The sequence below is a fragment of the Streptomyces sp. NPDC046870 genome (genome assembly GCF_040704595.1).
In the GTDB taxonomy this organism is placed as follows: Bacteria; Actinomycetota; Actinomycetes; order Streptomycetales; family Streptomycetaceae; genus Streptomyces; species Streptomyces argyrophylli.
The window spans coordinates 57672-105604 of sequence record NZ_JBEYXM010000028.1 but is presented as its reverse complement, the minus strand read 5'-3'; the positions used below and the strand labels follow the sequence as shown (position 1 = coordinate 105604).

44 protein-coding genes and 10 pseudogenes (1 of these 54 only partly in view) are annotated in these 47933 nt (G+C 70.6%); 18 read left to right on the top strand and 36 right to left on the bottom strand.

Annotation, left to right across the window (positions count from 1 at the left end; translation table 11 throughout):
* Nucleotides 1-355 (bottom strand): alcohol dehydrogenase catalytic domain-containing protein (locus AB0946_RS36160; protein WP_366764932.1); only part of this gene is annotated, 355 nt, incomplete at its 3' end.
* Nucleotides 356-522: 167 nt separating this feature from the next.
* Here AB0946_RS36160 and AB0946_RS36155 point away from each other — a divergent pair.
* Nucleotides 523-1041: pseudogene (locus AB0946_RS36155) on the top strand (TetR-like C-terminal domain-containing protein); the annotation flags it as partial.
* Between the two features lie 414 nt (nucleotides 1042-1455).
* Here AB0946_RS36155 and AB0946_RS36150 read toward each other — a convergent pair.
* From AB0946_RS36150 to AB0946_RS36105, 10 genes and pseudogenes are all read right to left on the bottom strand, one after another.
* Entirely contained in the window at nucleotides 1456-2778 is a 1323-nt protein-coding gene (locus AB0946_RS36150; protein WP_366764931.1) for an MFS transporter, read from the bottom strand.
* Between the two features lie 742 nt (nucleotides 2779-3520).
* Nucleotides 3521-3715: a hypothetical protein gene (locus AB0946_RS36145; RefSeq protein WP_366764930.1), complete on the bottom strand. Its 195-nt coding sequence runs from the start codon at nucleotides 3713-3715 to the stop codon at nucleotides 3521-3523.
* Nucleotides 3716-5691: 1976 nt separating this feature from the next.
* Entirely contained in the window at nucleotides 5692-5895 is a 204-nt protein-coding gene (locus AB0946_RS36140) for a cold-shock protein (RefSeq protein WP_014670069.1), read from the bottom strand.
* A gap of 862 nt (nucleotides 5896-6757) precedes the next feature.
* Nucleotides 6758-7000, bottom strand: coding sequence for a DUF5302 domain-containing protein (locus tag AB0946_RS36135; RefSeq protein ID WP_366764929.1), 243 nt, complete (start codon nucleotides 6998-7000; stop codon nucleotides 6758-6760).
* Between the two features lie 150 nt (nucleotides 7001-7150).
* Nucleotides 7151-8566 carry a DEAD/DEAH box helicase gene (locus AB0946_RS36130; RefSeq protein WP_366764928.1) on the bottom strand — a complete coding sequence of 472 codons (1416 nt, stop codon included), beginning with the start codon at nucleotides 8564-8566 and terminating at the stop codon, nucleotides 7151-7153.
* Between the two features lie 930 nt (nucleotides 8567-9496).
* Nucleotides 9497-10015 (bottom strand): peptidylprolyl isomerase, encoded by a 519-nt coding sequence (locus AB0946_RS36125; RefSeq protein ID WP_366764927.1) that lies wholly within the window; start codon nucleotides 10013-10015, stop codon nucleotides 9497-9499.
* 465 nt (nucleotides 10016-10480) lie between these two features.
* On the bottom strand, nucleotides 10481-11080 hold the full coding sequence (locus AB0946_RS36120; protein WP_366764926.1) for a DUF6058 family natural product biosynthesis protein: 600 nt from the start codon (nucleotides 11078-11080) through the stop codon (nucleotides 10481-10483).
* A 702-nt stretch (nucleotides 11081-11782) separates the two neighbouring features.
* Complete coding sequence (locus AB0946_RS36115) at nucleotides 11783-12652, bottom strand: alpha/beta hydrolase (protein ID WP_366764925.1); 870 nt, start codon at nucleotides 12650-12652, stop codon at nucleotides 11783-11785.
* Nucleotides 12653-12832: 180 nt separating this feature from the next.
* Nucleotides 12833-13222: pseudogene (locus tag AB0946_RS36110) on the bottom strand (RDD family protein); the annotation flags it as partial.
* Nucleotides 13223-13716: 494 nt separating this feature from the next.
* Nucleotides 13717-14079, bottom strand: a complete 363-nt coding sequence (locus AB0946_RS36105) for a helix-turn-helix domain-containing protein (RefSeq protein ID WP_366764924.1) — start codon at nucleotides 14077-14079, stop codon at nucleotides 13717-13719.
* A gap of 87 nt (nucleotides 14080-14166) precedes the next feature.
* On the opposite strand from AB0946_RS36105, the gene AB0946_RS36100 reads away from it, so the two are divergent.
* Nucleotides 14167-15360, top strand: a complete 1194-nt coding sequence (locus AB0946_RS36100) for an MFS transporter (RefSeq protein WP_366764923.1) — start codon at nucleotides 14167-14169, stop codon at nucleotides 15358-15360.
* Between the two features lie 406 nt (nucleotides 15361-15766).
* Nucleotides 15767-16003, top strand: a complete 237-nt coding sequence (locus AB0946_RS36095) for a hypothetical protein (RefSeq protein WP_366764922.1) — start codon at nucleotides 15767-15769, stop codon at nucleotides 16001-16003.
* Between the two features lie 27 nt (nucleotides 16004-16030).
* On the opposite strand, the pseudogene AB0946_RS36090 reads toward AB0946_RS36095, so the two are convergent.
* A pseudogene (locus AB0946_RS36090) lies at nucleotides 16031-16466 on the bottom strand (transposase family protein); the annotation flags it as partial.
* Nucleotides 16467-16563: 97 nt separating this feature from the next.
* On the opposite strand from AB0946_RS36090, the gene AB0946_RS36085 reads away from it, so the two are divergent.
* Nucleotides 16564-17211: a hypothetical protein gene (locus AB0946_RS36085; protein ID WP_366764921.1), complete on the top strand. Its 648-nt coding sequence runs from the start codon at nucleotides 16564-16566 to the stop codon at nucleotides 17209-17211.
* Nucleotides 17208-17402: a hypothetical protein gene (locus AB0946_RS36080; RefSeq protein ID WP_366764919.1), complete on the top strand. Its 195-nt coding sequence runs from the start codon at nucleotides 17208-17210 to the stop codon at nucleotides 17400-17402. The genes AB0946_RS36085 and AB0946_RS36080 overlap by 4 nt, the downstream gene beginning before the upstream one ends.
* A 195-nt stretch (nucleotides 17403-17597) precedes the next feature.
* Here AB0946_RS36080 and AB0946_RS36075 read toward each other — a convergent pair.
* Nucleotides 17598-17717, bottom strand: a pseudogene (locus tag AB0946_RS36075) (IS5/IS1182 family transposase); the annotation flags it as partial.
* Between the two features lie 90 nt (nucleotides 17718-17807).
* On the opposite strand from AB0946_RS36075, the pseudogene AB0946_RS36070 reads away from it, so the two are divergent.
* Nucleotides 17808-17987 (top strand): annotated as a pseudogene (locus tag AB0946_RS36070) (transposase); the annotation flags it as partial.
* 405 nt (nucleotides 17988-18392) lie between these two features.
* Complete coding sequence (locus AB0946_RS36065; protein WP_366764918.1) at nucleotides 18393-19604, top strand: S8 family peptidase; 1212 nt, start codon at nucleotides 18393-18395, stop codon at nucleotides 19602-19604.
* Nucleotides 19605-19884: 280 nt separating this feature from the next.
* On the opposite strand, the gene AB0946_RS36060 is transcribed toward AB0946_RS36065, so the two are convergent.
* Nucleotides 19885-20052 carry a hypothetical protein gene (locus tag AB0946_RS36060; protein WP_366764942.1) on the bottom strand — a complete coding sequence of 56 codons (168 nt, stop codon included), beginning with the start codon at nucleotides 20050-20052 and terminating at the stop codon, nucleotides 19885-19887.
* Between AB0946_RS36060 and AB0946_RS36055 the strand changes: the two are divergent.
* The 3 genes and pseudogenes from AB0946_RS36055 to AB0946_RS36045 form a co-directional block, all read left to right on the top strand.
* A pseudogene (locus tag AB0946_RS36055) lies at nucleotides 20023-20170 on the top strand (alpha/beta hydrolase); the annotation flags it as partial. The gene AB0946_RS36060 and the pseudogene AB0946_RS36055 sit on opposite strands and share 30 nt — an antisense overlap.
* A gap of 62 nt (nucleotides 20171-20232) precedes the next feature.
* A pseudogene (locus AB0946_RS36050) lies at nucleotides 20233-20599 on the top strand (hypothetical protein).
* 245 nt (nucleotides 20600-20844) lie between these two features.
* A complete protein-coding gene (locus tag AB0946_RS36045; RefSeq protein WP_366764917.1) occupies nucleotides 20845-21333 on the top strand; it encodes a carbonic anhydrase in 489 nt (162 codons plus the stop codon).
* Between the two features lie 143 nt (nucleotides 21334-21476).
* Here AB0946_RS36045 and AB0946_RS36040 read toward each other — a convergent pair.
* A pseudogene (locus AB0946_RS36040) lies at nucleotides 21477-21647 on the bottom strand (IS481 family transposase); the annotation flags it as partial.
* A gap of 155 nt (nucleotides 21648-21802) precedes the next feature.
* Nucleotides 21803-22276, bottom strand: coding sequence for a VOC family protein (locus tag AB0946_RS36035; protein WP_366764916.1), 474 nt, complete (start codon nucleotides 22274-22276; stop codon nucleotides 21803-21805).
* Between the two features lie 1309 nt (nucleotides 22277-23585).
* On the opposite strand from AB0946_RS36035, the gene AB0946_RS36030 reads away from it, so the two are divergent.
* Together AB0946_RS36030 and AB0946_RS36025 are read left to right on the top strand one after the other, a co-directional pair.
* Nucleotides 23586-23933, top strand: a complete 348-nt coding sequence (locus tag AB0946_RS36030; RefSeq protein WP_366764914.1) for an STAS domain-containing protein — start codon at nucleotides 23586-23588, stop codon at nucleotides 23931-23933.
* Between the two features lie 28 nt (nucleotides 23934-23961).
* Nucleotides 23962-24108: a DUF1737 domain-containing protein gene (locus AB0946_RS36025; protein ID WP_366764941.1), complete on the top strand. Its 147-nt coding sequence runs from the start codon at nucleotides 23962-23964 to the stop codon at nucleotides 24106-24108.
* 267 nt (nucleotides 24109-24375) lie between these two features.
* On the opposite strand, the gene AB0946_RS36020 is transcribed toward AB0946_RS36025, so the two are convergent.
* Together AB0946_RS36020 and AB0946_RS36015 are read right to left on the bottom strand one after the other, a co-directional pair.
* Nucleotides 24376-25773, bottom strand: coding sequence for a sulfatase-like hydrolase/transferase (locus AB0946_RS36020; RefSeq protein WP_366764913.1), 1398 nt, complete (start codon nucleotides 25771-25773; stop codon nucleotides 24376-24378).
* A 79-nt stretch (nucleotides 25774-25852) separates the two neighbouring features.
* Entirely contained in the window at nucleotides 25853-25921 is a 69-nt protein-coding gene (locus tag AB0946_RS36015) for a putative leader peptide (protein ID WP_366764940.1), read from the bottom strand.
* Between the two features lie 297 nt (nucleotides 25922-26218).
* Here AB0946_RS36015 and AB0946_RS36010 point away from each other — a divergent pair, with 297 nt between their 5' ends.
* Nucleotides 26219-26389: a hypothetical protein gene (locus AB0946_RS36010; RefSeq protein WP_037661814.1), complete on the top strand. Its 171-nt coding sequence runs from the start codon at nucleotides 26219-26221 to the stop codon at nucleotides 26387-26389.
* A gap of 502 nt (nucleotides 26390-26891) precedes the next feature.
* Here the strand turns inward: AB0946_RS36010 and AB0946_RS36005 are convergent.
* On the bottom strand, nucleotides 26892-27332 hold the full coding sequence (locus AB0946_RS36005) for a nucleoside deaminase (protein WP_366764912.1): 441 nt from the start codon (nucleotides 27330-27332) through the stop codon (nucleotides 26892-26894).
* Entirely contained in the window at nucleotides 27329-28141 is an 813-nt protein-coding gene (locus AB0946_RS36000; protein ID WP_366764911.1) for an LLM class flavin-dependent oxidoreductase, read from the bottom strand. The genes AB0946_RS36005 and AB0946_RS36000 overlap by 4 nt, the downstream gene beginning before the upstream one ends.
* A gap of 93 nt (nucleotides 28142-28234) precedes the next feature.
* Between AB0946_RS36000 and AB0946_RS35995 the strand changes: the two genes are divergently transcribed.
* On the top strand, nucleotides 28235-28684 hold the full coding sequence (locus tag AB0946_RS35995; protein ID WP_366764910.1) for an Lrp/AsnC family transcriptional regulator: 450 nt from the start codon (nucleotides 28235-28237) through the stop codon (nucleotides 28682-28684).
* Nucleotides 28685-28796: 112 nt separating this feature from the next.
* On the opposite strand, the gene AB0946_RS35990 is transcribed toward AB0946_RS35995, so the two are convergent.
* Genes AB0946_RS35990 through AB0946_RS35945 form a run of 10 tightly spaced genes read right to left on the bottom strand, consistent with a single transcriptional unit; the run spans nucleotide 28797 to nucleotide 40266 of the window.
* On the bottom strand, nucleotides 28797-30272 hold the full coding sequence (locus tag AB0946_RS35990; RefSeq protein ID WP_366764909.1) for an MFS transporter: 1476 nt from the start codon (nucleotides 30270-30272) through the stop codon (nucleotides 28797-28799).
* Between the two features lie 47 nt (nucleotides 30273-30319).
* On the bottom strand, nucleotides 30320-31645 hold the full coding sequence (locus tag AB0946_RS35985) for an LLM class flavin-dependent oxidoreductase (protein WP_366764908.1): 1326 nt from the start codon (nucleotides 31643-31645) through the stop codon (nucleotides 30320-30322).
* Nucleotides 31642-32988, bottom strand: a complete 1347-nt coding sequence (locus AB0946_RS35980; protein WP_366764906.1) for an LLM class flavin-dependent oxidoreductase — start codon at nucleotides 32986-32988, stop codon at nucleotides 31642-31644. Before AB0946_RS35980 ends, AB0946_RS35985 begins: the two co-directional genes overlap by 4 nt.
* Before the next feature lie 13 nt (nucleotides 32989-33001).
* The gene (locus tag AB0946_RS35975; protein ID WP_366764904.1) at nucleotides 33002-33778 is read right to left on the bottom strand and encodes an ATP-binding cassette domain-containing protein; all 777 of its coding nucleotides are present in this window, start codon (nucleotides 33776-33778) and stop codon (nucleotides 33002-33004) included.
* The gene (locus AB0946_RS35970; protein WP_366764903.1) at nucleotides 33775-34563 is read right to left on the bottom strand and encodes an ABC transporter ATP-binding protein; all 789 of its coding nucleotides are present in this window, start codon (nucleotides 34561-34563) and stop codon (nucleotides 33775-33777) included. The genes AB0946_RS35975 and AB0946_RS35970 overlap by 4 nt, the downstream gene beginning before the upstream one ends.
* Nucleotides 34560-35402 (bottom strand): ABC transporter permease, encoded by an 843-nt coding sequence (locus tag AB0946_RS35965; protein ID WP_366764902.1) that lies wholly within the window; start codon nucleotides 35400-35402, stop codon nucleotides 34560-34562. The genes AB0946_RS35970 and AB0946_RS35965 overlap by 4 nt, the downstream gene beginning before the upstream one ends.
* On the bottom strand, nucleotides 35399-36349 hold the full coding sequence (locus AB0946_RS35960) for an ABC transporter permease (protein ID WP_366764900.1): 951 nt from the start codon (nucleotides 36347-36349) through the stop codon (nucleotides 35399-35401). Before AB0946_RS35960 ends, AB0946_RS35965 begins: the two co-directional genes overlap by 4 nt.
* A gap of 7 nt (nucleotides 36350-36356) precedes the next feature.
* Entirely contained in the window at nucleotides 36357-37910 is a 1554-nt protein-coding gene (locus AB0946_RS35955; RefSeq protein ID WP_366764899.1) for an ABC transporter substrate-binding protein, read from the bottom strand.
* Between the two features lie 35 nt (nucleotides 37911-37945).
* A complete protein-coding gene (locus tag AB0946_RS35950) occupies nucleotides 37946-39244 on the bottom strand; it encodes a PLP-dependent transferase (RefSeq protein WP_366764898.1) in 1299 nt (432 codons plus the stop codon).
* Complete coding sequence (locus tag AB0946_RS35945) at nucleotides 39241-40266, bottom strand: 2-oxoglutarate and iron-dependent oxygenase domain-containing protein (protein ID WP_366764897.1); 1026 nt, start codon at nucleotides 40264-40266, stop codon at nucleotides 39241-39243. Before AB0946_RS35945 ends, AB0946_RS35950 begins: the two co-directional genes overlap by 4 nt.
* A 315-nt stretch (nucleotides 40267-40581) precedes the next feature.
* Between AB0946_RS35945 and AB0946_RS35940 the strand changes: the two are divergent.
* Nucleotides 40582-40752 (top strand): annotated as a pseudogene (locus AB0946_RS35940) (O-acetyl-L-homoserine sulfhydrolase); the annotation flags it as partial.
* A 402-nt stretch (nucleotides 40753-41154) separates the two neighbouring features.
* The gene (locus AB0946_RS35935) at nucleotides 41155-41658 is read left to right on the top strand and encodes an AAA family ATPase (protein ID WP_366764896.1); all 504 of its coding nucleotides are present in this window, start codon (nucleotides 41155-41157) and stop codon (nucleotides 41656-41658) included.
* Nucleotides 41659-41881: 223 nt separating this feature from the next.
* Here AB0946_RS35935 and AB0946_RS35930 read toward each other — a convergent pair whose 3' ends face one another.
* Both AB0946_RS35930 and AB0946_RS35925 read right to left on the bottom strand, forming a co-directional pair.
* Nucleotides 41882-42697 carry a TauD/TfdA family dioxygenase gene (locus AB0946_RS35930; RefSeq protein ID WP_366764895.1) on the bottom strand — a complete coding sequence of 272 codons (816 nt, stop codon included), beginning with the start codon at nucleotides 42695-42697 and terminating at the stop codon, nucleotides 41882-41884.
* A gap of 247 nt (nucleotides 42698-42944) precedes the next feature.
* Nucleotides 42945-43430 (bottom strand): annotated as a pseudogene (locus AB0946_RS35925) (LUD domain-containing protein); the annotation flags it as partial.
* A 257-nt stretch (nucleotides 43431-43687) separates the two neighbouring features.
* Here AB0946_RS35925 and AB0946_RS35920 point away from each other — a divergent pair.
* A complete protein-coding gene (locus AB0946_RS35920) occupies nucleotides 43688-44077 on the top strand; it encodes a VOC family protein (RefSeq protein ID WP_366764894.1) in 390 nt (129 codons plus the stop codon).
* Between the two features lie 80 nt (nucleotides 44078-44157).
* Nucleotides 44158-44802: a membrane dipeptidase gene (locus tag AB0946_RS35915; RefSeq protein ID WP_366764938.1), complete on the top strand. Its 645-nt coding sequence runs from the start codon at nucleotides 44158-44160 to the stop codon at nucleotides 44800-44802.
* Here the strand turns inward: AB0946_RS35915 and AB0946_RS35910 are convergent.
* The 4 genes in view from AB0946_RS35910 to AB0946_RS35895 are tightly spaced (at most 32 nt apart) and all read right to left on the bottom strand, a layout consistent with a single transcriptional unit that may run on beyond the window.
* Nucleotides 44706-45521, bottom strand: coding sequence for a DUF427 domain-containing protein (locus AB0946_RS35910; protein ID WP_366764893.1), 816 nt, complete (start codon nucleotides 45519-45521; stop codon nucleotides 44706-44708). The two genes, AB0946_RS35915 and AB0946_RS35910, sit on opposite strands and share 97 nt — an antisense overlap.
* Nucleotides 45522-45543: 22 nt before the next feature.
* A complete protein-coding gene (locus tag AB0946_RS35905; protein ID WP_366764892.1) occupies nucleotides 45544-46557 on the bottom strand; it encodes a 2-oxoglutarate and iron-dependent oxygenase domain-containing protein in 1014 nt (337 codons plus the stop codon).
* A 20-nt stretch (nucleotides 46558-46577) separates the two neighbouring features.
* Entirely contained in the window at nucleotides 46578-47414 is an 837-nt protein-coding gene (locus tag AB0946_RS35900) for an alpha/beta hydrolase (RefSeq protein ID WP_366764891.1), read from the bottom strand.
* Nucleotides 47415-47446: 32 nt separating this feature from the next.
* Nucleotides 47447-47933: the 3' end of an ABC transporter ATP-binding protein gene (locus tag AB0946_RS35895; RefSeq protein ID WP_366764890.1), read on the bottom strand. The gene runs 1496 nt beyond the window's last position; only the last 487 of its 1983 coding nucleotides appear in the window; its start codon lies beyond the right edge, outside the window — the gene reads right to left on this strand; its stop codon occupies nucleotides 47447-47449.

The window sequence follows — 47933 nt, the reverse complement described above, 5'->3', positions numbered from 1 at the left end:
CGCCGATCCCGTCGGGGACCGGCACCAGGTCGGCGGCGTCGACGACCACGTGAGTGGCCCATCCCCCGACCTTCAGCAGTGCGGCCACCCGGGTGTCGAGCAGACCCGCATCGACGCCGTCGCCGATCGCTGCCACCGTGCCGACCAGGTCGTAGCCGGGGACGAACGGGAAGGGCGGCTGGTCGTAGTAGCGGCCGCGGCGCATCTGCTGCTCGGCGAAGGAGATCCCGGTCGCCTCCATCCGGACGACGACCTGGCCCGGGCCTGCGGCCGGCACGGCTGTCCGGCGCATCTGGAGCCCCTCCGGTTCGACCTTGCCCGGCAGCACGACCTCGATCATCTCCGCAGCGTTCATGGCGACCTCCATCGATCTCGGCCAGCACTGTTAGTGGCTGGCGCTTCCGTTAGAAGTTATAACTGACTGCGTGAGCGATGGTCAAGAACTTCCGTAATAAGCTCTAACCCACAGCGTCCGTCGACCGGCACGCCCGGCCGCCGGGCGGCCCGTGATCCAAGAGGGAAGGAACCGCGCTGTACCGGTACTTCGCCAGCCGGGACGACCTGATCACCGAACTGATCCGGGACGCCTACCGCAGCCTCGCCGACACCATCCGCACCGCCGCCGCGTCAGGCACCGATCTGGCCGGACTCGGACACACCCTGCGCACCTGGGCACTGGACGACCCCCAGCGCTACTTCCTCATCTACGGCACACCGGTCCCCGGCTACCAGGCACCCCAGGACATCACCGCGATCGCCTCCGAGATCATGGAAGCCCTCCTCAACGCCGCCCAGCCCACCGGCGGTTCCGCGCCCGGCCCGGACCACGACCACCCCGACACCCGTCTGGAGACCCACCTCGCCCAGCACCGGCAATGGGCCGCCGGCCACCCCGCGCAGCCCACCGCCCTACGCCGCGCCCTGCACTTCTGGACCCGCCTGCACGGCATCCTCTCCCTGGAACTGGCAGGCCACTTCACCGGCATGGACCTCGACCCTGCCGAGCTCTACGACAACGAACTGCACCACCTGAGCCCGTAGGCGCTCCCTCTAGATGCAAAGTGTTGTTCGGTCGCCAGTGGCCGAGCTGTCGCCGGCCGCCGATGCCCGGTGTTGGCGGGCAGCAGGACCTGATCTTCGTCGCCGACGGCGAGGAGCCCGCGCTCAGTCGGCGGCGAGGGCGTGGCGCCGGGCTACGGACCTGTGGGCAGCAACTGCTGACGGCTCAGGTCGTCGCGTACAGCTGGTACCAGGCACGTATTCCAAGGCTGCGGTATTCCTAGGCCAACAGGGCGCTTGGGCGGAGGCGCTGGGCGCCAGTTCAGTCCTGGCATCAGCAGCCCTATGCCGCCTTGGCCTCGGTGCCGGTCAGGGTGGGGCGGCAGCGGCTGGACACCGCGACGTGCCCCGGCCCGCGCACGAAACACGAAGCTGCCCCGCGTAGTGGAATCTCGTTCAGGAGGCGGCGGCGTTGCCTGAGTCTGTCTCGGGCAACGGTGTCCTGGTCTCCGGCGGCGCCGCGGTTGAGGCTCCGGTTCCAGAGGGCACTGGCGGGTCCGGGTCGGGTGCTCGCAGAGTCCGCACGCCGGGGGACGCGAGCGCGGCGAGGCTGGCGATGATGATCACGCCGGCGAACGCCAGCAGCATGTGGTCGGTGCCGAAGTGGTCGGCTGCGGGTCCGGCCAGGGCGAGGCCGAGCGGGGCGAGAGCGAGCGATCCGAACCAGTCGTAGGAGCTGACGCGGGACAGGGCTTCCTCAGGCACTTCTCGCTGGATCGTGGTGGCCCAGAGCACCCCGAAGAAGTCCAGGCTGATGCCGGCGGCGAAGGCTCCCGCAGCGACACCCCACACCGGTGCGCCCGCCCCGAGCAGAGCCAGGGGCGCGGCAGTGGGCAGGGTGAACAGGACCGCGGCCAGGATGGGCCGGCTGACGCGCGCACGGGCCGCGATGCCGGCACCGGCCACGGATCCCAGAGCTTGGGCCGCGACCACCACCGACCAGGCCCGGGCTCCCCCGAAGTGCGCACGTGTTGCCAGTGGTCCCAGGACCCCGGCGTTGGCGTTCATGGCCGCGACCACGAAGGAGAATTGGACGACGACTACCCACAGCCACTGGCGTGAGGCGAACTCGCGCCAGCCTTCACGCAGGTCACGCCAGCCGGAACTGGCCTTGCGCGGACGGCGGCCCAGCCGCAACGAAGAAGTGAGTGCGGCGCTGATGATGAAGGACAAGCCGTTGAGGGCCAAGGCCCAGCCCGCGCCGACCCAGGCGACGGTCACACCCGACAGCGCCAGTCCCAGCAGCAGCGACGTATTGGTGCCGACCCGCAAGAGACCGTTGGCCCGCTGCAGGGTGTCGGCGGCCACCAGTTGCGGGATCACCCCGTCCATCGCGGGCCCGAACAGGGCCGAGGCGGTGCCCGCCGCGACAGCCAGCGCACACAACGCGCCAACAGGGGCGTGCCCACTGAGCACGAGCGCAGCGAGGCCGCCATAGGACAGAGCGCCCACGACGTCCGAGACCGCCATCAGCCATGAACGCGAGACGCGGTCGGCAACCACGCCACCCACCAGGACCAGCGCGAGCTGCGGAATCGCCTGACAGGCGACCACGAGGGAGAGCTCTCCCGGAGTGGCGCCGGGCAGCGAAAGCACCGCGAAGGCCAACGCGACCCGGGCGAAACCGTTACCGAGAACCGAAATGATCCGGGCAAGCGCGAGCCGCACGAAACCGGCGTTACGCAGCAGTGAAGGGGGACGCCGCTCAGCAACCGACATGGATGAGCACCTTACGCTGCCCCGCCCTCACGACGAACTGATCCAGCCGCACGGGAAGCGGCCAGAGCAGTACAAGGCGGCACAGTCGATCCACGTCCGCTGACACACCAGCCGGAGGCCCGCGCTCAGAGTCGGCCGGCCAGGTAGGCGTTCCATTCTCCGCCCGCGCGGCGGGTCCACTGCAGTACGGAGCTGATGCCGAGGAGATCGGCGAGAACGGTAGCGCCGCTCGTGCTCAGCGCGGCCGGGCGGGATGTGCTCGCAACATTCTCGATCGGCGTAGCCGTCGTCGGCCGCGCCGACGGCACGGCCGGGGCCGGCCTGGGCTCGCGCGGAACGAGAGCGGATCCGGGGGCGTGGTGGCGGGGCCGGCGCGGGACGGCGGTGGACTCGGCGGCGGGGCACATCGGCGCGGTCCAGGACCGGCTGCCCGGAGTAGGGCGTGGCCGGGGCGAAGTCGCGGGGCGGCGGGGGGCGACGGTCCCCGGCGTGGACCGGCGCGGGACCACGGGAAGCGGACCGGATGCGACAAAGCCCAGCTGGACCGGCTCGGGAAGCGCTGGTAGCCGGGCGCAGGATCATGCGGCCCGGACGGCTCGCCGGGCACGGAAGCAGTGTTCTCCAGCGGCACGGTCGACTTCAGGCAAGCCCGCGGTACAGCACCGTCGGGTCTGGTTCCGTCGCGTAGATCGTCCATACCGACCAGTCTCCTTCTGCCCCCAGCTTGGTCCGGCTGACACAGCTACCGACCGTGACGTTCCTGACCGCCTGCGGCGTCCGCCCAGCCGAACAGCGCTTGTACGCCGACGCCTACAGCCTCTTCGCTGCCGGCCGGGGCGGGTGCGGGCAGCTGCCAGTAGACGCGCTCACCGCGGGCCTGCTCGATCGCATGGAACAGCGGCAAACGAGAGCAACCCTCGAGGGCCTGCGTGCTCATGCCCGGCGACGGCAGAACGCACGGGCCGCGCGAGGTAGCCGTCCTGACGCCCCCGGCCGGGCGCACCGCCGAGCTGCGCGCCCGGCCGGTGCCAGCAGCCGACCCCACTGCCAGTACCGGCGCAGCTTTTGCACCAGGTCGTGCGCGTCCTCAGTGCGACGGTCTATCTCCAGCAGCAGCACCGGCACCCCGGCCGTCGGCGCCCGCACCACCAGGTCCGCCCGCTGGACGTACCCGTTGCCGAACCGGTGCGGCATCTCGGTGGCGAAGCCGAGCCGGTGCCCGATCCCGGCACGGTGGAATCCGGCGGCCGTCGAGGTGACCGCAGCGGAGTGACCGTCGTGACTGGCGCCGAGCAGCTCCCCCGGTGACCCGGTCAGGAGGCTGTGGCGGTGACGGACGGCAGGAGGGGAGCCGCTACCGCGAGGATCGCGACAGCGAGGGTCTTACGGAGTGCGAGGGCCATGAGAGACAGCACCTTTCATGCTGCAAAGAGTGAGAGCCCTCAGGGGCACGGGAGCCGTGGCGAGCGTTTCCAGCCAGGAACTGCGCCTGCGCGCAGAGCGGCGAGCGGACGACGCCTCTGGACGCTGTGGCGGCGCGCCGCTCACTGTTCCTTCGAGGACGGTTACTCCACATGGAGGCACAACCGTCCCTCAACCCGATTCGGAAGGCTCGCGATGCCGGTCACGAAATAGGGATCCGGGATGCCCGGGGGAATCTGGCAGCGTACGGTCCCGCCGTAGAAGATGCCCTCGATGCGGAACGCGCCGTGGACGGCACCTCTTTCAGGCGCCCCGTTGAGGGCCGTACAGTCTTCTCCCACCGCGCGGGGATCGCCTGCGGTTGACTGCACCACAGCGCACCGGTAGGTGGGCTCCTCCTGCGCCTGAGCGGCTGCCGCCGTTGCCCATGCTGTCCCGGCCAGCGTCACCGCAACTGCGGTGGCTGCTGCCCATCGGCCTACCGCCATCCGGCTACTCCGCGTCTTCACTGAGTCCTCCACCTGTGGATTGCCGAGGTTGCCAGAACGCATCCGCCTTCCCGGCGTGCCGGCCAGCGGACGGGTTCGGCATGAGTGAACCAAGGCTTGCGGCGGCGAACCTTTGCTGCTGGAAAAGCGTCACTCGCCGGGGACCCTAAACCCCACGCGGCGGTGAAGCCGCAGCTTTCCCCTCAGGTGGGCAGCTCCGGCGCACACCCGGACCCCTCAAGTTGGTCCGAAGGCCACGCTGGGACAGCGCCGTAGCCTCCACCAGACGCCCGAAAAGTTGGGCGGCGATGGCGGGCCTGCAGCCCCGCCGCCGCCTGAAGGGCAGGTGAGCGGGTCGACCCAGCCGTTCGCGGTCAGCCAGTTGTCGGGCACGTAGCCGACTCCCTCGAAGCCCAGGTTGGCTTCGTCCTCGCTGCCGGTGTCGAGCTGGGGGAAGCAGGGTGTGCTGTACCTGGGTCGGACGTACGGGTCGGGGGCGGTGAAGGTGCCGCCGGCGTCGACGGTCGGAACACCCCCGCGTCGGCAGGGAGGACACCGCCTCCACGGTGGGGAGATCTTGCTCGGCGGAACACCCTCGCGGGCGCGGGGACGACACCGCTCCACAAGGTGAGCTGTGGCTGGTCGACGAGCTACCCCCGCAGGCGCCCGGACGACGGCTTCTCGGGCTGCTCGTGCCTCTTGTCCGCGGAGCTGCCCCGCGGGCGCGAGGACAACCAGACGGCCAGCGTCATGCCCGCCCAGACGACCGAGCCACTCCCGCAGGCGCGGGGACGACCATGAGCCGCGCACGCCCGCGCCTCCCGTTGCGGTCGAACGCATACGCTGAGCTACCCCCGCGAGAACGTGGGCTGGCCTGCGTGCTGGAGGGGGCTTGTGCTTCGGCGGGCACCCCGCCGCACCCCGTAGTCAGATGAACCGTCGTGCGACGGTAAGGGCCCGGCGTCCCGAAGCCGGGATGCCGGGCCCCCTTACCGGGGCGCGATCAGGCGGGGCGGATGTTCTCAGCCTGCGGGCCCTTCTGGCCCTGCGTGACGTCGAACTCGACCTTCTGGCCCTCCTGCAGCTCGCGGTAGCCCTGACTGGCGATGTTGGAGTAGTGGGCGAAGACGTCGGGGCCGCCGCCCTCCTGCTCGATGAAGCCGAAGCCCTTCTCGCTGTTGAACCACTTCACTGTGCCCTTGGCCATGACTGTCTCCTTTGAGGGAAACCGGGCACGCACGCTGCGCGACCGGGAGGTGATCGCCCTGGTCCGGAGAGGCGCTGAACAGCAAGAACGCCCGTGAGGCGATCACGGGCGAACGGAACTTCGGAACCACGACTGCTGATCACAACGCTATAACGGCATGACGGAAGCCGCTAGCGAAAACACGCCAGTATCCGGCTCGGAACGAAGGGCTGGATCGCCCGGTGAGGCTCGGCCGACGGTGATCAAGCAGCTTCGCGCCCTTCTTCTGCACGAGGCTGCGGCGAGGCATGGCCTCCGCTCATCAGCCCGACATCATCGAAGCCTGAGCCTCGGCCCGGCAGCACGGTCCGCGGTTCCGGCGGCGGGCCCGCGAGCATCGAGGTCGGGCACGCCCGGACCGAACGGTGCCGAATCCGCCGGGCTCGACGAGGCCGATCGCCTCGCCGTGGGCGGCCGGCGGGTCCGCGAGGGAGTCGGTGTTGCGGTCGACGGCCCTGTCGCCGCGCTCCAGGGCCGCCTGCGCAAACTCGCGGCCGAAGCCACGGGAGGAACCGGTGACATCGCGGCGGTGCACCCCGCTCAGATGTTGCACAAGATCGGACAGCGTCCACTCGGGGCAGGCCGGCACCTGCGGATGTCCACCGTCACCCCGGACAACCGCAGTCGATTTTCACAGTGGTACAGGGGCACGCAAGGCGCGCAACATCGGCCGCGCATCTGGGCCATCCCCCCAGGCGAGTCCCCGGCTACGCCCCGCCCACAACGCGCGCACGGGCATGCGCACGTCGCGGGCCACTGCACGGGACGCGCGGGTGGACAGCGCGCGTGCCGGTGAAGCGGTCAGATCGCGGGACTCATCGACTCAGCCGCCGCTCTTGCGCCTGAACGACCGCTGGCTCGCAGCCGGGCCGTGCGCTGAACGCACCTTCGACGTATCGGACTTGGCGGCAGCATCAGCGGCGTCCGCCTGCGCACCGCGCTTGCGCGCCAGGGCTTCGCGGAACTTGCGCTTGAGGTCGTAGTTGCCGTCGCTGTCCGGCTCCAGAGGGGACGTCTCGGGGGCAGCCGGCTCCGAACCTTCCGTAGACACGGGCTCTGCGGTCATGGTGGCCTCCTGGGTTCGGGGGGTGAGCAAGCACAGCTTGTCATGCCGGGCGCACCAAAGGCGTTGACATCACAGGTGAGGCACACAGGACGGCTCCGGGCCGGGCCGAGGGTTGCCGATCCCGTGGCCAGGCTGCCAGGGCAACGGCTCTCAGCCGTTGCGACGCACGAGGGCGGCCCTGCGGGCCTCGGCGAGCTTGCGGGCCTCGCCCGCCTTTCGGGACTTGCCGCCGGCGCCGTGGGAGGTGCCCTTGCTGGTGCCGAGGCCGCGGAAGGGAGCGTTGGTGTTCTTGGGTCGGGGGACGGCGGGCCCGCCGTCGAGCGGGGTCCCGGAAGGAGTCTTGGCGCCGGTGATCCGGCTCAGCTCCGCCTCGCCCGAGCGCACCTTGGTGACGGTCGGCTCGATGCCGGCCCCGGCCATCATGCGGCTCGTCTCACGGCGCTGGCCCGCCAGCACGAGCGTGACCACCCTGCCGGACTCACCGGCGCGGGCGGTGCGGCCGGCCCGGTGCACATAGTCCTTGGCATCGGTGGGCGGATCGACGTTGACCACGAGATCGAGGTCGTCGACGTGCAGGCCACGGGCCGCGACATTGGTCGCCACCAGAACAGTGATCTGGCCGTTCTTGAACTGCGCCAGGGTCCGTGTGCGCTGTGGCTGGGACTTGCCGCTGTGCAGGGCCCCGGCGTGCACACCGCTGGCCCGCAGATGCCGGGTGAGCTGGTCGACGGCGTGCTTGGTGTCGAGGAACAGCAGTACGCGGCCGTCGCGGGCGGCGATTTCCGTGATGACGGCGTAGCGGTCAGGGCCGTGGACGACCAGAACGTGGTGCTCCATCGTCGTGACCGTGCCCGCGGCCGGGTCGACCGAGTGGACGACGGGGTCGTGGAGGTAGCGGCTGACCAACTGATCGACGTCGCGATCGAGGGTGGCCGAGAAGAGCATCCGCTGACCGTCGGGGTGCACCTGGTCGAGCACGTCGGCGACCTGCGGCAGGAATCCCAGGTCGCACATCTGGTCGGCCTCGTCCAGCACGGTGATTCTCACCCGTCCCAGGCGGCAGGCGTTGCGCTCGATCAGGTCGTGCAGGCGTCCGGGGGTGGCGACGACCACCTCGGCTCCCTGGCGCAGCGCGGCGACCTGCCGGCCGATCGGCGTTCCGCCGACGACCGTGGCGATCCGCAGCCGCAGTGCCTGGGCGTACGGCGCCAGCGCCTGGGTGACCTGTTGGGCCAGCTCCCGGGTAGGCACCAGGATCAGCGCAAGGGGCTGCTTCGGTTCGGCACGCCGCCCGGCCGTCCGTGCGAGCAGCGGCAGGCCGAAAGCGAGCGTCTTGCCTGATCCGGTGCGCCCGCGTCCCAGGATGTCGCGCCCCTCCAGGGCATCGGGCAGTGTGGCGGTCTGGATCGGAAAGGGTTCGCGCACCCCGAGTTCGCTCAGTGTCCGCAGCACCTCCGTCGGCAGTTCCAGACCGGCGAAGGTGACGGCCGGGAGCAGCGTCGGGGTCGTCGCCCCAGGCTGGGCGGGACTGCCGTGAGCGATACCGGAGTCACTGGGATGCTTCATAAACAGCCTTCCGCAGGGGAACGTACCGAGGAAGGCCCGGCAGGTTTGGACAGCCCACGCACAAGCCGAACGGAACAGACAGAATCGCCCACCGTGACGACCACGCAAACGCATGACACTAACACACGGCATGACCTCGCGCCGCTGATACCGATCGTCCCTGTGTACGGCTGCTGGCAGCGGGTCGACCTGGAGCAACCGTTCCCCTGAAGAACGGCCCCAGCCCACGGGCGAGCTGTCGAGCCGCTCACCGAGCCTTACGAGCGGGACGCCGGGCGGGGCAGCAGACCCCTGCTGCGGTGCAGGTCGGCAAGCCGGACGCCGTCCGGCCCGATGCTGACCATTTGCCGACCCGGACGCGGCGACAGACCCTGCGGGCAGGGCGGACCACGCCGTCCCCGTCGTGTGGTGCTCGCCGCGTTTGCGGGTACGGCAGCGTGCCCGACGCATGGCTCATTCCGGGCCGACGGCGCCGTGGCGGATGCGGACGCTCTCCCCAGCCCTCGGTCGTGCGCGGCGTACCACGGTCGGGTTGTGGCCCAGGCGGTCGTCTCGACTCCTTGGCCCCGTACGCACCCAGTGGGAGCGCCTGCGCACTCGAGGGGCGGAGCCGAGCGGCAGCGTGCCGCCTACCGCCACCGCTCCACCTGCCCGACGTCGTCGACCACGTCATCGCCGCCACCTGCCCCTCGCAGGTGCCCTGAACAGCGCCAGCGGGCGTGCCCACGGGGCAGACCCGGCCACGGTGAAGCCCCAAGAACGCGCTTCGGGGACGCGGGCGTGAGCGCCCCGTGCCGGTGGCCCGCCCGAGGAGGGGGCTGATCAACCCGGCGGGCTGCACGGGAGCGACACCGATCTCTACGAGGACCGGTGTCTGCCGCAGCGAAGCCACCTGACGCGCTGGGGCGCCAAGCAGCACGGCGGCCTGGTCTACTGCCGGAAGACTTCCACCCGCTGCAGCTCGACGTCCGAGTTGGGGCGGTCCTGTGTGGTGGGAACGTTGGCGATCGCGTGGACGACGTCCTGGCCGCTGACGACCTGGCCGAAGATGGTGTGCTTGCGGTTCAGGTGGGGGGCCGGTCCCTCGGTGATGTACCACTGGGACCCGTTGGTTGCGGGGCCGGAGTTGGCCATGGCCAGCACGCCGGCGCTCCTGTGGTGCAGTTCGGGGTGGAACTCGTCGGGGAACGTGTAGCCGGGACCGCCTGTTCCCCAGCGTGAGGCCGTGTCCTTCGTGCGGGTGAGGGGGTCTCCGCCCTGGATCATGAAGCCGGGGATGACCCGGTGGAAAAGCGTGCCGTCGTACAGCGGCGTGCCCTTCATCGACTCACCCGAGACAGGATCGTTCCAGTCGATGGTGCCCGTCGCCAGGCCGACGAAGTTCTTGACCGTGCTGGGGGCCCGGTATTCCTCGAGGCGGACCACGATCTCGCCGAGAGAGGTGGTCATGCGGGCATGGAGCTGTCCGCTTCCAGGCACGTCGATGCTGGGGAATTCCACAGTCGCAGGTCCTTCCGGGTCAGGTGGGCAGCATGCCCACGGCGTGCGTGCCGGCGATACCAGCGGGGTGCGGGCATCGCTGAGTTGAACGGTACCCGCAAGATCAACGAGGTGGCGGTGCCGTATGTCGCCGCCACCCGACCCCGCCTTCCGCGAACTGGCGGGGTCGGCCCGGCAAAGCCGGGCTCTCAGGGCGGGCGCTGCCGGTGCCCGGCGTCCGTGCGGTTCTTGGGTGCCCGGCCGGCCGAGCCTGGTTCGGAAGCCGGTCCGTGCAGCGGCTGTGAACGCTCCCCACCTCATCGCCCTCGTTAGCGCCGGAGCCCGCTTCGAACGCGGCCACCTCGTCGAACGTCCCGAGGTCCGCGTGGCATGAACGACCCAACCGATCCGCAGAATGCCACCCACGGCTCCGAGTCACGGGCGCGGGAAGCGGGCGCGCATGGCGTCGATGCAGGTGTCCCGGGAAGTGGGTCCGCCAAATCGAAGGCGGTCATAGGCCGTGAACGCCGGCTCCAGGGTGTCGAGTTCGTCGACCAGAGCGTGCAGCCGCTCAGACCATTGCGCTGAACCGGCGTCCGGCTCGTTCGCTGCGGCACCGATCGCGGTCGTCAGGTAATCCTTACGCTGAATGGTGGCCGGGGTCACCGAGTGCAGACACACGTACTGTCCGCTGAGATACGCATTCCACTCCGCCTTCCCGGTGATCGGGTCGGCCCAGTGAGCGGTGAACCACGCTTCGAGCAGGTCTACGCCGCCGGCCTCGTCGGCGAGAGCGAACAGGTCGGCCGGCACCATCTCAGCACCGTCGGAGCGCAGATATCCCGGAAGCGGCAGACGCTGCCTCAGCATCAGCCGGCGGACCGCATCGGCTTCGCGGCCGTGGACTGCGCACAGTTCCTCCAGGGCAACGAACTGCGCGCTGACATATACGTCATCCGCGTCGGTCATCGGATGGTCGCCGTTGACCTCCTGGAACCGCTCGACGAGCTGCTGCTTCAGGTCCGTCTCCGGCATAGGGGGCCTCCGGCGTCATCAGCGCGGGCATCTCCCGCACGGGACTCCGCACGCTACAGGCCGGACGGTTCGGCATTCACCGAACTATCGATGGATCCGCGAAGAACGAGGGCACCTCGTCCTCACCTCCGCCCACCGATCCACAGTTCTTGACAACAACTCGACTAATGATGGAGGCAAGGCCTGCTGAGACGAGCCATTTTCCGCTCCCGGGCACTGCAACCAGGAAGACGACGGCGGCTGCGCCCAATGCTGCCACAATGATCCGAACCACAATCCGACGAGACCGCACGGTTCCCCTCGCACTTGATATCGCGTCATGCCGCCTTCAGCGCGCGGCACGTATCAATCAGCCAGGCCGGCGATGTCGGCGTACGGAGTTTCGCTGGAGATCCACGCCGGCGGTGTGATGGCGCGATCGCACGCGAGCGGCGGTCCGCGGGTCGGGCGGCCCGGGCGGCTCGACCCGGCGCACCGGAGCGACTAGAAGGTGTTGCACAAGGCTTGGTGGCGGGCATTTCCCGCGCCGTGGGCAGGCGCCAGTCGGGGGCGAGCGCGGTCAGGCTGTCCTCGCAGGCGGTGGCCGGTTCGCTCTTGGCAGCGCGGTGGCGGTGTTCGGCGATCCAGCTCCGCCGGGTGTGGGACACCGTTGGCGAACCCAGCTTCCCTACGGTGCCTTGCGGGAGGCGGCGCAGAGGTTTCTCACCGAGGTCGTCCGGCGAAGAAGTCCGCAAGGGAAGATGCGAGCGCTTCCGGAGCCTCTTCGGCCACGTGATGCCCGGAGTCGATGCCGTGGCCGCGTACGTCCGGTGCCCACTGCCGCCAGATCTTCACCGGGTCACCGTACAGATCCTCCAGGTCGTCCCGGAGCGACCAGAGGATCAGCGCCGGGCACTGGATCCGTGTCCCGGCCGCGCGGTCGTCCTCCTCGTGCCGCCGGTCGATGGTGAGACCGGCCCGGTAGTCCTCCAGCATCGCCCGCACCACGTCGGGGTTCCTCGTGGCCGCGCGCCACTCCTCATAGTTCTCCTGCCCCATGCTCTGGGGGTCACCGCGGTACCAGCTGTCCGGGTCGGCGTTGATGACCCGCTCGGGGATGTCCGGCTGGGCGAAGAAGAACCAGTGCCACCACTGCGTGGCGAACTCGGTCGTGATGCGGGACAGGTGCTCGGTCAGGGGCAGACAGTCGATCAGCGCCACCCGCGAGACGGCGTCGGGATGATCGAGTACGAGACGCAGCGCGACGCTGCCTCCGCGGTCGTGCCCGGCGAGTGCGAACCGGGCATGGCCGAGGGAGCGCATCACCTCCACCACGTCACCAGCGACGGCCCGCTTGGAGTAGCCCGCGTGGTCTGCGGTAGGTGCCGGACCGGTGGACCGGCCGTACCCGCGGAGATCGGGACAGACCACGGTGAAACCGCGTCGGACGAGGAGCGGGGCGACGCGATGCCAGGTCGCAGATGTCCGGGGGTGGCCGTGCAGCAGCACCACCGGCGGCCCTTCCCCGCCGTAGCGAACGAGAATCGATGCTTCATCGACCTGAACCCGCCTGGTCTCAAAGCCCTCGAACAAGGCCCGAACCTCCCGCTCTCGCTGACACCGCAACGGCACCTATCGGCCCGGGACAAACCCGTACTCGCACCCGAGGAGCACCGGGCCAACAGGCTGTGCAAGCCGGCCCCGTCTGCCGACGAGTGCTGAACCGACACAGCCTTCCTCATGCCCCCGCAGGTCCCGTGGACACAACTGCCTTTAAGCCAACGGTGTCGGTGTCGTGGCGGGGCGCTGAGTCGCACCGAACGGCAGCCCCGGCCCGCCAGTACGGAGGCGGCGGTCCCGTGCCGCCCGTGACCGGCCGGTCGGCGGCCTGCGGCTCGGGGGCGAGGGGGCCCGCGGCGGTTGAGGTGTGCTTCCGTGCGCCACCGGCCGGGCTGCGGGCGCTGCCACCGGCTGTACCGCGGGCGCCGCCATCGACGGAGCCAAGCCGTCGGACGGCATGCCTCCGCCCGCCCCGAACGCCTGCCGGGCCTCACGGGACTGCCGCTCGTGCACCACGGCCGCCAGGGAGGCGGCGGGAGGCAGATCCCCCGGCAACGGCGTCCCGGTCCGCTCCGCGAGGTCGGCCGCGAGCCGCTGCGCCATACCCCCGGGGCCGCGGCCCGTCGCCCGGCGCCGCAGCCGAAACCCCGGACAGGCCGGAGCAGGGGCGGCAGCCCGGGCAGGCCGTACGAGGCCAGGAGTCCGGCCGTCGTGTACGGCCAGCCGTCGGTCAGGACCTCGCCCTGGACGTATCGCCAATCACACGGGCCCGGCGGAGGGAGACCAGCCCATCTACCTCACGGGGGGCGCGTTGCACGGCCGGGTGACCGTCAGGAGCCGCGCGGACCATGCCTCTGCCGTATGGGAGTTCGGTCCGGTCACCGAGTGAGCCACGCCCCGTCAGTGAGTGCCTGACGCGGTGTCCGGTGGATCCGTGCCCGGTCGGACACGGGCCGGGCACGGAGTCACTCACGTGCCCCTGACCGGCGGCGCGTGCGGCGTCGTGTGGACCGCGTGCCTTCGCTCGAGTCGTCGGGGACGCCGTGCATCTGCCGGCCGTCGGCGAGGAGGCGTGCACCGAAGCCGTCCGAGAGACGTCACCGTTGCGCATCGGCCTGTGCGCGGGAGCGTTCGATGTCGGGGACGTGGTTCTCGGCCCATTCCCGGACGGCACGCAGGGGTATGAGCAGTGACCGCCCGAGGTCGGTGAGGGCGTACTCGACATGCGGGGGATGCGCGGGAATCTCCGTGCGTGAGATCAGACCGTCGTACTCCATCGCGCGCAGCGTCTCGGTGAGCGCCTTGGACGTGATCCCCCGGATGTGCGCCTTGAGCTCGGTGAATCGCATCGGGCTGTTGTCAAGCGCGTTGACGACGAACACCGTCCAGCGCGCCCCAATCCGATGCAGAACGGTGCGACTGGGGCAGGTCGCGGCCATGACGTTGTAGGCGTTGCCCATGCAGACTCCCGGTAGCGTTGAGGATACCGGTATCAAAACTATACCGTCCGAACCGTGACTGCTCCTGACTGCACGGTCCGTCCCCCGATGGCCCGGCACCGCCGTTTCGTCGCAGCGATCGTGATCGACTCGATCGGCACAGGTGTCTTCGTGCCTGTTTCGATGCTGTACTTCCTGGCCACGACGTCGCTGACGCTGGTGCAGGTGGGCGCGGCGCTGACGACGGCCGGGCTGCTGGCGCTCCCCGTGGGCCCCCTGGTCGGGGGGCTGGCCGACAGGTACGGCGCCAAGCCGGTCCTGCAGGCGGCGAACCTGGCCCAGGCCCTCGGCTTCGCCGGGTATCTCGTCGTGGGGGAGGCGTGGCAGATCGCCGTCTGCGCCTGGTTGAACGGTGCCGGCCGGGCGGTGTTCTTCAGCTGCTACGGCGCTACCGTCACGGCGCTGGCCGCGCCCGGCCAGCGCGAGCGCTGGTTCGGTCTTCTGGGGTCGGTACGCAACGTCGGTTACGCACTGGGCGGCCTCCTCAGCACCGTCGCAGTCGGCTTCGGAACTCACGACGTCTACGTCGCGATCGTGCTCGTCAACGTCTTGTCCTATCTCACCGCCTTCGGTCTGATGCGGGCCGTGCCGAACATGCGCCCCGAGGTGGGGCAGGGCGCTGCCGGAGGGTGGGGGCGTGTACTCCGGGACCTGCGGTTCCTGCCCGTGGTCGCGCATCAACTGTGCTTCGCGGTTTCCTTGTTCGCCCTCAACATCGCGATACCGGTCTACGCCGTGGACGTACTGGGGCTGCCCGGCTGGACTGCCGGCGCCGTCTTCACGCTCAACACCCTGTTGGTCGGCTTTGCCCAGGGCGTCATCGTCGGACGGCTCAGCGGGCGGATCCGCAGCCGCGTCCTCGTCGCCGCACACGCATGTTTCGCGACCGGCTACCTCCTGTTCCTCGCCGCCGACCACGTGGCCGCGCTCGCCCTGGCGGTCGGTGTTGTACTGCTCGGTGCGATCAGTTACACCTTCGGTGAGATCGTCGGCGGCCCCATCACGTCGACCGTGGCGGCGGAGAGCGCCCCGGACGAGCTCCGCGGACGGTACTTGGCCCTGAACCAACTCGCCGTGAGCGTCGCGGGAGCGCTCGCTCCGGCCGCGCTGTCCGGGTTGCTGTCCACGGGGGCCGGCGCCATCTGGCTGACCCTGGCCGGTGTCAGCGTCCTCGGAGCCACGCTCGCCACCACGATCGGCAAAGTGGTGCCGGCGGCGCAGCGCCGCGTCGGGGGTGTCTAGGCACTGTCGGTCGGATCAGGGCGCAGGAAACCGACGGTCCGAACGACACACCCTGGAGCGGCGGTTGGGCGGAACTCCCGCGTTCCGGCAAGCGCGGGGGCCGGTGCCGGAGGGTATCGGGCGAGCAGCGTGAGTACCCCCTCGCAGCCTGAGCAGGACGCCCTCCAGGGGACCGCCCCGTCTCCCGATCCTGCCCCACATCTCTGCCGGGGAACTCGTCGAGCCGAGCGTCCCACCACTACGGGGGCTGGGGAGCTCGCGCACGTTCATCCGTCGCCGACGCCCCCGCCGACCATGAGCGAACGTCACTCTCTGCAGGTCAGAACGCTGGGACTTAAGGAGGGCGCGACAGGCGAATACAGAACTCGCAGGTATCAACACTCCCGGCTGCGCTTACACTCCTCGGATGGACAACGTGCGGTGCACCCAATGCGGTCAGGCCGGGCTTGAGCAGGGCTTTGTCAGTGACAGTGGCCAAGGGGCCCGCGGGTACGCGCGATGGTTCGGAAGCCTCCTTGAGCGGGGCATCCTGGGCATAGCCAAGACGCGGGGCCTGCCGCAATGGCGGATCGATGCGTTTCGCTGCCCGAACTGCGCGCACCTGGAGCTGTTCGCCGCCCAGCGATTGGACCTTCGTGGGTGACGTCGCGTGACGTTTCGTGGTCTTCGTTCAGGCTGTGCGACCGTGCTCAAGCTGAAGTATCACGAGGGCGGCTCGGACGACACGGGTGAGGGCTGCGGGGTCGCGGCTGACGCTGCGCAGGGCCTTGAAAGTCACCTTCACCAAGGCGTTGGCACGTTCGGCGCCCGCAGGGGACGCCCCGGATCACGGCGCTGAACGCCTGCTCCGGCTCGGCGAGTTCGCCGCCCTTTGCCTTCTTGACCGGGTGACGGAAGCCGGGCCCGACGTTCTCATGGCCGAGGTCGGTCAGAGAGGGGACGCCCAGGGTGGGGACGAGCCGGTTCCGGGCATCGACCAGTCCGTGGAGGCGTGCGCAGGTGGTGTCGTGCTCGCGGCCGGGGCGCACCGGGGAAACCCAGAGAGGTCAGCCGGCCGGGGCTGCGATGACCTGCACGTTTCCTGCGTGGTGCTTGTGCCTGCCGGATCATGGGCCCTCCTTCTGCGTTCGACCCGGCCGCTGCTGGTGATCCGTGGCACGCGAAGGCCCTCTGTGCCACAATCCCGGGCGGGGGTGGGCGATAGTGAGCCCGGAACGGGACGAGCAGGAACGGCTGCAGACGTATTCGCGCTGGGTGAGCAGGGGCGGGGTCGCCGTGGGCGTCGTCGGCGCCGCGATCTTCGGCTGGATCATGGCGGGCGCGTTCCTGAGCGGGACCGGTGCCGCCGACGCGGCCCCGCGCGATCTGTGCTCCCTGATCCCGGCCGAGGACGCGAGCAGGATCGTTCCGCTGCGCCGTACGACGCATCGGACCCTCCCCCGGAGCGACGTGCGCAACGAGGCCGAGTGCGAGATGACGAGCGGTGACGCGTGGATGAAGGACGGCGGCCGTTACGGCCGGCTGCGTGTCCAGCTGGACCGCCACGGCACCACCCGCCGCGACGACGGCTGGGACGAAGCCCGAAAGGCCTTCAACTGGTCCGAGGAGTACGACCGTGGCGACGGCGGAACGCCCCGCGAGGTCCCCGGCCTGGGCGAGAAGGCATACGAGGAGACCCGCTCCGAGCCGGCCTCCCCGCCCGGGCAGCGCGGGGTCCGAGCCAGGGCCCAGCTGACCGTCCTGCTCGGTAAGGACGTCCTCACCGTCGACTACACCGCCGAGCCGAGCAGCCCGGAGCGTGCCCGCGAGGTTTCCGTGGCCGTGGCGAGAACAGTGCTGGGGGGACTGTGAGCACCCCCGCCCGCTCCCGAACGGCCCTGCTGACGGTGCTGTCGATCGTGCTGACGGTCCTGGCCAGTGGCGCTGTGAGCATCTGGGTCCACCGCGACGAGGAGTCCGACCGCCGCGAGAGGGTCGACCGGCACCGTACGGCCCCGACGGCCCCGTTCCCGGACCCGTTCGTCACCCGGCCGCCCCGGTGACCACCTCACCCGAGCGCGGTCTGTCGGCCCGTCTACGGCTCCTCGGGAGAAGTCCGGCTCATCCGTGCCGGCAGGGCGCCCCCCGCTGTTCTGATCATGATGGGGGGGCACGTCGCGTCATCGCCGCCGCCGACGGCAGCAAACTCGGCCGCACCGCACACGCCTACGTCGGACCCTCCGCCTTGGTTGACGTAGGCGGTCGAGGGCCGGCGGGCGGTCACCCCGGGTGCCGCGCCGGGCCGGATTGCGGACCTGGTCGGCCCGCTCCGGGATCGTGTGCGGGATGCCGCGCCGGCGGAGCCAGGTCCGGATCGCTGTCCGAAAGAACGGGGGGATCGGCCTCGGCCGTCTCAGAGGCGGAAATCGGGTGGACCGTGACCAGGACGGCGACGTCGCGTTCGCGGGGCCGCCGACGGGCGGACCGTGCTCGCGGTGGACGTGAGCAACTGGCTGCGTCACGACGCCCCCACCAGCCCGGAGCTGCTGTTCTGCCACGTCTACGGGCGAGGCCGCAGCACGGATCATTTCATCCCCGGCGGGCCCTGCTCCTTCGTCGCCGCGCTGAAGACGGGACGCACGCCCTGGGGCTGCTCGCCTTCTCCACGAGGCCGTCGACATCAGCCTCCACGATGAGCGGGTGAGGCGCCCCGTCACCCACTTCCCCAAGGCGCTCGCGGAGCAGCAGCGCACCTGCCGGGCAACGACCACCGCATCCGCTTCTCCGGGTCGCGGTCACCCACGACATGAGGCCCGGCGCCGGATGTTCGGCCGGCGCCGGGTCCTTTCTGTGCATCACATTGCCGGCGCGTTGCAAATGATGCGGTTCATTGCCCGATTACGACTTGTACATGACAGATCAGACCTCACTGTTGCTCTGCTACAGCGAGTCGCCGCACCGTCATTGTGCGGCACGGACTCCGTGTGCCGCGTCCGCCCGAGCACGCGGCCGCACCCCCGCCGTCGCGTGCCGACCTGTAAGGACACTCCCCCATGGCATCGAGACACATCATCAAGAGGCGCATCGTCGCGGCGAGCGCCACCACGGCCGGCCTGGTGGCGCTCTTCGCCAGCGTCACGGCACTCCCCGCCGAGGCCGCACCGACCTTAGGCACGGTATTGAACGCCGACAGTGCCCACGCCGTGTCCGGAAGCTACATCGTCACGCTGAAGGACAGCGTCGGATTCAAGGCCACTGCCCGGCAGGGCAGGAACCTTGTCGCCGAATACGGCGGCACGGTCAAGCGGACCTACACCTCTGCGCTGAACGGCTACTCCGCGACACTGACCAGCACCGAGGCCAGGCGTCTGGCGGCCGACCCCGAAGTCGCCTCGGTGGAGCAGGACCAGGTGGTGCACGCACTCGGGACGCAGACCAACGCGCCCTGGGGTCTGGACCGTATCGATCAGTCCCGCCTCCCGCTGAGCGGCACGTACACCTATCCGGACACCGGTGGCAGCGGCGCGACGGTCTACGTCCTGGACACCGGTGTACGCATCACCCACCAGGAGTTCGGCGGCCGGGCCTCCTACGGCTACGACTTCGTCGACAACGACGCCACAGCGCAGGACGGCTACGGCCACGGCACCTTCGTCGCGACGAACGTCGCCGGGAGCACCTACGGCGTGGCCAAGCAGACGAAGATCGTCGCGGTGCGTGTGCTGGGCAACGACGGCTCCGGTACGACCGCGGGCGTCATCGCGGGCGTGGACTGGATCACCTCCCACCACGTCGCCAACTCCGTCGCCAACGTCTCTCTCGGCGGCAGCGCCAGCACCTCACTCGACACCGCGGTGAACAACTCGATCGCTTCGGGCGTCACCTACTCCATCGCGGCCGGGAACTCGGGCGCCAACGCGGCCAACTACTCGCCGGCACGTGTCGCCGCCGCCATCACGGTAGGCGCCACCACCAGCACCGACGCGCGGGCCAGCTACTCCAACTACGGTTCGACCGTGGACATCTTCGCCCCCGGCAGCAGCATCACCGCCGGCTGGAACACCTCCGACACCGCCACCTACACCGGCAGTGGCACGTCCTTCGCCGCTCCGCATGTCTCCGGTGCGGCGGCGCTCTACCTGACCGCTCACCCGGGCGCCTCCCCGGCGACCGTGGCCGCCGCACTGGTGAACGGAGCGACCAGCGACGTCCTCACGGGCATCGGCACCGGCTCGCCCAACAAGCTCCTCAAGCTCGTTCCGTAACCGAGTTCGGCTCTTCCGTCCGAAGCACCCGGACAGCAGGCCCCGCCGCTCACCACCGAGCGCGGGGCCTGCCCCTGCGAGCACGTCAGCAGCGTCAGTGGATATCCATGACCGGTACGGCGGGTCACTCCTGCAGCCAGCCGACCTTCGTGTAGTCGACGTACGACGGGGCGACCATCGGGCCGGCCGAGCCGACCAGCGCGGAGCGGAAGCCGGAAGCGGCGCCGACGGCGGCGAACGCGCGGTCGTCGAGCCGGGCCGTGTGCGGCTTCCATCGCCGTCAGATGACCGTGATCAGGAGGAACACGCCGATGAGACGGGTGGGGGCGGGCAGCGGCCCGGTGGAGAACAGCAGTGCTCCGGCTGCGGCGGCCGGGACGGCGGCGACGTGGCCGTTCTGGTCCTGCTCCTCGTCCACGCCCGCCTCTCGGTCGTGCACGGCGCTCATCACGACGTCCACAACGACCTGCAGCGCCGTTCTGCGGCGGCCGAAGTCGTCACGTTCCTCGAAACTCTCCGCAACGACCTGAGCCCCCCTCGTCACGGTGCGGTCGAACGCTTGGTGAGCAACCACAGCACGTATCCGCCCTGTGCGCACGTCTGAACCCCGTCACCCGGAAGATCTCTCATGGCTGCCATCCTGTCCGTGTCCGGAAGCCCCTCCCCCGCCTCCCGCACCGCCCGGCTGTTGCGTCACCTGGACGAAAACCGGCTTCGGCGGCTGGCACGACGTGACTGCGTTGGAGGGGCGCGCCCTGCCACCCGAGGCGCTGCTCGGCGCCGGCGCTGCCATCGACCATGCCCTGCGCCCTGTGGTGAGGTCCATGGGCGCGGCTGACATCGTGCAGGGCATGTTCAGCCTCGACCGGGATATCGCCGCAGAGGGCGGCATGTCGTCCGTCGCACCGGCCGTCGCACTGGCGTTGGAGCGGGTCACTGACCAGTTCTCCGCTGGGCTGGGCGGCCGTACGGAGAGGCTCCCCGCCGCGGGGTGAATCTGTCGAATCCGACGACGGTCCCATGGCCGTCGCGGCCCCGGCGCCGAACATTCATTCTCTTGCCTGGCCCGGCGTCGAGGAGTTCACTGGTGTGATGCCGACCTTGGTCGCGACGTTGACGGGCTTCTGGCCCTCGCGTCGTGTGTATCTCTTCGACGGTTTCTGTAGCCGGGCCTCGTGATCCCGCTCCGCGCCATCACCCCGTCCGTGCCCTTCCCCGTACGAGAGAACCGAGGTCCGTCATGTCCTTCACCGATGAACTGCTCGCCAACAACGCCCGCTACGCCGAGACCTTCTCCGGTCCGCTCCCGCTGCCGCCCTCCCGCCAACTGGCCGTCGTGGCCTGCATGGACGCCCGGCTGAACGTCTACGCGATCCTCGGTCTGAACGACGGCGAGGCGCACGTCATCCGCAACGCCGGCGGGGTGGTGACCCAGGACGAGATCCGCTCGCTCGCCATCAGCCAACGCCTTCTTGGCACCGAGGAGATCATCCTCATCCACCACACCGACTGCGGCATGCTGACCTTCACCGACGACGGGTTCAAGGACGCGGTCCAGAAGGACACCGGGATCCGTCCGCCCTGGGCGGCGGAGGCGTTCCCCGACCTGGAGGAGGACGTACGGCAGTCCGTCGCGCGCATCAAGGCCGACCCGTTCGTCGTCCACAAGGACCGCGTGCGCGGTTTCGTCTTCGACGTGGCCACCGGCAGGCTCACGGAAGTCCGCTGACCGGGTTCCCGCCGTACCCGGGCATCTCCAGCCTCGGCTGGAGATGAGGTTGCCGGGCAGCGAGGAGGCAGTGACGCGGCGCCGGCCTCCGGCAGGCCATGCCGGAGGCCGGCGTAGTGTCGTCACGTCCTCGGCCGGGTGGGCCAGGCGTTGTCCGTCAGAACACGTTCGATCCGGTCGATGCCGCAGGTGGTGAAGAAGGCTGCGGCCCGTGTGAGGAAGGCCGGGCAGGTGGCGGCCTTCTCGTCGCCGTGGACCTCGCTGTAGGCGAGACGGCTGTGGTCGTCGACCGCGGAGTCGACGTGGTCGAAGCCTGGCGCAGGCGGCAAACCCGGGTCTCCAGCGCTGCCGGAGTCCGGTGCGGCGTCGTGCGGAGGCGGCTGGACCGGTCATGCAGGCCGGCTCCCCCGGCCGGCGCGGTTGGCGCCCGGCGACACATTGGCCAGGCCACTCGCGCAACGTGCTCCCGTCAGCGTCCAGGAAACCGCTCCGTGATCTCCTGGAGCACCCACCCGTTACCGTCCGGGTCGCTGAACGAGGCGTAGGAGCAGTAGGTGGCGCGCTCGGGATGCGGGCCGTCCAGACGCTTCTGTCCTGCGCCCCGGTGTGTGACGGTTCCGCCCTCATGACCGTGGAACAACACGCCCCCCTCATCGTGGAACGCGTCGCTCACCTCGACACCCCGGCTGCCGATCTCGGCGCGGGCCTGCTCGATGTCGGGAACGATCAGGTAAAGGCCTTGGGCCGAGCCGGGTTCCGCGGAGGTCATTCCGTTGCCGAAGAGGATCGAGCATCCGGAGCCGGGGGGTGTGAAGTGCACCAACCGGTAGTCGTCGCTGAACGTCTGGTCGACGTCGAGGCGGAACCCGAGCCTGTCATAGAAATCCTTGGCCCGGTCGACGTCGGACACGGGCAGCACGATGGCTTCGAGTCTGAGGTCCACGAGATGTCTCCGATCGGAGAGGAACGACTGCCCGAACCGGCGTGGGAGTTCACCCACCACCATCACGGGTGAGCGGGCCACCTCGGTCGTCGACGCCTACGCCTGAGGGAACCGCGCCCGACCATACGGCCACGATAGTGGCGGGGTCTGCCGTCAGCTACCGCAGCGGTCCCGACGTTGCGACCTCACTCTCCGCGCACGGCCCGGCGACCCGCCGTGTCCACCGGCGCGACTGCGAGCCTTCCCGAGAACACAGGAATCTTCATGATCACGTCTGGCAGGGAGAAGGCGCTGGCCGCTGCGGCGGTGACCGCTCTCGTCGGCGGCTGCACTGCCGCGGGAGCAGTCTCCGCGGATGCGGCCACGCCGGAGTGCGGCGACAGCTGTATCCACTCGTGTCCGCCGAGGTGAACCGGCACTACGGCAGCCTGCGCGCCCTGGAGGTCGATGTGTGCCGGTCTCGCCGACATCGCGTACGAGAACGAGGACTCGTGCTCCTGGTCGCCCGATTCGCGCGGTCACGCGGCCCGGACGGATCGCCGGGCGCGGGCCAGCCGGCGCAGCTCGGCGCGTGCCGCCGGCACCGAAGGGACGGTCTCCCAGTAGGGGGTGCCATCACAGCCGTACGGACAGGAGCAGCAGGCGGTGGCGCGGCGGTGTCGCGGGGGCGGGGTGCGGCGAGCGCGGTCGGGCCTGTGGTCGTCCGCGCCACGGTGGTCCCCAGCCGGCGCCCGCCGCTCCTGAGCCTCCGGCCACGGGCCGCCCGACAGGTGGTGCGGCGCCGCTCGACAGGGTGGTTGTCCCGCGTTGCCGGGCTCGGTGAGGGCGCTGTTTGGCTCCCGCCTGGACGAGGCCGGGCCACGCCGGCGGTTGTCCTGGAGGCGGCCGCATCCGGGGAGTCGTGGCCCGAATGCGTCAGGACTGACCCGGTCGTTCCAGCAGACGGCCGAGACAGAGACACGCAGGTGGTGAGCCCCGGTGCGTGTGTGCGCACGGTAGCAGGTGCCGACCGTCTGCCCGGCGGGCAACGGCTCTGAGCTGGTGCTCTGCTGTGCCGGGGCCGGTTCTGTCGGCCTGGGCGGTGGCGGGCTTCACAGGAAATTCTCGTGCAGGCAGTCGTGGGAGCGTGGGTTTCTGTGTGACGGTGGGGGAAGACAACGAGACCGGTCGGCATCTCTGGGTGCCGGTCTTTGGGGAGTTCGGGCGTTGCCCCCACCCCGGGCACCCGACCCCCGCCATCGTCGTACACCCCTCAAAGGGGGGTGCTTCGTCTTTGGGCTCACCAACCCCCGGAAGGGGGCACGCCCGCATGAACATCACCACCACGACCGACGGCACCTTCGCACGCATCTCCCTCTGCGGAGAGATCGACTTCCACACCCTGCCCCCGCTGCGCGCCGCAGTCGACGCGCTGCCACCGCAGGTGACCGACCTGCAGTGGGACTTGACCCACACATCCTTCATGGACGTCGCCGGCCTCCACCTCCTCTTCACCCCCACCACCACCGGCCCGGAGCGCCGTGCGACCGTGACCGGACTGCGCGCACAGCCGCTGTCGCTGCTGCTCCTGGCGGCCGACGTGAATCCCACCGTCTTCGACCTCTGTCGTCTCCTGCCCGACGTACCCCCGGCCGACCTCAGGCCCGCAGCCTCGTGAGCGCCCCCGATCGCCTGTCTACCGAGTCCTGACCGGCCCGGGCGACGCCGCGTTCTGCCCTCGTGTGAGCGAAGCGACAGCTCTCGGCTACGAGCTACACGAAGGCCCTGCGGTCACTTTCGACGGTGAAAGGGTCATCGTCGCCCAAGCGGTGGTACGGCCGGCGCAGTCGTAGGCCTTGGGGGCGCGATCTGCCCGTGACACCACAGGGGCCGCAGCGGTCAGGCGAGTTGTGAAAGTGCTGGTCAAAGCCACTCGTTGAGGTCCGGGTCCGCCACCGTATGCCGTCTATCAGCTGCCGACGCGTCCACCCCTGCGGACGACCCGGCTTGATGCCTCGCGGCAGCAACGGCTCAAGCTCGGGCCCGCTGGTCGTTCGTCAGATCCCCGCGTCCCGCGACAGGTGATCGTCAACGAACAAGATCCACTTTCGCCACAGACCCTAGCCGGGATACGGCAGCAGGGTGGCGTTCACCGTCTCCCAGGCCGCCCTCAGCTCGGCCAGCAGCTGCGGGCGGTCCGGGGCCAGGTCGGCCTGTTCGCGGGCGTCGGCCGCGAGGTCGAAGAGGTGGTCCCTGCCGTCGGCGTCCCGGTAGTACTTGAGGTCGCCCCGTCTGAGCGCCCGGTTGCCGCGCACCCGCCAGAACAGGTCGCGTTCCGGCACCTGTTCGCCGCGCAGCAGATAGCCGGCCAGGCTGTGGCCGTCCAGCGGGTACGCCGGGTCGGGGCGGGCGCCGGCCACCTCCAGCAGGGTCGCGGTCCAGTCCGGCGTGTACACCGGGACATGGCTGACCTGCCGACCGTCGACCCGGTCCGGCCAGCGCAGGATCGTCGGCACCCGGATCCCGCCTTCCAGCAGCGAGGCCTTCTCACCGCTGAGCGGCCACTGGTAGGAGAAGCGCTCACCGCCGTTGTCGGAGGAGAACACCACGATCGTGTTCTCCTCCTGCCCGGAGCGGCGCAGCGCGGCCAGCACCTGGCCGACGGCCCGGTCCAGGCTCTCCACCATCTCCGTGTACTTCGTCACCGATCCGCCGTCGTTGTGCAGCAGCGCGCCGAGCACGTTGCCGTCGCGGACCTTCGCGGCGATCTCCGCGCCGGTCTCCTCGTCGTCCTCGGTGAGCCACGGCCAGTGCGGGGTGGTGAAGTTGAGGTTCAGCAGCCACGGCCGCTCGTGCCGCCGGCTCACGTACTCCACGGCCCGCTCGGTCAGTACGGTCGTGTAGTAGCGCAGGTCCTTGTACTCGGCGTCGCCCTCGTACAGGTCGTAGTCGCCGAGCTGGCCCAGCTTGGAGAAGTACTCGAGGGCCCCGCCGAAGTTGCCGAAGAACTCGTCCCAGCCGGACTTGGTCGGGCTGTAGTCGGGCAGCCAGCCGCAGTGCCACTTGCCGATCAGCGCGGTGGAGTACCCCGCCTTCTTCAGCAGCGAGGCGAGAGTCGGATGGCTGGGGTCCAGTCCCTGGCTGCGGTTGGCGATGGGCTCGGCGAGTCCGCCCTTGGTGCGGCCCGGGAAGCGGCCGGTGTACAGGCTGAACCGGGTCGGGGAGCAGGTCGCCGAGCCGGAGTAGGCGTCGGTGAACCGCACGCCCTGTGCGGCGAGCCGGTCCAGGTTCGGGGTTTTGATGTGCGGGGCGCCGTAGACGGACAGGTCGGCCCAGCCGAGGTCGTCGGCGAAGACGAAGAGGATGTTCGGCCGCCGGCCCCGGCCGGCGTGTGCACGGGCGTGGAAGGGGCGCTCGGCGGGGGCGGCCGCTTCGGCGGTCGCGGCCGTGCCCGCGACGGCCGTCGCGGCGCCGCCGCCGATCAGGCCGGTGAAGGCACGACGAGATATTCCAGACATATGGGGTCCTCGGAGGCGGCCGTGCCCCAGGACGGGTACGGCGAGGGAGGGAAGAAGAGGAGAAGGAAGAGGCTGGGCTTCAGCTACAGATCGCGCTGGTCTGCCGGCACAGGTCGACATGGCGCCGCGCCACGAGCACGACGCACATCCCTGTGCGGACAACGGAGAGCCTCATGATCATGCACGCTGCCAGGGCGGGCGGTGGGCGTCAACACAGAGCGCGGGCGCGGGGGAAGGGTTTCATGCGCCGTTCATACCGGGGTGTCGCCCTGATGCGCCGAGCCTGCCGTGACCGGCTGCGCGTCTGCGGTGCGTGACGTGGGAGAAAGGGGGAACCGTCGATCGTGCGCGGGGACGTATGCCCGTGATTCCTCGGAAGTAACTCTGATTTTGTGTGCTTGTAGGACTGAAGTAAGGGCATTCGGTGGCCAGGAGGTTGATAACGATGGTTCCCCTGCTTCTGGTTCTTCTGCTGGCCCTGATCCTCTTCGGTGCGGGATTCGCTCTCAAGGCACTGTGGTGGATCGCGGTGATCGTGCTCATCGTGTGGCTGCTCGGCTTCGTCGTCCGCTCCGCGGACAGTGGCGGCCGCAAGGGCCGTTGGTATCGCTGGTAGACGAAAGACACCCGGCGCGAGGAGCGCGCCACGCGGGAGCATCAGTGGGCCCGGCCGACACGGCCGGGCCCACTGGCGTGAAAGAGAAGCTTCCTCGCGGCGGTCAGGAGGGATCGGGCGTATCGGACGCACCGCAGGGTACGTGAATCATGCACCGGCCCCACGGACTCAGCAGTGGAACCCTGCTCCTCCTGTCTGCGGGGCCGGTGCGTACTCGCATCCGGTTCGGCCGGGTGACCAGGCCACGCAGTGTTCTGCTTGATACCTGCCCCCGGCATGCTGGTCATCGTCATAACGGCTCGCTGAACGAACAAGGCTCATCGGGCGGAGCGCTGCCGCTTCTGGCCTGCGGTAGCGCGGACCACAGCCGGTGAGCCGGCCTCGTGCGCGAGGGTCGGTGCCTTCACGTGCCCGGGGTGACGATGTGCCACCCGTGAGCGGCCACCGAGGCGCGTCACGTCCATGAGAGTGCCGGGCGTGCCTTACGGACTGCCGGTCGTGGTCATCGGGCGGGCCGGTAGTAGGCCGCCACGGGGTCGTGCGCCTCGTCGTGAAGGGCCGGACCGTCGTGCGGCACCGTCGGCCAGGCACCCGACGGCGGGTTGAGCGCGACGAGTTGCTCGGTCGACAGCGCGTAGACGACCCGGCCGATGCCGGAACGGACGATGCCGCCCTCGCACATACCGCACGGCTGGCAGCTCGTGTACAGGGTGGTACCGGCAGCCGTGTCCGGGTCGAGTTCGCGGGCCGCCCAGCGAGCGAGCTTCAGTTCCGGGTGGGCGGTGATGTCGTGGTCCCGCCGGACCGTGTTGTGGGCTTCCGCAAGCACGGTGCCGTCCGGTCCGGCGAGAAGGGAACCGTACGGCGCATCACCCAGGGTGACCGCGTGGGCGGCGATGCGGATGGCACGCCGCAGAAGGGCCTCGTCGGCCGAGGTGATCATGATCGAGTGCTCCAGTGGGTGGCCACGAGGGTGAGTGCCCGCCATGCCGCCTCGGGCCGGCGCGTCTCTTCCGGGTCTCCGTGGTAAGGGTCGAGTACGACGGTGTCCGCGCCCAGCAGGCGTAACTGTTCGAGATCGTCGAGGATCTGTTCGACGGTGCCGACGCCGGCGGGCCGGTCGGAGGCGTCGACCGGTGCGCTGCTGACCCGCAGGGCGATGCGGGGCGCGAACCCCGGCAGCGCGTGCCGTCGCACCACCGCGCGCATATGGGGAAGGGGGAGCCGCAGCGGGTGCCAGGCGTCACCGAACCTCACGGCGCGCCGCAGGGCCGCCTCGCTATGGCCACCCACCCAGACGGGAACGTCGCCCTCCTGGCGCCCCGCCTCCCTGGCTTCCCGAAGGATGCCAAGACACTCGTCCGTCAGCCGGCCACGCGCGGTGAACGGCACGCGCAGCGCCTCGAATTCCTGCCGGGCCCAGCCGACGCCCACCCCGAGGACGAAGCGACCGCCGCTCATCCGGTGGAGGCCGGCAGCCATGCGGGCAACCAGCAAGGGATGCCGGTACGGCAGGACGAGCACGGTCGTGCCCAGCCGCACCGTGGTGGTGAGACCGGCCAGCCATGACAGGGTGGTGAACGGCTCGTGGAACGGCTCCGGGTACCGCTCGGCCACGTCCGGGGTGACCGCCACATGGTCCGACACCATGAGGGCGCCGAAGCGGAGGCCCTCCGCGATCCGTGCCCATTCACGCAGGATGCCGGGATCGGTACCCGGGCCGAAATTCGGTATGTTGACGCCGAGTTGCATGGTCCGAGGCTATTCTGGCGTTCATGACTCAGGGAAGCGAAACCTCCCTGCATAGCCGCTGCTTCTCCGTGATTTTGCTGGTACTTTCGCCGCATGGCCGGGAACCTTGATCACGTCGACTGGGCAATCATCGAACAGCTCCAGCGAGAAGCGCGCATCTCCCTCAGCGAACTCGGCCGCCGCGTGAACCTCAGTCCCTCGGCCACCACCGAACGCGTCCGCAATCTGGAGGCCTCGGGCGTCATCACGGGCTACCGTGCCGAAATCGACCTGGCCAAGGTCGGCTACCCCGTGCTCGCCATCGTCCGCCTCAAGTACCCGGGCAACCGTCACGAACCGCTGCGCCGCCTCCTCGCCGAGCGCCGCGAGATCCTGGAGTGCCTGCGCACCACCGGCAACGACTGCTACACCCTGAAGGTGGCCGCGACCTCCATGGAACACCTGGAGACCCTCATGGACGAACTCGCCGGCTTCGGCAGCACCACCACGAGCGTCGTCTACCGCCAGACCCTCCCCTACCGCGGCCCCGTAGCACCGAACTGACGACCGACCCGCTCCGTGCCCGCACCGGCGGTCGCCCGGGACCCCGCCGCCATGAGCTTCGCGGTTCAGTGAGCGATCACGCCATGAGACACGGCCTCAAGGACTCGGGCGCTCAGCGCGACCCACTTCGGCGTCGTCCTGGTCGGCGTCGAAGCGGAACTCCGGCGGCGGCGAGACGGAGGCCCGCGGGGTCCGTCGGCATCCTCAGCGAGGGTGATCCGCCTGACGGGCCGGGTGGTGTTGCGGCGTGGCGCAGCTGGGACAGCAGCAGAGCCGCGGCGAGCAGGCCGGCGCAGACACAGGAAGCCAGTGCGTACCCGGCCCGGGCGTGACTGCCTCCCGACGAACCGGACGCGACGTGCAGGTACACCGCGGGCACGGCGCTGAGGCAGACGGCCGCGGCGATGCGCTGGGCCATCTGCAGGATGGCGCCACCCACTCCCGCCGCCTCTGCCGGAGCGTGCTGGAGCACCTGGGTCTGATTGGGCGAGACGGTGAGCCCTCCGGCGACACCGGACATCAGCTGTGTTCCGGCCAGGGCCACGGGCAGCACCGACGTCGGCGCCCGGAGGGCGACCGCCGCCCCCGCCAGCGCGGCGCCGATGCCCATCGTCAGGCCGACGCTCACCGTGCGCGGTCCGATCCGCCGGACCAGCCGCCAGGCGAGGGCCGAGGAGATACCCATCCCGACTGCCCCGGGGAGAGTGACCGCCGCCGTGAGGAGAGCGGACAGGCCGAGCCCGTCCTGGAGGAAGACGGTGAGCACGAGGAACGCGGCCAGTGAGGAGCCGAACTGGGCCATCGCGACGGCCGTACCCAGCGCATACGGCTTCGAGGAGGCCAGCGTCGGGTGCACCAGCGGCTGACGCCCCCGTCGCACCCGCAGACGCTGATGCGCGGCAAGGGCGGCCGCCAGCGCGCACACCGCGATGCCCCACAGGAGCGCCCCTCCCCCGCTGTCCGGGGTGCGGATGAAGGGCACCATCAGCGCCAGCGTGCAGCCGCAGAGCAGACCGAGGCCGAGGAGGTCCAGCCGGGAGTGGCGGGCGGTGCGCCGCGGCGGGGGCAGCCAGCGGGCCGCGAGGGCCAAGGTGAGCACGGCGCACGGTCCACTCAGCAGCAGACAGCACCGCCAGCCCGTCCCGGGGCCGAGCCCGGCGACGAGGGCACCGCCGAGCGGCGGGCCGAGGGCCGTGGCCACGCCGCCGGTGACCGCGTAGAGGCCCAGTGCACGGCCGCGGGTCACACCGTGGAAGACGTCCTGAATGGTGCCGATCACCTGCGAGTTGACGAGCCCGGCAGCGGCGCCCTGCACCAGCCGGGCCCCGATCAGGGTCCCCGGGCTTCCGCCGGTCGCGGCCGTCACCCCGGCCAGGAGGAAGAGCGCCACCCCGGCCAGGAAGAGCCGCTTGCGCCCGTGCAGGTCACCGAGGCTGCCGCCGGGGACAAGGGCGAGGCCGAAGGCCAGCGAGTATCCGGCGACGATCCACTGGACGTCCGCCCCACCGGCCCCGAGCGACTGCCGCATGCTCGGCACCGCGATGTTCAGAACGGCCTGGTCCAGCAGGGTCGTTGCGCCGGCGGCCATGCACACGAGCAGCACGCGTCGTGCGGCGCGGTCGTCTCCCGGGAGCACTACGCCCGCCGGGACGGCCGCGGCAGGCCCAAGTGGTCGCGCAGCGTACGGCCCGTGTAGTGGGTGCGGAACAGGCCGCGGCGGCGCAGCTCGGGGATCACGAGCTCGGCGAAGTCGTCCAGGGTGCCCGGCAGGTACGGGAAGATGACGTTGAAGCCGTCGGCGGCGCGGCCGTGGAACCACTCCTCGATGTGGTCGGCGATCTGCCGGGGTGTGCCGGTGAGGGTGCGGTCGTCGTTCGCGACGCGGCGGACGAGGTCGCGGATGGTGAGGTTGTCGCGACGGGCGTCCTCGTAGATCTGCTGCTGGGCGGTGTGCGACTGGTTGGAGACGGGGAGTTCGGGCAGCGGGCCGTCGAGCGGGTAGGGGCTGAGGTCGAAGCCGCCGAGCCAGTACGACAGGTCGGCCAAGGCGACCTGTGATGGCAGGAGTTCGGTGAGTCGGGCCAGCTTGTCGCGGGCCTCGGACTCGGTGGGGGCGGTGACGACGGACAGGGCCGGGAGGACCTTGAGGTGGTCCGGGTCGCGGCCGTGGGCGGCGGCGCGCTCCTTGATCTCCGCGTAGAACTCCTGGGCCCGGCCGAGGTCCTTGATACCGGAGAAGATCACGTCGGCGATGCGGGCGGCGAGGTTCTTGCCCGCCTCGGAGGCGCCGGCCTGCACGATGACCGGGTGACCCTGCGGAGGTCGGGCGATGCCGAGCGGCCCGGCGACCTTCAGGTGTGTGCCCTCGTGGTTCAGCGCGTGCAGCTTGGCGGGGTCGAAGTAGACGCCGCTCGCCTGGTCGTGGCGGAAGGCGTCGTCCTCGAAGGAGTCCCACAGCCCCGTCACCACGTCGTGGAACTCCTCGGCGCGGTCGTAGCGGGTGGCGTGGTCGAGGTGGGCCGCGAGGCCGAAGTTCTGGGCCTCTCCGTCATTGAGGGAGGTCACCACGTTCCAGCCGGCCCGGCCGCCGGAAATGTGGTCGAGGGAGGCGAAGGTGCGGGCCACGTGGTAGGGCTCGTTGTAGCTGGTCGAGGCGGTGGCGATGAGGCCGATGCGGGAGGTGCCGGCGGCGAGCGCGGCCAGCAGCGTCGTCGGCTCGAAGGAGTCGTTGACCACGCTGACCCGGCTCAGGACGTCCTCGCTCGCGAACGGCACGCCGACGAGGTCGGCGAGAAACACCGCGTCGAAGGCGGCCCGTTCGGCGGTCCGCGCGAAGGACAGGACCTCCCGGATGTTCACCCCCGCGTCCGCCGCGGTGTCCGGGTGCCGCCATGCGGCCAGGTACTCCCCCGGCGGCTTGAGGAAGGCGTTGAGGTGCAGTTGTCCGGTGCGGCGGCTCATCGTCCGGTCTCCTGGAGGTGTCGGTCACGGACGGCGGGCCGCGGCAGCCCGAGGTTCTCGCGCAGGGTGCCGCCCTCGTACTCGGTGCGCAGCAGCCCGCGTTGCCGGAGCAGCGGTACGACATGGTCCACGAAGTCCTCGGCGGGGCCGGGAAGATAGGGGAAGGAGATGTGGAATCCGTCGGCCGCGAAGGAGCGGAACCAGGTCTCGATGTGGTCGGCGATCTGCTCGGGCGTACCGGCGACGGCGGAGCCCGCGGCGAAACGGTGTGCGAGCTGACGTATCGTCAACCGACTGTCACGGGCTAGGTTCAGCAGCAGATCGCGGCGCGACTTGCTGCGGCTGGTCTCGGGGATGTCCGGCAGCGGGCCGTCCACCGGGTGGTCGGTCAGGTCCAGGTCACCGATGCTGTCCTGGACGAGACGGCGGGCGACGTCGTCGTGGATGAGGTCCTGAAGCTCGGCGAGTCGCCGCCGCGCCTCCGTCTCGGTGGACGCGACCAGCGGGGAGAGGCCCGGCCAGACCAGTACGTGGGCGGGGTCGCGCCCTTGAGCGGCCGCCCGGGCCTTGATGTCGGCGTAGAAGGCCTGGGCGGCGTCCAGTTCGTGCTGGGTCGTGAAGAGGACCTCGCCGTGCCGGGCGGCGAACTCCCGTCCGTTCTCGGAGGATCCGGCCTGGAAGACCACCGGATGGCCCTGTGGCGGCCGGGAGATGTTCAGGGGGCCACGGACGGCGAAGTACTCGCCGCGGTGGTGCGGGGTGTGCAATCCGGCCGGGTCGTAGTAGCGGCCGGTCGCCTTGTCCCGTACGACCGCCTCGTCGTCGAAGCTGTCCCAGAGCGCCTTGACGACCTGTACGAACTCGTCCGCGCGGTGATAGCGCAGCTCGTGTTCGAGGTGGCTGTCGTAGCCGAAGTCCGCCGCCTCCAGGGGTACGGCGGAGGTGACCACGTTCCAGCCCGCGCGGCCGCCGGAAATGTGGTCCAGGGAGGCGAACTTGCGGGCGACGTGGAAGGGGTGGTCGTAGGTCGTGGTCGCCGTCGCCGCCAGGCCGATGTGCTCGGTCACCAGCGACAGCGCGGCCAGCAGCGTCAGCGGTTCGAAGTGCTCGGCGCGGCCGGTGCGGGACAGCGAGTCGAGCTGGTGGCCCCGGACGGCGACGTCGTCGGCGGCCAACAGCGCGTCGAACCGGCCGCGTTCGAGGGTTCGGGCCAGGTCGGTGTGGAAGGCGAAGTCGAGCTGTCCGTCGGGGCGGGCGTCCGGGTGCCGCCAGCCGGCGATGTGGCCGCCGGAGCCGTGGACGAGAGCCCCCAGGGTGAGCCGACGTGCGGTGGGTTCGGTCATGCGGTCCTCCCGGTCATGCGGGCAGCCGGGGCACGGCGGCCAGAAGACGGCGTGTGTAGGGGTGTTGGGGGTCGGCCAGGACGGATGTGGCCGGACCCTGTTCGACGGCGCGGCCGTCCTTCATCACCAGCACGTCGGTACACAGACGCCGTACGACGCCGATGTCGTGGGAGACGAGCAGCAGTGTCAGCCCGTACGCATCGGCGAGGTCTTCGAGGAGGGCGAGGATCTGGGCGCGTACCGACACGTCGAGGGCGCTGAGCGGTTCGTCGCCGACGAGGACCTTCGGACCGGGGGCGAGGGCGCGTGCGATGGCGATGCGTTGCCGCTGCCCGCCGGAGAACTCGTGCGGATACCGGCCGCGCACGGACGGGTCCAGGCCGACGGCGCGCAGGAGTTCGTCCACCCGGTCGTCGTGGTCGCCGGGGATCCGCAGGCACTCCAGCGGCTCGGCGACGATGTCGCGGACGGTGGCGCGCGGGTCGAGGGAGCCCATCGGATCCTGCAGCACGACCTGCACCTCGCGCCGGAACCAGGGCAGCCTGCCCGGCTTCACCTCGCGCCCGCGGTAGTGCACTGTTCCGGAGTCGGGCCGGTCCAGGGCGAGCAGGAGCCGGGCCAGGGTCGACTTGCCGGAGCCGGACTCCCCCACGATGCCGAGGCTGTCGCCTTCCCGGAGCTCCAGCGACACGTCCCGGACGGCGTGGCGGTGAACGGCAGGCGCGAACAGCGAGGTGCGCGGCAACCGGAAGGTGCGGCCGAGGCCGGTGCCCTTCAGGAGCTGTGTCATCGCGTGACCTCCTCGGATCCCGTGGCACGGGCGGCCGCCACCAGCCGCTGCGTGTAGGGGTGTCGGGGAGTTCGTACGAGGGTGTCGGTGGCACCTTCCTCGACGAGCCGTCCGTCCTTCAGCACGGCGGCTCGTGAGCACAGCTGGGCGACGACGGCGAGGTCGTGGCTGATGAAGAGCAGGGAGGTGCCGTGCTCGCGGACGAGGTCGTCGAGGAGGTTCAGCATGTCTGCCTGGACGGTGACGTCGAGGGCGGTGGTGGGTTCGTCGGCGATGAGCAGGGCCGGGCGGGTGGCGAGGGCCATGGCCAGGCCGACGCGCTGGCGCTGGCCGCCGGAGAGCTGGTGCGGCCAGGAACGGATCATACGGTGCGGGTCCGGCAGGCCCACCTGCGCGGCGAGTTCGACGGCGGCGGTCGCGGCTTGGCGCCGGTTGAGCCCGCGGTGCAGCCGCAGGGGCTCGGCGAGCTGCTTCCCGATGCGCATGAGGGGGTTGAGGGCGCTCATGGGTTCCTGGAAGACCATGGCCATGCGCTCGCCGCGCAGCCGGGACAGCTCCCTGTCGCCGAGGCCCAGCAGTTCCTGGCCGCCGAGCCGGATGCTGCCGGTGGCCCGGGCGCCGTCCGGCAGCAGTCCCATCACGGCGAGTGCGGTGAGCGACTTGCCGGAGCCGGACTCACCGATCAGGGCGAGCCGTTCGCCGGGGGCGAGTTCCAGGCCGACCTCGTCGACGACGGTGGCACCACCGATCCGCACACTCAGATCGGTGATCGTCAGCAGGCTCATGACGCCTCCCGGACGCGCAGGCGTGCGTCGGCCGCCTCGCGCAGCCCGTCCCCGAGCAGGTTGAACCCGAGAACGGAGGCGGCCACGGCGAGCCCCGGCCAGATGACGAGCAGCGGGCGGGCCGCGATGTACTGCTGCTGCTCGTGCAGCATGCGCCCCCAGGAGACGGCGGGCGCCGGCGCGCCGAACCCGAGAAACGACAGGGCCGCCTCGGCGAGCACCGCCACGGACAGCACAAGCGAGAGCTGCACGACGAGGGTGGGCGCGATGTTCGGCAACAGGTGCTTGCGGACGGTGCGCCAGGTGCCGGACCCGGCGGCGAGCGCGGCCAGCACGTAGTCGGTGTTCAGCACCCGCCCCGCCTCGGCGCGGGCGACCCGGGCGAGGTTGACGCCCGCGCCGGCACCGACCGCGGTGACCACCGTCCAGGTGGAGCCGCCGTACACCGCAGTGAGGATCATCGCGATCAGCAGGACGGGGAACGCGATCAGCACGTCCGTGAGCTGGACGACGGCGGCGCCGATCCAGCGCGGCACGAGCACCGCCGCCAGCGCCAGGGCGAGCCCCACGACAGCCGCGATCGCCGCCGCGAGCAGGGCGGTCAGCAGAGTGCCGCGCGCTCCGGCCAGCAGCTGGCTCAGCTCGTCGCGGCCCAGCCGGTCGGTGCCGAGGACATGTCCGCCGGAGAACGGCAGCAGCCAGCCGTCCCGCGGACGCGCGAGGGTGGGGTCGTACGGCGTCCAGACGAGGGAGACCAGGGCGGACAGGACGAGAAGGCCGACGAGGACCAGCCCGACCGAGCCGCTGCGGCTCTTGAGGAGCGCTCTGGAGACGGTCATACGGCGCTCCGCAGCCGAGGGTCGATCAGCCGGTGCGCGAGGTCCACGAGGAACCCGATGACCAGAACCGCCCCCGTGAGCAGCAGGATCTCGCCCTGCACCTTGTCCAGATCACGGTTACCGACATCCGTGATCAGCATCTGGCCGACGCCGGGCAGCACGAAGACCTGCTCCACCACGACCGCCCCCGCGACCAGCGCCGCGATCTGCAGGCCGAGCACCGACACCACGGGCACCGCCGCGTTGCGCAGCCCGTGCCGCACCAGCGCGCCGGTGCGCGTGTGGCCCTTGGCCCGGGCGGTGCGCAGCCAGTCCTGGTGCAGGACCTCCAATACGGCGGAGCGCACGAACCGCAGCAGGACGGCGCCCTCGGAGAGGGCCAGGGTCAGCCAGGGCAGGACCAGGCTGCGCAGGGCCTGCCCCGGCTCGGCCCAGCCGTCCACGGGGAACCCCTGCGCGGGCAGCCAGCGGACCTGGACGGCGAAGACGACGACGAGCAGCAGCCCCACCCACAGTGTCGGCAACGCGATGCCGAGCTGCCCGCAGGCGTTCACCGCGCCACCGAGCCGCGAGTCCCGGTGCACGGCGGCGGCGATGCCCGACGGCACCGCGAAGGCGAGCGCGAGAACGACCGCACCGGCGGCCAGCGGCCCGGTCACCGCGAACTTCTCGGCGAGCTGCCCCGACACCGACGTACCGTCGAGGACGGACCGCCCGAAGTCGCCGGTGACGACTCCGCCGATCCAGCCGGCGTACTGCGCGGCGAGCGGCCGGTCCAGGCCCAGGTCATGGCGTACGGCCGCGACCTGGGCCGGTGTGGCCTTGATGCCGCCGATGGTCTGGGCGATGTCGCCGGGCAGCAGCCGTAGCACCAGGAAGATCAGCACGCTGGCGGCGAGCAGGGACACCACCAGCAGTGCGGCCCGGCGCAGCACGTACAGGGTCACGCGGGCCTCACTTCTTCTTCGCCACGGCGAGGGACGCGAGGTCGTAGCGGTTGCTGGTGAAGTTGTGCGGCACGCCTGTGACGCCGCTGCGCACGACGGTGAGCGTCTGGTTGACGAACAGCCAGTCCGCGGCGGCGTCCTCGGCCACCTGCCGGGCCGCCTTCTTCAGGAGAGCGTCCCGCTCGGCGTCGCCGGCGGCGGTCTGGGCGGCGGCGTACCACTTCTGTACGTTCGCGTTGTCGTAGCCGAAGTAGTAGTCCGGGTTGGCGAAGTTGTTCAGGTCGCGGGCTTCTGCGTGGTCGACGAGGCTGAGCTGGTAGTCGTGCTTGGTGTAGACGCTGTCGAGCCAGGTCTGGAACTCAACTTGGCGCACCGTGAGTTGGACGCCTACCCGCTTGAGCTCGGAGGCGAGGTAGTCGCCGATCTCCGCCGGGTAGATGTTGGGGATCTGGACGGTGAGCTTCAGGCCGCCGCCGTAACCGGCCTGCCGGAGCAGCTTCTTGGCGCCCGCCGGGTCGTAGGCGTCGATCGCGGTGAGGTCCTCGTAGCCGGGGTCGGTGGCCGGGACGGGGCCGCCGACCGGCTTGGCCGCACCGCCGAGGGCCTTGATGAGACCGGCGTTGTCGATGGCCCGGCGGATGGCGCGCCGTACCCGCACGTCCTTGGTCGGCCCGGAGGCGTTGTTGAACGCGAGCGTGAACTTGTCGGTGGTGTCTCCGCGTAGCACGGTGTACTTGCTCTTGTCGGAGAACGGTTGGAGCAGGGTCGCGTCCGCGGCGGTCTCGATGTCGGTCTGCCCCGTCTGCTGGGCGTTGCCGGCGGCGTTGTCGTCCTTGATGTAGTGGAAGACGACCTTGGCGACCTTGGCCTTCTTCCCCCAGTAGGCGTCGTTGCGGACGAAGGTGATGGACGAACCGCGCTTCCAGCCGGACAGCTTGAAGGGCCCGGTGCCGTTCTCGTCACCGGCGAGGGAGGAGAAGTCCGTCCCCTTCTTGAAGACGACGCCCGCCCGGCCCGTCAGACCCCAGGTGAAGCCGGTGTCACGGTGTTTGAGCGTGACGACGACGGTGTGGTCGTCCGAGGCGGAGACGCTCTTGACCGAGGCGAGCGCCGCCGCGTCCGGGTTCTTCGAGCCTTTCGCGGTGACTTGTTGCAGGGACCAGACGGCGTCGGCCGCGGTGACCTTGGTTCCGTCGTGGAAGGTGGCGCTCTTCGCGAGGCGGAAGGTGTAGGTGAGCCCGTCCGGCGACGTGTCGTACGAGGTTGCCAGGCTCGGCTCGATCTTGTTGTTCTCGTCGCGGGTGAGCAGGCCCTGGTAGATGTTGTCGAGCAGGATCTGGTCGAGGGCCGCCCCTGCCGTGGAGGCGATGTCGAGGCTGGTCGGCTCCAGGACGAGGCGTACGTCGACCGTGGCGCCGGTGTCGATGGCGGCGGGCTCGGCGGCCTGGCTGGTCTGTCCGGCGTTCGCGGGGTCGTCTGCCGACCCGGTGCCGCACGCCGTCGCGGCCAGGCCGGCGAGGACTGCGGTGGCGGCGAGCCGGAGGGCGGTGGTGCGGCGCATGGCGGATCTTGCTCCCTGGGTGCGTGCGGCGGAGTTCATACGGCGGCTGCTCTCAGCCCTGCTTCGAGGTCGGCGATCAGGTCGTCGACGCCTTCGATGCCGGCCGACAGCCGCACCAGGCCGGGCGTGACCCCGGCCGCGGTCTGCTGACGGGCGTCCAGTTGGGCGTGGGTGGTGGAGGCGGGGTGGATGACGAGGCTGCGGACGTCGCCGATGTTGGCGAGATGGCTGAACAGCCGGACCCCTTCGACGAACCGCCGGCCCGCCTCCAGGCCGCCGGCGAGTTCGAAGGCGAGGACCGCCCCGGCGCCGCGCGGCAGGTACCGTTTGGCCGGCACGTGCCAGGGACTGGAGGGCAGTCCGGGGTAGTGCACCTGCGAGACCTGCGGCTGCTGCTCCAGCCACTCGGCGAGCGCGTGGGCGTTGGAGACGTGCCGTTCGATGCGCAGGCTGAGCGTCTCCAGCCCGTGCAGGAGCAGGAAGCTGTTGAAGGGCGAGACGGACGGGCCCAGGTCCCGCACCAGCCGGGTGCGCAGACGCAGCGCGTAGGCGAGGCCGAGGCCGGCGAAGGAGTCCCAGAAGGACAGCCCGTCGTACGTCGGGTCCGGGCCGGTCAGCCCCGGCCAGCGGTCGGGCTCCGCGCCGAAGTCGAAGCGTCCCCCGTCCACGACGACTCCGCCGATGCCGGTGCCGTGGCCGGACAGGAACTTGGTGGTGGAGTGCACGACGATGTCGGCGCCGTGCTCGAAGGGACGTAGCAGGTAGGGGGTGAGCACGGTGTTGTCGACGACGAGCGGCACACCGGCCTCGTGGGCGACGCCGGCCACCGCCTCGACGTCGAGGACGTTGCCGCGCGGGTTGCCGAGGGTCTCGCCGAAGAACGCCTTGGTGGTGGGGCGTACGGCCGTGTGCCACGCGCCTGGGTCGTCCGGGTCGTCGACGAACGTGACGTCGATGCCGAAGTCGGCGAACGTGTGCTCCAACAGGGTGCGGGTGCCGCCGTACAGGGACGAGGAGGCGACGATGTGGTCGCCCGTGCGGGCGAGGTTGAGCAGGGCGAGGCTGGTCGCGGCCTGACCGCTGGCCACGGCGACCGCCGCCGAACCGCCCTCCAAGGCGGCGATCCGCTCCTCCGCCACCGCGGTGGTCGGATTCGACAGCCGGGTGTAGGCGTGGGTGGCGAGGTCGGACAGTTCGAAGGCCGCTGCCGCGTGCGCGGTGTCCCGGAAGACGTAACCGGCGGTCGCGTGGATCGGCACCGCCCGCGCACCGGTGACCGGGTCGGGGACCGTGCCGGCGTGCACCTGGCGGGTCTCGAAGGCCCAGTCGCTCATCGATTCTCTCGCTTCTCCAGTACGTCGGACCACCAGCGTTCGGCGACCCGTGGATGGGAGCGGAGCCAGCCGATCACCGCGTTCTCGCCGAAGGCCGCGAGCAGCGGATTGTCCGGGTCGTCGGTGACGCCCCGGCTCAACGCGGCCAGTTCGGGAGGGAGGACGAGCGGCTCGACGACCGCGTCGAGGCGTGGCCCGAGGAAGAAGGGGACGGAATAGCGGTGGACGCCCGGCCGGGGGCTGACGACGCGGTGCCGGGTGGCTTTCAGATAGCCCTGGGTGGCGATCTCCAGCATCTCGCCGATGTTGAAAACGAAGGCGTCGGGCACGGGCACCGCGTCGATCCAGCCGCCGTCCTCGCGCTGCACCTGGAGCCCGCCGACCTCGTCCTGCTGGAGCAGCGCGAGATAGCCGTAGTCCTTGTGCACGCCCACTCCCTGGTCGGCGTCCTTCGAGGCACGCGGCGGGTAGTGCACGATCTTCACGTGGACGGCGGCCTCGTCATCGAACCACTGGTCGAAGTAGCCCTCGTGCTGTCCGAGCGCGGCCGCCAGGGCCCGCAGCACTTCCCGGCTCACCCGCAGTGCCTCCGCCTGCCAGCGCAGCACGATGTCCTTCAGCTCCGGCAGCGCGGTGGGCCATTGGTTGGGGCCGATCAGGCGCAGGTAGAGGGGGTCGTCCGGGGCGGTGGCCACCGCGGCGCGCTCCGGACCGATGTCGATCTGCTCCCGCCAGTCGGCGCTGCCCGCCGTGTACTCGGTGCCGGTGCGCGTGTAGCCGCGGAACTGGGGCGAGTTGATGTTCTCGATCTCCAGCCGCTGCTCCTCGGGCAGCGCGAAGAAGGCGCGAGCCGCGCTCAGCACCTCCTCCCGCAGGGATGCGGGGACGCCGTGCCCGGTGACGTAGAAGAAGCCCACCTCGTGGGCGGCGGAGCGGAGCTCGGCGAGAAAGGCGGCGCGGTCGGTGTCCGGGGCGCGGAAGCGGGAGAGGTCGATGACGGGCAGGGCTGTGGGCTGGGCCATGGGGATTCCTTCGCGGCACGGCAGGCCGACTGCGCATCACAACTGCCCAAACGTGTGGCTGGTTGAGTGGCAGAAGCGGGATCAGGCGGAAAGAGGAAGAGAGAGGGTGCGGGTCGCGAGCCGTGGAACGGCGATCAGCAACAGACCTGGTCGAACTGGTCGGCGCGGCGGCTCACCCAGAACGGGTCGAGCAGCACCGTGTGTGCCGGGCCAGTGGTCTCCATGACCGGATCAAAGCACACCCGGGAAGGTGTGTCCACCACGCATCCCGCAACGTGAGACACGCTCGTTGTGCTGGTGAATACCGCCGCCGCTGTGGCTGTCTGGCTGCATACCTCCGCCGGGCCTGACACCTCCGCGTGGTCCTTCGAGACCGCACAGCTCCATGCGGGTGCCGCGCCGGACCCGACGACCGGGGCGCGGGCGACGCCGATCCACCAGACGACGTCGTTCGTGTTCCGGAACACCCAGCACGCCGCCGACCTGTGCACGAGCGGCTGTCCCCACACCTCGACGGCCTCGCCCCGCTGTGGACCCGTGCACGGCGGTCGTGCGGTCGCTCATGCCGACGACCTGGCCACGGCCATCGAACGCAACGCGGTCCAGTGGCTGCAACCTGGCTACGCGATAGGCGAGGAGGACGCCGTGGCTCTCCTGGAGGGCTACCGCTCGGTGCGACCACTGACAGCAGACGAGACGGCCGCACTCCCCGCGCTGCCGCCGCTGGTGCATGCGGAATTCGCGTTTTCCGAGCTCGGCTGTTCCCACGGCGTCGTACGCTCGGCGCACAACGCCCGCCTGGCCTACGAGTACCACGTCGGCAACGCGGAGTGGTTCGCCGGCACCGACGGCAAGCGTCTCCTGCGGCGACTCGCGGAAGGATGAACCGTGCTCATCGTCATGGGCGGCCTGCCCGGTAGCGGCAAGACCACCCTCGCCCGTCTCCTGGCGGCCCGGATCGGTGCGGTCCACCTGAGGGTGGACACCATCGAGCAGGCGATCGTCCGCTCCGGACTGGCACAGCACCCCGTCGGCCCGGTGGGTTACGTGGTCGGATACGCCCTGGCCGAGGAGCATCTGCGGCAGGGCCTGACCGTGATCGCGGAGTCGGTGAACCCGCTGAGCGTGACGCGTGACGCCTGGCGGGCCACGGCCGTCGGGGCGGGTGTGCCCGTCCTCGAGGTGGAGGTGATCTGCTCCGACCCGGCTGAACACCGGCTCCGCGTGACCTCGCGATCCGTCGACATTCCGGACCTGCCGCTGCCGGACTGGCAGCAGATCGTCGACCGGGAATATGAGCCATGGGACCGCGAGCGCGTGGTCGTCGACACGGCTGGGCAGGAACCGCGCGAGTCACTGGCCGCGCTGCTCGCTCGCCTCCGGTCGGGCTGAAGGGTACCTGGCTGCGGTTCGACGCACGGTCTCGGGCAACTCGCCTCTGACGTCCGGGGGTTCGAGCACCTGGGCGTCCGGGCCGAATCCGAGCAGGCGGCGGCGAAGGCGTGGACGTCGGCCGGGTACCGGGCTGCCCGACCCCCCCTCCCCCACCCTTCGGCCGGGGGCACTCCCATCTCGCCGCGTGCGGCGAAGCAGGCGTTCGGGAGGCCGGACGTGCTCACGTCACGGGCTGACGCACCGGCTCCACCCCGATGACCTTGCGGTAGACGCGGGCGCCGTCTCCGTAGTCGTCCACGGCGTAGTGCCAGGTCGCCCGGTTGTCCCAGAGCACGAAGTCACCGGCGTTCCAGCCGAAACGGATGGTGTAGTCGGGCGATGACGCATGCCTGAGCAGGTGGTCGAGCAGCACCTTACCCTCCTGTGGCGTGACGCCCGTGAGGCCGAGCGCCGAGGCGCTGATGAACAGTCCCTTCCGGCCTGTCTCGGGGTGGGTCAGCACGACCGGATGCTCGACGGTCTCCTCGACCGCTTCTCGCTTGCTGCCCTGGGCGTAGTTTCCCGCGTTGGCGTCGTAGACCGCGCCGACCGATTCGAGGAGTTCCTTGAACGGCTCGGACAGGTCGTCATATGCCGCCTGGAGATCGGCCCACAAGGTGTGGCCGCCCAGCGCGGGCACGACCTCGTAGGTCAGCGACTCGATCGCGAAGACCGGCTGCCGCCACAGTCCGCCGATGTGCCAGGTGCTGGCCTTGCCGGTCTGCTGGACGTTGTACGGGTAGACCAGCGGATGTGCGGCGTCCTTCTTCGCGGTCGGGTGGTCGAAGGGTTCCGCGAAGATGCGTACGGCCTCGACGTGCTGCTCCGGTGTGAGGTGCTGGCCGCGGAACACCAGCACCTTGTGTTCCCGGAACGCCCGGCGCAGTTCTTCGGCGGTTGCCTCGTCGACGCCGGTCGTCAGGTCGATGCCGGTCACCTCGGCACCGAACCGCGGACCGGCCCGCCGAATCTCGTAGCTCGCGACAGTGGTGGTCATGGCTTTCCCCTCTCGGTGCTGCCGTACAGGAATGACACGCGAGTGGTCGCCCGCACACGGGACGGGTGAAGGCGACGTCAGAAGCGTCGACACGCTGAGGCGTCGACGCGCGCCAGATCCACGTACAACCTGCGGTAGAGCGCTGAGGAGGTCACCTCACCATGTGTAGCAGGCAGTTGAGGGTCGGATCGTTGCAGCTGCATGAAAATTCCGTCGGGGCCGGTCGGGTCGCCCGGCGGGAAGGGGCTCAGAAGCCCACGCTGTCGCGGATCAGGACGGCCACGCCCCGCTCGGGGAGGGCTTGGCGCTCCAGGATGAGGATCTTGCCGATGAACGCGGTCTGGCCGTAGTTCTCCTGCCGCCGTCGCCACTCCCTGGGCAGGCTGTACTCCCGGATGCAGCGCAGTCCCGTCGCCACGTCGGGGACGAGTTTCCGGGCGCCGACCACCCGGATCGCCTTGCGGGCACCCGATGCGTATGGGGCGAGCTGACTGCCGCTCGCGGAGCCCACCAGCAGAACGCCGTCCTCGGAGACCGCGTGCACACTGCCCACCACGACATCGGGCGTCGCGCCCAGCCGGATGCGGGCGGTCACGTCGTCGCCCAGGTCGCCCGCGGCGGCCCGTACGGAGGCGAAGCGGCCGGAGTCGTCGACGGCCTCCGTGATCCCGGCTAGTCGCAGCGTCTCGCTCGACGCGGTGAACAGCGACGCCCTGTCCGGGACGAGCGAAAGGACGAGTTCAACGTGCGTCGGTCACGGCGTCCACGACGTGCACGACAAACCCGTTGCCGCATAGGGCCTCGGCCGCGCGGTCCAGTTGCGGCCGCCGCTGCGTCGATCTGTTACGTGTCGCGGACGCACTCTGTCGCGCCGCCGCTCACTGACCGCCCGTCAATCCGGCGCCGGCCCTTTTACGCGCACGGCGTCTCCCGCGGACAGCCCCCGCGGAGGCGGGAGTTCGGCGACCCGCCGCGCAGTAGCCTGTGAGGATGGCGGAGTTCAAGGCTGTCCAGGTGAACCTGTGGTGCGACGACGTGGAGCGCTGCGCGGCGTTCTTCCGTCGCCTCGGCATGCCCGAACGGTTCCGCTTTCCGCCGGACGGTGAGCCGCACCAGGTCGAAGTAGAGGCTGCCGGTGTGCGGATCGGGTTCAGCTCGGCCCGCACGGGCGGCGAACTCTTCGGCATCGCCACGACGCCCGGCGAGAACACCGAGGTCGTGTTGTGGTGTGACGACGTCGACGGCCTGCATCGGGCGGCCCTCGAAGCGGGCGGCAAGCCCCTGACGAGTCCGACGGACTCTCCGGACGGGCGGCTTCGGTTTGCCTGGCTGCACGATCCCGAGGGCCACCGCGTGAAGCTCGTGCAGGAACGCGGCTGAGCACAGCCCAGGCACGGCTCGTCCCGGTTGCGGCATTGACGCACGGGGTGCCGTACGAGGCACGGCGCGCATGGGCACGCATGCGGCCCGGCCGACGCTGTGCCGGTGCCGAGGGAGCGCTGTGCAGACAAAGATCAGGTGCTGCGCACCCAGACACGGTCAGGATCTCGGCTTGCCGGTGCCCTGGAACTGGCCGCGTGCAACCCCGCCCCGACGAGGACCCGACCCAGGTCGCCGACCACGTGGAGCACGCCCGCGAGCCGGCCGGCGTGGCCCACATCGGTCTCGGCGGCGACTACGACGGCGTGGACCACCGGCCGACCGGCCTCGCCGACGTCTGCGGCCACCCGGTGCTGCCGCGCGAACTCGCCGACCGCGGCTGGTCCCGGACCGAGCTGGAGGCTCGGCCGGGGAATTCCGGTCAAGGTTGCGCACAGCGGCCTGGTCTCGTTGTGACGCGTGTGCCGGAGCACTCGAGTTCCGGCGCGGTCATGTCCACGAGCCCGCGGGGGCAGCGGGGCGACCGAGCCGGAGCGGGCCTGGCTGCCGGCTGCGCCCCAGTCCCGGCGTGGTGTGCCGGACGTGGACCGGCGCGGTCCGTCGGGACGGATGCGGCGGTCCGATTCCGTCATGCGTGCGGTCTCTCCGAGAGCGTCCCGGTGAAGTGTGTGACGGGGCGTTCCTGGGGTTCGCCGTCGACGGTGATGTCTACGGCCTCGTTGTAGAAGGCGAGGAGTCCCTTGATCGGGCCGACCGCGGGCAGCGGGTCCGGGTAGGACCAGACGACGTTCGGCGGGATCTCGGACTCGCCGCGCCAGGACCAGTACTCCGCCGTGCCCTTGTAGGGGCAGCCGGTGTGGTGGCCGGTGGGTTCGAGCAGGTCGAGGCGGACGTCCTCGCGCGGGATGTAGTAACGCGTGGGCAGGCCGGTCTCGAAGACCAGTACCGGCCGGCGGGTGTCCGCGACGACCGTGCCGTCGATCTGGACCACGAGGTGGCGGCTGCTCGGGATGGCGTCCACACGTTTGTGCGGGTCGCGGGGGTGGATGAAGATCTCTTCCTCCTCCTCGTACCAGTGGTCGAGGCCCCGGCCGGTGCGCCGGAACCACTCGAAGGCGATGTGGTCGGCGAGGTCGGCGGCCGGGAAGGTCCAGGCGGCGTTCTCCAGCAGGTCACCGTCGATGTCGAGGTCGTAGAAGATCCGTGAGCCGGTGTGCGTACCGATCGGGGGGTTCTTCGCGGGGCGGAGCAGGTCCTCACGGACCTCGGTGCGCGGGAAGGCGTACAGCGGGACGGGGACACCCGGCTCCCAGACCAGGACGGGATGCCGGCTGTCGACGACCGTCACCTCGCCCTTGCGGCCGCGTACCCAGCGCTCGCCGGGCTCCCAAAGGAGGCCTTCGGGGGTGGTCCGCACGGCCTGTGCGGTGGGGAACGTGGTCATGAGCTGCTCTCCTCCGACCGGCTCACGCGGTGACTTCCGCGGCGTAGGGGCGGTTTTCGCGCCAGGCCGCGAGCTGCTCGGGGCGGCCGAACACGCGCAGGTACTCCTCTACGTTACCGCTGGCCCGTTCCCACACCGAGACGGGTTCGAAGTCGGAGCCGTCCGGGTCGGCGAACTCGGGCAGCGGCGCGACGACCGTGTCCAGGCTCGGGTGGACGAACACCGCGGAGGAGCGCCGGGTCACCGAGCCACCGGCCACCACGCGGTGCCGTCCGGGGCGCAGCCGGCCCTCCGTCCAGTTCGTCAGCAGGGTGCCGGTGAACACCTGGAGGGCGTCCGGCCGGATCGGTACGGGGGTCCAGGTGCCGTCGGGACGCTGCCCCTGCAGGCCCGCGTAGTCACCCGCCTGGTGGAGCACCGTGAGCACAGAGCTGTCGGCGTGTTCCAGGAGGAGGAGCTTCTCCTCGTCCGATGCGCCCTCGTGCGGCCACTGCGGGTAGTTGTTGACGACCACCGTCGTGTAGACGTCCTCGCCGAGCGGGAAGGCCTGCGCGGGGACGTCCAGCACGCGCGCGTACAGGCCGAGGACGCGGCGGGCGACGTCCACGAAGGCGTCGTGATAGCGCTGGGTGGCCGCGCGCAGCCCGGGCTCCTGCGGCGGCCACACGTTCGCGTGTTCGTAGAGGGTGGCGTGTTCGGCGGACAGCCCGGCGGCCCTGGCCGCCTCCGTGTCGTCGTACTGGGCGATGCTGAACCGTTCGAGCTCCAGGCGTCCGAAGTCGTCCGGCCACTGCCGCCAGCCGCGGTAGGGATGGCCGGTCGGGCTGGCGAGTCGCTCCTTCTCCGCGCGCGGCAGGTCGAGGACGCGGCGGAAGCCGTCGTCGAAGCCGGCGATCACCTCGGTGGGCACGCCGTGGTTGACCACCTGGATGATGCCGATGGTCTCGGCGGCGGTGCGCACGGTGGCGAGCAGGTCGTCGGGGGCGTCGGTGGCGAGGGCGGCGGCGAGATCGATGACGGGGATGTCGTCCGACATTGCTCAGGCTCCTTCGGGATTCAGTGGGTCAGGGGGCGCAGGGCGTCCGCGAGGGACTGGGGGTCGGCGTGGACGGTGACGATGTCTCCGTCCGGTACCTGGGCGCGGAACCGGTCGAGGGACACCGCGTCGAGCGGTCCCCCCTCGATCCGGATGAGCAACGGGGCCTGCACGGTGGCGAGTTGATCCCAGAGCGTCTCGTCGTCGAGGGCGGTGGGCGCGTCGGCGGGCAGGCTGCCGAGGTGGTGGCGCCAGGACCAGGTGCCGTCCGCCGCCTGCTCGGTCTCCAGTTCGGCGGTGCGTGCCGGGTCGGTCGCACCACGCTCCTCCAGCCAGGTCGCCGCCTGCTCCCGGGTGGCGAACTCCGGGCTGGGTTCGGGCCACAGCCGCAGGCCGGGTGACGGGGCACCGGGCAGTGCGTCGACGAGGACGAGACGTCCGGCGCCGCGCGGGAACTTCGCCTTCAGCGCGATCGCGACCAGCCCGCCGAACCCGGCGCCCACGACGGGCACGCCACCCGGCGCGAAGGAGCGGACCGTCTCCTCCAGCGCGGCCGCCAGCCGGCGCGGGCGGTAGTCGCCCCGGCCGCGCCGGCTGGAGCGGCCGTGTCCGGGCAGGTCGAGGGCGACGGCCGGCCGGTCCAGTGCCAGCAGCACGTCGTCCCAGGAACGGGCGCTCCGTCCGGCGTCGTGGAGGAGGACGACGGTGGGCTTCTGCGTGTGCCAGAAGACGCCGCCGACGTGACCGCCGGTGGCGACGGTCACCCAACGACGCTGGATGACAGGGGCGTTCATCAGCCCGGCGAACTCCTCGGCGGCAGTGCTCGTGGTCGGGGGCGTAGTCGTGGTCGTGGTCATCAGGGCTCCCGGTGGGCGGAGGGGGCATGGGGTCACAGGAGGTCGGCGGTCACGCCTGGCGCGGCGTCGGCGGGGATCCCGGCGGGCAGGTCGGAGACGTCCAGGTGGCAGCGCACCACGTGGCCGCCGCCGAGGTCGTGCTCCGGGGGCGGCACGTCCTCGCACAGCCCGGTGATGCGGCGCGTACAGCGGCCGGCGAACCGGCAGCCGCCCGGTCGTGCCGGGGCGTTCGCCACGGCGGCGGGCGGGCCGGCGGCCACCGGGCGGGAGGCCGCCTCGACCAGCAGGGCGGTGTACGGGTGCGAGGGACCGCGCAGCACGTCGGTCGCGGGCCCCTGCTCGACGACCACCCCGCGGTACATGACGGCGATCCGGTCGGCCAGATGGCCGACGACCGCGAGATCGTGGGAGATGAAGAGGTACGACGTCCCTGTACGGTCCCGCTGATCGGCCAGCACTTCGAGCACGGCCGCCTGCACGCTGACGTCCAGGGCGGACACGGGCTCGTCGCAGATCACC

Coding starts and splice junctions, on each gene's coding strand:
- AB0946_RS36030 (WP_366764914.1), top strand. CDS start 23,586: ATGAACATCACCACCACGACCGACGGCACCTTCGCACGCATCTCCCTC.
- AB0946_RS35995 (WP_366764910.1), top strand. CDS start 28,235: ATGGCCGGGAACCTTGATCACGTCGACTGGGCAATCATCGAACAGCTC.
- AB0946_RS35980 (WP_366764906.1), bottom strand. CDS start 32,988: ATGACCGAACCCACCGCACGTCGGCTCACCCTGGGGGCTCTCGTCCAC.
- AB0946_RS35985 (WP_366764908.1), bottom strand. CDS start 31,645: ATGAGCCGCCGCACCGGACAACTGCACCTCAACGCCTTCCTCAAGCCG.
- AB0946_RS35945 (WP_366764897.1), bottom strand. CDS start 40,266: ATGGCCCAGCCCACAGCCCTGCCCGTCATCGACCTCTCCCGCTTCCGC.
- AB0946_RS35910 (WP_366764893.1), bottom strand. CDS start 45,521: ATGACCACGTTCCCCACCGCACAGGCCGTGCGGACCACCCCCGAAGGC.
- AB0946_RS36125 (WP_366764927.1), bottom strand. CDS start 10,015: ATGACCACCTCTCTCGGCGAGATCGTGGTCCGCCTCGAGGAATACCGG.
- AB0946_RS35990 (WP_366764909.1), bottom strand. CDS start 30,272: ATGGCCGCCGGCGCAACGACCCTGCTGGACCAGGCCGTTCTGAACATC.
- AB0946_RS36140 (WP_014670069.1), bottom strand. CDS start 5,895: ATGGCCAAGGGCACAGTGAAGTGGTTCAACAGCGAGAAGGGCTTCGGC.
- AB0946_RS35915 (WP_366764938.1), top strand. CDS start 44,158: ATGCGGCCCGGCCGACGCTGTGCCGGTGCCGAGGGAGCGCTGTGCAGA.
- AB0946_RS36005 (WP_366764912.1), bottom strand. CDS start 27,332: ATGATCACCTCGGCCGACGAGGCCCTTCTGCGGCGTGCCATCCGCATC.
- AB0946_RS35905 (WP_366764892.1), bottom strand. CDS start 46,557: ATGTCGGACGACATCCCCGTCATCGATCTCGCCGCCGCCCTCGCCACC.
- AB0946_RS36060 (WP_366764942.1), bottom strand. CDS start 20,052: ATGAGCGCCGTGCACGACCGAGAGGCGGGCGTGGACGAGGAGCAGGAC.
- AB0946_RS36105 (WP_366764924.1), bottom strand. CDS start 14,079: ATGGGCAACGCCTACAACGTCATGGCCGCGACCTGCCCCAGTCGCACC.
- AB0946_RS35975 (WP_366764904.1), bottom strand. CDS start 33,778: ATGACACAGCTCCTGAAGGGCACCGGCCTCGGCCGCACCTTCCGGTTG.
- AB0946_RS36045 (WP_366764917.1), top strand. CDS start 20,845: ATGTCCTTCACCGATGAACTGCTCGCCAACAACGCCCGCTACGCCGAG.
- AB0946_RS35970 (WP_366764903.1), bottom strand. CDS start 34,563: ATGAGCCTGCTGACGATCACCGATCTGAGTGTGCGGATCGGTGGTGCC.
- AB0946_RS36135 (WP_366764929.1), bottom strand. CDS start 7,000: ATGACCGCAGAGCCCGTGTCTACGGAAGGTTCGGAGCCGGCTGCCCCC.
- AB0946_RS35900 (WP_366764891.1), bottom strand. CDS start 47,414: ATGACCACGACCACGACTACGCCCCCGACCACGAGCACTGCCGCCGAG.
- AB0946_RS36095 (WP_366764922.1), top strand. CDS start 15,767: ATGGACAACGTGCGGTGCACCCAATGCGGTCAGGCCGGGCTTGAGCAG.
- AB0946_RS36000 (WP_366764911.1), bottom strand. CDS start 28,141: ATGCAACTCGGCGTCAACATACCGAATTTCGGCCCGGGTACCGATCCC.
- AB0946_RS36120 (WP_366764926.1), bottom strand. CDS start 11,080: ATGCCGGAGACGGACCTGAAGCAGCAGCTCGTCGAGCGGTTCCAGGAG.
- AB0946_RS36130 (WP_366764928.1), bottom strand. CDS start 8,566: ATGAAGCATCCCAGTGACTCCGGTATCGCTCACGGCAGTCCCGCCCAG.
- AB0946_RS35920 (WP_366764894.1), top strand. CDS start 43,688: ATGGCGGAGTTCAAGGCTGTCCAGGTGAACCTGTGGTGCGACGACGTG.
- AB0946_RS36010 (WP_037661814.1), top strand. CDS start 26,219: ATGGTTCCCCTGCTTCTGGTTCTTCTGCTGGCCCTGATCCTCTTCGGT.
- AB0946_RS36100 (WP_366764923.1), top strand. CDS start 14,167: ATGGCCCGGCACCGCCGTTTCGTCGCAGCGATCGTGATCGACTCGATC.
- AB0946_RS35930 (WP_366764895.1), bottom strand. CDS start 42,697: ATGACCACCACTGTCGCGAGCTACGAGATTCGGCGGGCCGGTCCGCGG.
- AB0946_RS36150 (WP_366764931.1), bottom strand. CDS start 2,778: ATGTCGGTTGCTGAGCGGCGTCCCCCTTCACTGCTGCGTAACGCCGGT.
- AB0946_RS35950 (WP_366764898.1), bottom strand. CDS start 39,244: ATGAGCGACTGGGCCTTCGAGACCCGCCAGGTGCACGCCGGCACGGTC.
- AB0946_RS36145 (WP_366764930.1), bottom strand. CDS start 3,715: ATGAGCACGCAGGCCCTCGAGGGTTGCTCTCGTTTGCCGCTGTTCCAT.
- AB0946_RS36020 (WP_366764913.1), bottom strand. CDS start 25,773: ATGTCTGGAATATCTCGTCGTGCCTTCACCGGCCTGATCGGCGGCGGC.
- AB0946_RS35955 (WP_366764899.1), bottom strand. CDS start 37,910: ATGCGCCGCACCACCGCCCTCCGGCTCGCCGCCACCGCAGTCCTCGCC.
- AB0946_RS36065 (WP_366764918.1), top strand. CDS start 18,393: ATGGCATCGAGACACATCATCAAGAGGCGCATCGTCGCGGCGAGCGCC.
- AB0946_RS35965 (WP_366764902.1), bottom strand. CDS start 35,402: ATGACCGTCTCCAGAGCGCTCCTCAAGAGCCGCAGCGGCTCGGTCGGG.